The sequence below is a fragment of the Tomitella biformata AHU 1821 genome, assembly GCF_000524475.1.
GTDB lineage: Bacteria > Actinomycetota > Actinomycetes > Mycobacteriales > Mycobacteriaceae > Tomitella > Tomitella biformata.
On record NZ_BAVQ01000018.1, the window covers coordinates 1 to 42,307 of the forward strand.

46 protein-coding genes are annotated in these 42,307 nt (G+C 69.5%); 31 read left to right on the forward strand and 15 right to left on the reverse strand.

All coding sequences use genetic code 11. The annotated features are described in order from the left end of the window. Positions 1–69: 69 nt before the first annotated feature. Positions 70–966 carry a formyltetrahydrofolate deformylase gene (gene purU / locus TBIF_RS07775; protein WP_024794263.1) on the reverse strand — a complete coding sequence of 299 codons (897 nt, stop codon included), beginning with the start codon at positions 964–966 and terminating at the stop codon, positions 70–72. A gap of 66 nt (positions 967–1,032) precedes the next feature. Here purU and deoC point away from each other — a divergent pair, with 66 nt between their 5' ends. Next, complete coding sequence (deoC, locus tag TBIF_RS07780; protein ID WP_051461420.1) at positions 1,033–1,719, forward strand: deoxyribose-phosphate aldolase; 687 nt, start codon at positions 1,033–1,035, stop codon at positions 1,717–1,719. Here the strand turns inward: deoC and TBIF_RS07785 are convergent, their stop codons facing one another. Together TBIF_RS07785 and TBIF_RS07790 are read right to left on the reverse strand one after the other, a co-directional pair. Then, positions 1,720–2,490: an LmeA family phospholipid-binding protein gene (locus TBIF_RS07785; RefSeq protein WP_024794265.1), complete on the reverse strand. Its 771-nt coding sequence runs from the start codon at positions 2,488–2,490 to the stop codon at positions 1,720–1,722. A 42-nt stretch (positions 2,491–2,532) separates the two neighbouring features. Continuing rightward, positions 2,533–3,045, reverse strand: a complete 513-nt coding sequence (locus TBIF_RS07790; RefSeq protein WP_024794266.1) for a DUF2505 domain-containing protein — start codon at positions 3,043–3,045, stop codon at positions 2,533–2,535. A 33-nt stretch (positions 3,046–3,078) separates the two neighbouring features. On the opposite strand from TBIF_RS07790, the gene TBIF_RS23215 reads away from it, so the two are divergent. Beyond that, positions 3,079–4,185, forward strand: a complete 1,107-nt coding sequence (locus TBIF_RS23215) for a UDP-N-acetylmuramate dehydrogenase (RefSeq protein ID WP_038170385.1) — start codon at positions 3,079–3,081, stop codon at positions 4,183–4,185. 21 nt (positions 4,186–4,206) lie between these two features. On the opposite strand, the gene TBIF_RS07800 is transcribed toward TBIF_RS23215, so the two are convergent. Further along, positions 4,207–4,962, reverse strand: a complete 756-nt coding sequence (locus TBIF_RS07800; protein WP_024794267.1) for an SDR family oxidoreductase — start codon at positions 4,960–4,962, stop codon at positions 4,207–4,209. A gap of 90 nt (positions 4,963–5,052) precedes the next feature. Here TBIF_RS07800 and TBIF_RS07805 point away from each other — a divergent pair, with 90 nt between their 5' ends. Genes TBIF_RS07805 through TBIF_RS07830 form a run of 6 tightly spaced genes read left to right on the forward strand, consistent with a single transcriptional unit; the run spans position 5,053 to position 10,579 of the window. Continuing rightward, positions 5,053–5,949 carry an alpha/beta fold hydrolase gene (locus TBIF_RS07805; RefSeq protein WP_024794268.1) on the forward strand — a complete coding sequence of 299 codons (897 nt, stop codon included), beginning with the start codon at positions 5,053–5,055 and terminating at the stop codon, positions 5,947–5,949. Then, the gene (gene mshA, locus TBIF_RS07810; protein WP_024794269.1) at positions 5,946–7,283 is read left to right on the forward strand and encodes a D-inositol-3-phosphate glycosyltransferase; all 1,338 of its coding nucleotides are present in this window, start codon (positions 5,946–5,948) and stop codon (positions 7,281–7,283) included. Before TBIF_RS07805 ends, mshA begins: the two co-directional genes overlap by 4 nt. Continuing rightward, positions 7,280–7,882 carry a type III secretion system chaperone family protein gene (locus tag TBIF_RS07815; protein ID WP_024794270.1) on the forward strand — a complete coding sequence of 201 codons (603 nt, stop codon included), beginning with the start codon at positions 7,280–7,282 and terminating at the stop codon, positions 7,880–7,882. The genes mshA and TBIF_RS07815 overlap by 4 nt, the downstream gene beginning before the upstream one ends. Positions 7,883–7,907: 25 nt before the next feature. Then, positions 7,908–8,666, forward strand: coding sequence for a phosphoglyceromutase (locus tag TBIF_RS07820; protein ID WP_200182844.1), 759 nt, complete (start codon positions 7,908–7,910; stop codon positions 8,664–8,666). A 10-nt stretch (positions 8,667–8,676) separates the two neighbouring features. Further along, positions 8,677–9,858 (forward strand): sensor histidine kinase, encoded by a 1,182-nt coding sequence (locus TBIF_RS07825; protein ID WP_024794272.1) that lies wholly within the window; start codon positions 8,677–8,679, stop codon positions 9,856–9,858. A 31-nt stretch (positions 9,859–9,889) separates the two neighbouring features. After that, on the forward strand, positions 9,890–10,579 hold the full coding sequence (locus tag TBIF_RS07830) for a response regulator (protein ID WP_024794273.1): 690 nt from the start codon (positions 9,890–9,892) through the stop codon (positions 10,577–10,579). 74 nt (positions 10,580–10,653) lie between these two features. Here TBIF_RS07830 and TBIF_RS07835 read toward each other — a convergent pair whose 3' ends face one another. Both TBIF_RS07835 and TBIF_RS23220 read right to left on the reverse strand, forming a co-directional pair. Then, positions 10,654–11,166 carry a hypothetical protein gene (locus tag TBIF_RS07835; protein ID WP_024794274.1) on the reverse strand — a complete coding sequence of 171 codons (513 nt, stop codon included), beginning with the start codon at positions 11,164–11,166 and terminating at the stop codon, positions 10,654–10,656. Positions 11,167–11,417: 251 nt separating this feature from the next. Next, a complete protein-coding gene (locus TBIF_RS23220; protein WP_038170373.1) occupies positions 11,418–12,206 on the reverse strand; it encodes a DUF3109 family protein in 789 nt (262 codons plus the stop codon). 99 nt (positions 12,207–12,305) lie between these two features. On the opposite strand from TBIF_RS23220, the gene TBIF_RS07845 reads away from it, so the two are divergent. The 9 genes from TBIF_RS07845 (at position 12,306) to TBIF_RS07880 (ending at position 19,764) form a co-directional block, all read left to right on the forward strand. After that, positions 12,306–13,259: a Ppx/GppA family phosphatase gene (locus TBIF_RS07845; protein WP_084611609.1), complete on the forward strand. Its 954-nt coding sequence runs from the start codon at positions 12,306–12,308 to the stop codon at positions 13,257–13,259. Beyond that, positions 13,256–14,029 (forward strand): Rv0497 family membrane protein, encoded by a 774-nt coding sequence (locus TBIF_RS07850; RefSeq protein WP_024794276.1) that lies wholly within the window; start codon positions 13,256–13,258, stop codon positions 14,027–14,029. Before TBIF_RS07845 ends, TBIF_RS07850 begins: the two co-directional genes overlap by 4 nt. Positions 14,030–14,039: 10 nt before the next feature. Further along, a complete protein-coding gene (locus TBIF_RS07855) occupies positions 14,040–14,885 on the forward strand; it encodes a sugar phosphate isomerase/epimerase family protein (RefSeq protein WP_024794277.1) in 846 nt (281 codons plus the stop codon). Positions 14,886–14,921: 36 nt separating this feature from the next. Further along, positions 14,922–15,773 carry a thioesterase family protein gene (locus TBIF_RS07860; RefSeq protein WP_051461421.1) on the forward strand — a complete coding sequence of 284 codons (852 nt, stop codon included), beginning with the start codon at positions 14,922–14,924 and terminating at the stop codon, positions 15,771–15,773. Positions 15,774–15,835: 62 nt separating this feature from the next. Continuing rightward, positions 15,836–16,654, forward strand: a complete 819-nt coding sequence (proC, locus tag TBIF_RS07865) for a pyrroline-5-carboxylate reductase (RefSeq protein WP_038170378.1) — start codon at positions 15,836–15,838, stop codon at positions 16,652–16,654. A 209-nt stretch (positions 16,655–16,863) separates the two neighbouring features. Then, positions 16,864–17,124: a helix-turn-helix domain-containing protein gene (locus TBIF_RS07870; protein WP_024794280.1), complete on the forward strand. Its 261-nt coding sequence runs from the start codon at positions 16,864–16,866 to the stop codon at positions 17,122–17,124. A gap of 260 nt (positions 17,125–17,384) precedes the next feature. Further along, a complete protein-coding gene (locus tag TBIF_RS24875) occupies positions 17,385–17,486 on the forward strand; it encodes a 30S ribosomal protein bS22 (RefSeq protein WP_003402602.1) in 102 nt (33 codons plus the stop codon). Between the two features lie 113 nt (positions 17,487–17,599). After that, entirely contained in the window at positions 17,600–18,661 is a 1,062-nt protein-coding gene (locus TBIF_RS07875) for an NAD-dependent epimerase/dehydratase family protein (protein ID WP_148302201.1), read from the forward strand. 65 nt (positions 18,662–18,726) lie between these two features. After that, positions 18,727–19,764 carry a lysophospholipid acyltransferase family protein gene (locus TBIF_RS07880; RefSeq protein WP_024794282.1) on the forward strand — a complete coding sequence of 346 codons (1,038 nt, stop codon included), beginning with the start codon at positions 18,727–18,729 and terminating at the stop codon, positions 19,762–19,764. Between the two features lie 129 nt (positions 19,765–19,893). Here TBIF_RS07880 and TBIF_RS07885 read toward each other — a convergent pair whose 3' ends face one another. Further along, positions 19,894–20,850 carry an HAD family hydrolase gene (locus TBIF_RS07885; protein ID WP_024794283.1) on the reverse strand — a complete coding sequence of 319 codons (957 nt, stop codon included), beginning with the start codon at positions 20,848–20,850 and terminating at the stop codon, positions 19,894–19,896. Positions 20,851–21,147: 297 nt separating this feature from the next. On the opposite strand from TBIF_RS07885, the gene TBIF_RS07890 reads away from it, so the two are divergent. The 9 genes from TBIF_RS07890 to TBIF_RS07930 all read left to right on the forward strand — a co-directional run bounded on the left by TBIF_RS07890 (position 21,148) and on the right by TBIF_RS07930 (position 28,636). Then, positions 21,148–21,405, forward strand: a complete 258-nt coding sequence (locus TBIF_RS07890; protein ID WP_038170396.1) for a glutaredoxin family protein — start codon at positions 21,148–21,150, stop codon at positions 21,403–21,405. Positions 21,406–21,619: 214 nt separating this feature from the next. Next, a complete protein-coding gene (locus TBIF_RS23225) occupies positions 21,620–22,363 on the forward strand; it encodes a redox-sensing transcriptional repressor Rex (protein ID WP_051461422.1) in 744 nt (247 codons plus the stop codon). Next, on the forward strand, positions 22,360–23,715 hold the full coding sequence (locus TBIF_RS07900) for a glutamyl-tRNA reductase (RefSeq protein WP_024794285.1): 1,356 nt from the start codon (positions 22,360–22,362) through the stop codon (positions 23,713–23,715). Before TBIF_RS23225 ends, TBIF_RS07900 begins: the two co-directional genes overlap by 4 nt. Then, the gene (gene hemC / locus TBIF_RS07905) at positions 23,712–24,662 is read left to right on the forward strand and encodes a hydroxymethylbilane synthase (RefSeq protein WP_024794286.1); all 951 of its coding nucleotides are present in this window, start codon (positions 23,712–23,714) and stop codon (positions 24,660–24,662) included. Before TBIF_RS07900 ends, hemC begins: the two co-directional genes overlap by 4 nt. A gap of 76 nt (positions 24,663–24,738) precedes the next feature. Continuing rightward, positions 24,739–26,304, forward strand: a complete 1,566-nt coding sequence (locus TBIF_RS07910; RefSeq protein WP_024794287.1) for a bifunctional uroporphyrinogen-III C-methyltransferase/uroporphyrinogen-III synthase — start codon at positions 24,739–24,741, stop codon at positions 26,302–26,304. 79 nt (positions 26,305–26,383) lie between these two features. Further along, entirely contained in the window at positions 26,384–27,370 is a 987-nt protein-coding gene (gene hemB / locus TBIF_RS07915; protein WP_024794288.1) for a porphobilinogen synthase, read from the forward strand. 26 nt (positions 27,371–27,396) lie between these two features. Then, a complete protein-coding gene (locus TBIF_RS07920; RefSeq protein WP_024794289.1) occupies positions 27,397–27,897 on the forward strand; it encodes a hypothetical protein in 501 nt (166 codons plus the stop codon). Further along, positions 27,894–28,382: a transport-regulating membrane protein Mce1N gene (gene mce1N, locus TBIF_RS07925; RefSeq protein ID WP_024794290.1), complete on the forward strand. Its 489-nt coding sequence runs from the start codon at positions 27,894–27,896 to the stop codon at positions 28,380–28,382. Before TBIF_RS07920 ends, mce1N begins: the two co-directional genes overlap by 4 nt. Beyond that, the gene (locus TBIF_RS07930) at positions 28,379–28,636 is read left to right on the forward strand and encodes a hypothetical protein (RefSeq protein WP_024794291.1); all 258 of its coding nucleotides are present in this window, start codon (positions 28,379–28,381) and stop codon (positions 28,634–28,636) included. The genes mce1N and TBIF_RS07930 overlap by 4 nt, the downstream gene beginning before the upstream one ends. Here the strand turns inward: TBIF_RS07930 and TBIF_RS07935 are convergent. The 8 genes from TBIF_RS07935 to kstR all read right to left on the reverse strand — a co-directional run bounded on the left by TBIF_RS07935 (position 28,614) and on the right by kstR (position 36,852). Further along, positions 28,614–29,471, reverse strand: coding sequence for a 5-oxoprolinase subunit C family protein (locus tag TBIF_RS07935; protein ID WP_024794292.1), 858 nt, complete (start codon positions 29,469–29,471; stop codon positions 28,614–28,616). The two genes, TBIF_RS07930 and TBIF_RS07935, sit on opposite strands and share 23 nt — an antisense overlap. Beyond that, positions 29,468–30,070 carry a 5-oxoprolinase subunit B family protein gene (locus TBIF_RS07940; protein WP_024794293.1) on the reverse strand — a complete coding sequence of 201 codons (603 nt, stop codon included), beginning with the start codon at positions 30,068–30,070 and terminating at the stop codon, positions 29,468–29,470. The genes TBIF_RS07935 and TBIF_RS07940 overlap by 4 nt, the downstream gene beginning before the upstream one ends. Before the next feature lie 4 nt (positions 30,071–30,074). Further along, on the reverse strand, positions 30,075–30,836 hold the full coding sequence (locus TBIF_RS07945; protein WP_024794294.1) for a LamB/YcsF family protein: 762 nt from the start codon (positions 30,834–30,836) through the stop codon (positions 30,075–30,077). A 20-nt stretch (positions 30,837–30,856) separates the two neighbouring features. Then, a complete protein-coding gene (locus tag TBIF_RS07950) occupies positions 30,857–31,741 on the reverse strand; it encodes a metal ABC transporter permease (RefSeq protein ID WP_024794295.1) in 885 nt (294 codons plus the stop codon). After that, positions 31,738–32,562 carry a metal ABC transporter ATP-binding protein gene (locus tag TBIF_RS07955; protein WP_024794296.1) on the reverse strand — a complete coding sequence of 275 codons (825 nt, stop codon included), beginning with the start codon at positions 32,560–32,562 and terminating at the stop codon, positions 31,738–31,740. The genes TBIF_RS07950 and TBIF_RS07955 overlap by 4 nt, the downstream gene beginning before the upstream one ends. Continuing rightward, positions 32,559–33,509, reverse strand: a complete 951-nt coding sequence (locus TBIF_RS07960) for a metal ABC transporter solute-binding protein, Zn/Mn family (RefSeq protein WP_084611607.1) — start codon at positions 33,507–33,509, stop codon at positions 32,559–32,561. The genes TBIF_RS07955 and TBIF_RS07960 overlap by 4 nt, the downstream gene beginning before the upstream one ends. An 81-nt stretch (positions 33,510–33,590) precedes the next feature. Beyond that, positions 33,591–36,134, reverse strand: coding sequence for a trehalose-phosphatase (gene otsB / locus TBIF_RS07965; protein WP_024794298.1), 2,544 nt, complete (start codon positions 36,132–36,134; stop codon positions 33,591–33,593). A gap of 70 nt (positions 36,135–36,204) precedes the next feature. Beyond that, entirely contained in the window at positions 36,205–36,852 is a 648-nt protein-coding gene (kstR, locus tag TBIF_RS07970) for a cholesterol catabolism transcriptional regulator KstR (protein ID WP_024794299.1), read from the reverse strand. A gap of 196 nt (positions 36,853–37,048) precedes the next feature. Between kstR and TBIF_RS07975 the strand changes: the two genes are divergently transcribed. The 5 genes from TBIF_RS07975 to TBIF_RS07995 are packed head-to-tail and all read left to right on the forward strand — an operon-like array spanning position 37,049 to position 41,889. Beyond that, positions 37,049–38,140 (forward strand): acyl-CoA dehydrogenase family protein, encoded by a 1,092-nt coding sequence (locus TBIF_RS07975; RefSeq protein ID WP_024794300.1) that lies wholly within the window; start codon positions 37,049–37,051, stop codon positions 38,138–38,140. Then, the gene (locus TBIF_RS07980) at positions 38,125–39,288 is read left to right on the forward strand and encodes an acyl-CoA dehydrogenase family protein (protein ID WP_024794301.1); all 1,164 of its coding nucleotides are present in this window, start codon (positions 38,125–38,127) and stop codon (positions 39,286–39,288) included. Before TBIF_RS07975 ends, TBIF_RS07980 begins: the two co-directional genes overlap by 16 nt. Next, positions 39,285–40,292, forward strand: coding sequence for a bifunctional MaoC family dehydratase N-terminal/OB-fold nucleic acid binding domain-containing protein (locus tag TBIF_RS07985; protein WP_024794302.1), 1,008 nt, complete (start codon positions 39,285–39,287; stop codon positions 40,290–40,292). Before TBIF_RS07980 ends, TBIF_RS07985 begins: the two co-directional genes overlap by 4 nt. Further along, on the forward strand, positions 40,289–40,705 hold the full coding sequence (locus tag TBIF_RS07990; protein WP_024794303.1) for a MaoC family dehydratase: 417 nt from the start codon (positions 40,289–40,291) through the stop codon (positions 40,703–40,705). The genes TBIF_RS07985 and TBIF_RS07990 overlap by 4 nt, the downstream gene beginning before the upstream one ends. Then, entirely contained in the window at positions 40,702–41,889 is a 1,188-nt protein-coding gene (locus TBIF_RS07995) for a lipid-transfer protein (RefSeq protein ID WP_024794304.1), read from the forward strand. Before TBIF_RS07990 ends, TBIF_RS07995 begins: the two co-directional genes overlap by 4 nt. Positions 41,890–42,307 lie beyond the last annotated feature (418 nt).

Below are 42,307 nucleotides of genomic sequence, written 5' to 3' on the forward strand. Positions count from 1 at the left end.
TGGCACCGCCGCCACTCGCGACGGCGATGCCACCTGGGCCAGCCCGCACTTGACAAGACCTATAGCCAGCTAGCTGAAGACGACCGTCTTGCGGTCATGCACCAGGACCCGGTCCTCGAGGTGCCAGCGCAGCCCGCGGGCGAGCACCATCTTCTCGATGTCGCGGCCCTGGCGGATCATGTCGGACACGGCGGCTGTGTGGTCGATGCGCGTCACATCCTGCTCGATGATCGGGCCCGCGTCGAGCTCCGGAGTCACGTAGTGGCAGGTGGCCCCGATCAGCTTCACACCGCGGATGAATGCCTGGTGGTATGGCCGCGCGCCGACGAATGACGGCAGGAAGCTGTGGTGGATGTTGATGGCCTTGCCGGCCCAGTGCTCGCAGAGCTCCGGGGGCAGCACCTGCATGAAGCGGGCGAGGACAACGGCGTGCGGATCGTGCGCGTCGACGAGCTCGCGGACCTCGTCGAACGCGGCGAGACGGCCCTCGGGATCGACCTTGCCGTTGGGGAACGGCACATAGTGGAAGGCGATGCCGTGCGCGCGCACCACGGGCTCGAGGTCGCGGTGGTTGCCGATCACGGCGGCGATGGTGGCGGGCAGCTCGCCCTGGGCGGCGCGGCCCAGCAGGTCGTGCAGGCAGTGCCCGTCCTTGCTCACCAGCAGGACCACGCGCTTGGCGTCGCCGGAGTCGTGCAGCGTCCACTCCGTCTCCGGGCCCAGCTCTGCGGCGACGGCGGCGAAGCGCTCGCGCAGCTCGTACACACTCAGGCTCACGGAGTCCGCGCGGATGGCCTGGCGGGTGAAGAACCAGTCGGAGTCCGGGTCCGCGTGGTACGCAGCCTCCACGATCCAGCCGCCGAGATCGCTCAGGAACTCGGAGATTCGCGCGACGATGCCGGTGCGGTCCGGCGTGCCGAGGGTGAGCACATAGCGACGGTCATCGGAGGCTTGAACAGAAGTCATGCGCCCATTTTGGCCCAGAGCCCCGCGGGCGCGCACAGCAGGGAAGGGTATGCCAGGCTGGACGGCATGAGCGCAGACGGCGGAGCAGCGGAGCAAGCGGTGTCTTTTCGTGACCGGGTAGCGTCGATTGTGGACCACACGCTGCTCAAACCGGAGGCGACGCGGGCCGATGTGGCGGCGCTGATCGCCGAGGCCCGCGACCTGAGGGTGGGCGCGATCTGCGTCTCGCCGAGCATGTTGCCGGTCTCGGCGGAGGGCCTCGTGATCGCGGCGGTGGCGGGCTTCCCGTCGGGCAAGCACCACTCGCTGATCAAGGGCGCGGAGGCGCGGTTCGCGGTGGACTCGGGCGCGCAGGAGATCGACATGGTCATCGACGTCGGCGCGGCTGTGGCAGGGGAGTACGACGCGGTGCTGTCGGACATCATCACGGTCCGCGAGGGTATCGGCGCGTCGACCATCCTGAAGGTGATCCTGGAGACGGCGGCGCTCAGCGATGACGCCATCGTCGAGTGCTGCCGGGCCGCGGAGCGCGCGGGCGCGGACTACGTCAAGACGTCCACGGGCTTCCACCCGGCGGGCGGCGCGAGCGTGCACGCAGTCGCGCTGATGGCGCAGACAGTGGGCGGGCGGCTCGGCGTGAAGGCCAGCGGCGGTATCCGCACCGCGGAGTTCGCGATGGAGCTCATCGACGCCGGTGCGACTCGGCTGGGCCTGTCCGGCACCCGGGCCGTGCTGGACGGATTGCCCAGCTAGCTAGAAGATGCTGCAGCCGGACCCGGCCGTGGAGTCAGCGGTGGAGTCGGCGATGAGCGCGGCCCGGCCACCCTGGAGCTGGATGGTGAGGCCGGCGTCGGCCACCTTGACCGACTCCGGCGCCAGGCCCAGCGGGTACTCGCCGAGGTTGCCGGTGATCTGGTCGATGATCTGTTGCGGCAAGTCATTCGGCAGCCCGAAGCCCAGGGCGGTGACCTCGGTGGTGGTCATCGTGATCGCGCCGCCGGCCACCCCGGGCCGCAGCGTGATCGAGCTGATGCCGCCGGCCAGCTGGACATGGATGGAGTTCGCCGTGGAATCGAGCTGCACGCCGGTGATCAACATGCCGATCGGGAGCGTCTGCAGGCTCGACAGGATCGCCGGCGCGGGCCACACGATGTTGGCCTCCGAGCTGCCGATCGTGCCGCCGGAGCCGTCGCTGGCGGGCAGTTCCACATCGTGAAAGCTCGAGTCCAGCTGAAAGCCCTGCAGAGTGGCCCCACCGATTCCGCTGATGCTCGCGTCGTCGCTGCGGATATTGAGCTGGGACACCTTGTGATCGAGGGCGGTCAGCAGCAGGGGCTTAGCGCCGAGACTGACGTCGACCGGCCCGCCGAGCTCGCCCTCGAGGGTGTGGCTCATGCACGAGGTGACTTTGTGGCGCGCGTAGAACTCGACGCCGACCCCCACCGCGACGACCGTGGTCAGCGCAATCGAGAGGACGATCAAGAGGGAGGTGCCGCGCCTGCGGTTGCTCACGTTGGTAGTCATCGCCTCAAATTGTGCACAACAAACATTAGGGAATGCTGAGAATCAGCGGTTCTGCAGCAGCCAGCTGTTGGTGAACTCATTCTCGACCTCGAGCAACCCCACGAGATTGTCGAGCATCATCTCCTCGAGCTTGCCGCCGAGCAGCGGGATGTTCACCTTCGCCTCGGGCGAGGTGCGCAGGACCGAGCCGTCGCCGTCGTCGAACAGCGCGATCTCGCCGTCGAGGCTGCCCGGTGCGCCCGGCATGGTCGCGGTGAACGAGCCGGTGGTGATACCGCCCGGCACAAATGGGCCGTAGTGCGCGGTGCGGGTGATCACCAGGTCCGACTGCAGGACTGTCTGCGCTACCGTGGGCAGCGTGTGCTTCTCGATGACCTGCATCATCACCAAGTCGATCCCCGCGTCAGTGGAGGTGAACTCCTCCACCACCGAGGTGGGGGTGAGTTCCCGCATGCGGGTCATGAGGGCCTCCCAGTAGTCGCGATTCGCCAGTGCGGCGTAAGCCTGGGCGGCGGAACTGGACAGTTGGGCCGTGTAGTCAATGCGTCGAGCCATGGAGGCAGGTTACCGTGACTGCTTGTGTCCTCCATCGATGTGTCCAAACTTGCCTCCGACGCCGGGGCCGATCATGCCGTCGACGCCCCCCTGTCGGGCCTGACGACGCTGCACCTCGGCGGCCCCGCGCGGCACCTGATCACCTGCGCCACGACCACGTCGCTGGTCCAGGTGATCGCTGCGCTCGACGCGGCGGAGGAACGCGCGCTGATCGTGGCCGGGGGCTCCAACCTGGTGATCTCCGATGAGGGCTTCGACGGCGTCGTGGTCTGCGTGGCAAATGCCGAGGTTGCGGTTGAGGGGTCGGTGCTGACCGCGGAGGCCGGTGCGGAGTGGGACCACGTGGTGGCCACGGCCGTCACGCATGGCCTGGGGGGCATCGAGTGCCTCTCCGGGATCCCGGGCTCTGCGGGTGCGACGCCCGTGCAGAACGTGGGCGCATACGGCGTGGAGGTCGCAGAGGTGCTGCGGCGCGTGGAGTTGCTGGACCGGGTCACTGGCGAGGTCCGCTGGGCCGCGCCATCCGAGTTGGGCCTGGCCTACCGCAGCAGCGTGCTCAAGCACAGCGACGACGCGCTGGTGCTGCGCGTCGAGCTCGACCTCACCGCGGACGGGCTCTCGGCCCCGGTGCGGTACCGCGAGCTGACCGCCGCGCTCGGGGCCGCGGAGGGGGACCGGCTGCCGGTCGCGCAGGTGCGGGAGACCGTGCTGGCCCTGCGTGCTGGCAAGGGCATGGTGCTGGGCCTCACCGACGCTGACGGCGGGCCGGACCACGACACGTGGAGCGCCGGCTCGTTCTTCACCAATCCCATCGTCGCCGAGTCCGCGCTGCCGGGGATCCTGGCCGCGATCGCCGCGAGGGTGGGCGTCGACGTCCGCGCGCCCCAGTTCCCCGACGGCGAGGGCAGAGTGAAGCTCTCTGCCGGCTGGCTCATCGAGCGGGCCGGCTTCGCGAAGGGGCACCCAGGGGCCTCGGCCGCCGCCCGCCTGTCGACCAAACACACCCTCGCACTGACGAACCGCGGCGCGGCCACCACCGCGGACCTCCTGGCTCTGGCCCGCGAGGTGCGCGCTGGGGTGCACGCGGCGTTCGGCGTGACGCTGACCCCGGAGCCGGTGCTGGTGGGCTGCGCGATCTAGGCGTCTCCCCAGAGAAGCGCCTCAGTGCTGGCGATGCACCCGGCCGGCGTCGGCCTGATCCCGCGGCTTGACGATGATCTGGTCCAGGTTGACGTGCGGCGGCCGTGTGGCGACGAAGCCGACGATCTCCGCGATGTCGTCCGCGATCAGCGGGGTGACGCCGGCATACACGTCGGCCGCGCGCTGGGCATCACCGTCGAAGCGGACGAGGGAGAACTCGGTCTCGACCATGCCGGGGCAGATCTCGGTGAGCCGGACGGGCTTGCCGAGGAGTTCCCCGCGCAGGGTGCGGTGCAGGAGTGCCTGGGCGTGCTTGGCGGAGGTGTAGCCGGCGCCGTTGTCGTAGTGGCCGAGCGCGGCGACCGACGTGACGGTGACGATGAGGCCGTCGCCGGAGTCGATCAGCGCGGGCAGCAGGGACTTGGTCATGCGCAGCGTGCCGAGGACATTGGTCTCCCACATCCAGCGCCAGTCGTCGAGGTCCGCCTCGAGAACCGGGGCGAAGCCCTTCGCGCCGCCGGCGTTGTTGATGAGCACGTGTACCGGTCCGGCCGCCGTCGTGGCCGCGACGAAGGCGTCGACGGAAGCCTCGTCGGTCACATCGAGCTGATGGGCGGTGCCGCCGATCTCCTGGGCGATCGCCTCGATCCGCTCGACCCGGCGCGCGCCTAGGACCACGTGGAAACCCTGCGCGGCGAGGGTGCGCGCGCAGGCCTCGCCGATCCCGGAGCTTGCGCCTGTGACGACCGCGGTCTTGCTTGCATCTGTGTTGGCCATGGGGTGAACAGTAATCGCCCAGGTGCCCCGATCCCAGGCAATGGCGCCCATCGTGCGCCGCCCGGGCGCATCGGGCCTACCCTGGGCAGCATGGCAGAGCACAGTGCTGCGGTTTTCGAGGCCTTCAGCGCCGACGGGACCCGCATCGTCTTTCGCGTCGATGGCAATTCCGAGGCCAGACCGCTGGTCCTGATCCATGGCTGGGCACAGTCATCCGCGTGTTGGGGCCCCAACGTCATGGCTGCGCTGACCAGGCAGTACCGGGTGATCGCGATCGATCTTCGCGGGCACGGCTACTCGGGCGCGCCGGACACCGGCTACGACGACTCCGCGCTGTGGGCGGCGGATGTGGCGGCGGTGCTGGCGGCCGCGGGGGTCGGCCCCGGCGATGGCGCGATCCTGTTGGGCTGGTCCTACGGCGGGCTGGTCTGCTGCGACTATCTGGCCGCGCATCCGGAATCGATGGCCGACGGGGCCGTCGCCGGTCTGGTCTTGGTGGGCGCGATCACCGGGATTGGCCGCGGGCACAAGGGCGGGCGCGTCGGACCGGCGATGAGGTCGGCGATGCCGGCGGCGCTCTCTGAGGATCCCGAGGTGGCTGTGCCAGCTCTGGTCTCGTTCGCGTCCGCGCTGCGCGGGGCCGCAGTGGACAAGGGCGCGGACGAGCAGCGGCTGCTGGGGCTTTCCATCAGCACCCCGCCGCGCGTGCGGGCCGCAATCTTCCAGCGCTCCGTGGGCCACGATGATCTGTTGGCCGCGCTGCCGGTCCCCGCGTTGATCATGCACGGCGAGCAGGACGCGGTGGTCGACCCCAGCGCCGCCCGCCATACCAGCGGGCTGGTCCCGCGCTCGCGACTGTCCCTCTGGGAGGGTGGCGGCCACGCCCCGTTCATGGAGAACGAGGGCCGCTTCATCAGCGAGATCGACGAGTTCATCGACGCGATCGAGGCCACCCAGACAGCGCTCGAAGCCGGAGTCGCCCGATGACGGCCAGGCTGCCGCGTCGGGTCGCGGTCTTGTCGCTGCACACCTCGCCGCTGAGCCAGCCAGGGGTCGGCGACGCCGGCGGGATGAACGTGTATGTGCTGCAGACCGCGCAGGAGATGGCGCGTCGGGGCGTGGAGGTCGAGATCTTCACCCGCGCGACGTCGTCGACCGCGCCGTCGATCCAGGAGGCCGGGCCCGGCGTGCTCGTGCGCAATGTGGCGGCGGGGCCGTTCGAGGGCCTGGACAAGCGGGACCTGCCGACGCAGCTGTGCGCGTTCACGGCCGGTGTGCTGCGGGCGGAGGCGCAGCATGCGCCCGGCTACTACGACGTGGTGCACTCGCACTACTGGCTCTCCGGCCAAGTCGGCTGGCTGGCCCGCGACCGCTGGGCCGTGCCGCTGGTGCACACCGCGCACACCCTCGCAGCCGTGAAGAACGCGGCGCTGGCGGCGGGGGACACCCCGGAGCCGATGACGCGGCAGATCGGCGAGCACCAGGTGGTGCAGGAGGCCGACAGGCTTATCGCCAACACGGAGGACGAGCGCCGCCAGCTCATCGAGATCCATGACGCGGACCCCGCGCGCATCGACGTGATCGCGCCCGGCGCGGACCTCGAGCGCTACCGCCCCGGCGACCGCGCGGCGGCCCGCCGCGAGCTGGGCCTGGACCCCGCCGCGACCTATGTGACGTTCGTCGGCCGGATCCAGCCGCTCAAAGCGCCCGACGTGCTGCTGCGGGCGGCCGCCGACCTCATCAACGCCGACCCCGGCTCCGCGCTGCGGGTGCTGGTGGTCGGGGGGCCGTCGGGCTCGGGCTTGGACCGTCCGGAGTCGCTCATCCGTCTCGCCGCGGAGCTGGGCGTCAGCGACCGGGTGACCTTCCTGCCGCCGCAGCCGCCGGAGCGGCTGGCGCTGGTCTACCGGGCGTCGGACCTCGTGGCGGTACCGAGCCACTCGGAGTCCTTCGGGCTCGTCGCTATCGAGGCGCAGGCCTGCGGGGTGCCGGTGATCGCGGCGAATGTCGGCGGGCTGGGGGTGGCCGTGCGCGACGGCCACACCGGGCTGCTGGTCGACGGTCACCGCACGGCGGACTGGTCGCGGGCGCTGCGGACGCTGGTGGACAACCCGGGACTGCGCGCCGAGTACGCCGCGAACGCGCCACTGCACGCCGCGGACTTCTCCTGGCGACACACGGCCGACGGGCTGCTGGCCAGCTACTCGGTGGCGATGGCGCAACGGGCGGCGCAGGAGCGGCGGCTAGACCAGAAGCTGGCCGCCCGGCATGAGAGCGATGAACGACGCGAGCAGGACACGAGAGGGCGGGCGCGGGTATGAGCACAGCAGACACGATTGAGCGGTCCCTCGCACTGATCGAGGCGGCGCTCGCCGAGCACGGGCTCGAGTACAACCGGGTGGACGATGGCGATGGGGAGGGGCGCAGCATCGTCGCGGTCCTGCCTGGGGAGCGCAAGCTCAAGACCACCTGCCTGCTCACGGTGGGCCAGCACGGTGTGCGGGTCGAGGCGTTCGTGTGCCGGCACGCGGACGAGGACACCGAGGCGGTCTATCGCTTCCTGCTGCGCCGCAACCGGCACCTGTTCGGGGTGCACTACACAATCGACAGGATCAACGACATCTACTTGGTGGGCCGCATCTCCACCGAGTCGCTGACGGCAGCCGAGCTCGACCGGGTCCTCGGCCAGGTCCTGGAGGCGGCAGACGGGGATTTCAACACGATTCTCGAGATCGGCTTCCACACCTCCATCCGACGGGAATGGCGCTGGCGGACGGTGCGCGGAGAGTCGTTGCGGAACCTCGAGGCATTCGAGCATCTGGTCACGGACGAGGACCGGGAAGCAGTCGCACGGGGCCAGGTGATCCTGGACGACGCGCCTCCCGCCGCGGCCCCGGATCGGCCGGATCTGCCCGAGTGACCGAAACTTCTGCTCGGCAGGGATAATGAAAGCTATGACTATCGGAACCCTGGTCCTGCTCCGCCACGGCGAGAGCGATTGGAATGCCAAGAACCTGTTCACCGGCTGGGTCGACGTGCCCCTGACGGAGAAGGGCATCGGCGAGGCCAAGCGCGGCGGCGCGCTGCTCGTCGAGCACGATCTGCTCCCCGACGTGCTCTACACGTCCCTGCTGCGTCGGGCGATCATCACCGCCAACCTCGCGCTGGAGGAGGCCGACCGCCTCTGGATCCCCGTCGTGCGGGACTGGCGCCTTAACGAGCGCCACTACGGCGCGCTGCAGGGCAAGGACAAGGCCCAGGTCAAGGCCGAGTACGGCGACGAGCAGTTCATGCTGTGGCGCCGCAGCTACGACACCCCGCCGCCCGCCATCGAGGTCGGCACCGAGTTCAGCCAGGACGCAGACCCCCGCTACGCCGGCATCGACGCGCCGCTGAGCGAGTGCCTCCAAGACGTTGTCAAGCGCATGATCCCGTACTGGGAGGAGACGATCTCCGCGGATCTGCGGGCCGGCAAGAACGTGCTGGTCGCCGCACACGGCAACTCGCTCCGCGCGCTGGTCATGCACCTGGACGGGATCTCCAAAGAGGACATCGTGCACGTGAACATCCCCACCGGCATCCCGCTGCGCTACGACCTCAAGGACGAGGGCGGCGCCCTCAAGCCCGTCACCGTCGGCGGCGAGTACCTCGACCCGGAGGCCGCCGCAGCCGGCGCCGCTGCGGTCGCCGGCCAGGGAAAGTAGCAAACCCCCGGTGCTCATCACGCTGATCCTGCTCCTGGGCCTAATCGTGGGCCTGGGGCTAGGCGTCGCCGTCGGCCCGATGGTCAGGTCGCGGCTGGACGAGCGGCGCTATCTGCGCAAGGGGCCGTCCCGCACGCAGCTGCTCTCTATGGTGATCAACGACTCGCCCACCGGCATCGCCGTCGTGGATGGGGACCGGAATATCGTGCTGCACAACCGCCGGGCCGACGAGCTGGACCTGGTGCATGAGGGTGAGCTCGACGATCGCGGCTGGGCCGCCGCGCGCCAGGTGCTCGCCGAGCGGCGCAACTTGGACTTCGACCTCGTCGGCGAGGACCGCAAGCGCGGCCGATCCCTGTCCGTGCGCGGACAGGCTCGGCTGCTCGACGCCCGCGTCGGGCGCTACGCGGTGCTGTTCGCGGACGACGACTCCGAGACTGTTCGGATGGAGTCCGCGCGCCGCGATTTCGTCGCCAATGTCAGCCATGAGCTCAAGACCCCCGTCGGTGCCATGGGCCTGCTCGCGGAGGCGCTCTTAGAGTCCGCGGACGATCCGGACACCGTCCGGTACTTCGGCCAGAAGGTGCTCAACGAGTCGCACCGCCTGGGCGCCATGGTCACAGAGCTGATCGCGCTCTCCCGCCTGCAGGGCGCGGAGAAGCTGCCCAACCTGGCGGCGGTGTCGGTCGACAACGTGATCGCCGAGGCGCTGGGCAATGCCGCATTCACCGCGGCGGCCGCCGAGATCGAGATCACCACGGACGAGCCGAGTGGGCTGGAGGTGCTCGGTGACCGCATGCTGTTGGTCACCGCGCTGACGAACCTGATCTCCAACGCGGTGAACTACTCGCCGCTGGGCTCGCCGGTGTCGGTGAGCCGCACACTCCGCCGTCGGCACGTGCAGATCAGCGTCACCGACCACGGCATCGGCATCGCGCCGAAATACCAGCAGCGCGTGTTCGAGCGCTTCTACCGGGTCGACAAGGCCCGTTCCCGGGCCACCGGCGGCACCGGTCTGGGATTGGCCATCGTCAAACACGTGGCACTGAACCACAATGGGCGGATCCGGCTGCGTAGCAAGCCGGGTGAGGGTTCCACCTTCACCATGGAGCTGCCCGTGCACAATCCTGCCCCGGACCATCCGGATCGGGGCACGCAAAATATCGGTCAGAGCATTCTGGGGCCATCGTGAACTGGCCCCGGGCAATGAGAGGACATCGCTGGTGACCCGTGTGTTGATTGTGGAGGACGAGCCCTCGCTTGCCGAGCCGCTTGCATTCCTGCTGCGCAAGGAGGGTTTCGAGGTCGCGGTCAGCGAGGACGGGCCCTCTGCTCTCGAGTCCTTCGAGCGCTCCGGCGCCGACATCGTCCTGCTGGACCTGATGCTGCCCGGAATGAGCGGCACCGAGGTCTGCAAACAGCTGCGGCTCAAGTCGAGCGTCCCGGTGATCATGGTCACCGCGCGCGACAGCGAGATCGACAAGGTGGTGGGCCTCGAGATCGGGGCGGACGATTATGTGACCAAGCCCTATTCCGCGCGCGAGTTGATCGCCCGGATCCGGGCGGTGCTGCGCCGCGGCGTCGAGTCGCTGGACGATGACGAGATGGCCGAGATGGTGCTCAGCTGTGGGCCCGTCGAGATGGACGTCGAGCGCCACGTCGTGACCGTCTCCCGGCAGCCGGTGATGATGCCGCTCAAGGAGTTCGAGCTGCTCGAGTTCCTGCTGCGCAACGCCGGCCGGGTGCTCACCCGCCAGCAGCTCATCGAGCGGGTGTGGGGCGCGGACTATGTGGGGGACACCAAGACCCTCGACGTGCACGTCAAGCGCCTGCGCGCGAAGGTCGAGGAGGACCCGGGCAAGCCCAAGCACCTGATCACGGTGCGCGGGCTGGGCTATAAACTCGAGGACTGACACTGACAGGGCGCGGCCCCGGCGATCTGTAGATCGCCGGGGCCGCGCCCTGCTCGCGTTGAGGGGCTGGTCGCCTAGCTGGCGCCGAGGCCGACGCCGAGGCCGAGACCGCCGAGGCTGCCTGCCAGGTCGACGTTGATGTCCAGTCCAGGGCTGGAGCCGGCGCCCGCGCTGCCCAGGTCAGGCATCGACGGGATCACGATGGCACCCATGGGGGGCAGGTGGAACTCAGGCAGTGCGGGCAGCGGCGGGATGGCCGGTGGCTGCCAGCCGTCCGCCGTCACCCAGATGGTGCGCGGGCCGGCGTTGGTGACGTAGTGCACGGTGTGCTGCCCGCCACCGTTGTCGATCTGCACGCAGGAGGAGTACACGGCGCCGTCCACGAAGCACTCGATCTTGCCGGTGGTGCCATAGGTGCTGAAGAGCAGGTTCAGATCGCCGTTCTCCGCGAACGCGCCGGGCTCGTTGAACGCGATGAACTGGTCCGTCACGTCGGTGCGGGGGTTGTCGTCGGCGTTGGCGACGGGAGCGAAGACGACGGCGGCCGCGGCGACTGCGGCGGCGGCCACGAGGGTCTTGCGAATCATTGTGAACTCCAAATCTTTGGTGGGGTCGACAAGGGACACGCTGACCAGCTCCCGTGGCGGCCGGCATGTCCGAGGGCAAGCGATCTGGAGCGGTCGGGAGCCGCTGGATCGATCCGTTCGGGTGAGCGAGTAATGCCCACTGACCAGTCCATCGAGCGCAATGTAATTCGCGTTACAACCAGCAGACTGGGCGGCTGACCTGGGCGGGCGGCCGACTCATCAAGTGGCTCAGCGTGTTTTGCGCTGTCAGATCACCCGTCGCGGCGCTGGGCCTGGGCCGTCGCGGGGTGGATGGCGATCAATCCCAGGCCCGCCCGGCGTCGGCACAGGCCCGCGAGTGCGGAGTACACATCCGCGCCCAGGAGGCCCGTGAGCTCGGGTCCGTAGGACTGCCAGACGGCTTGCGCGCCGACGTGGGCCGCGGGATCGCCGGTGCAGTACCAGTCCAGGTCCTCACCGCCGGGGCCCCAACCGCGACGGTCGTACTCGCCTACGGTCGTGACAAGTATGTCCACGCCGTCGGGTCGCTCCTCCCACTCCTGGGTGCGGCGGATCGGCAGCTGCCAGCACACGTCGGGCTTGACGTCCATGGGCAGCTGGCCGGTGCGCAGTGCCATCCGGTGCAGCGCGCACCCCGTGCCGCCCTCGAAGCCGGGCCGGTTCAGGAACACGCATGCGCCCTCGAATTTGCGGGTGCGGAGCGCGGGCTCGTCGTCCACCTCGTCCTGCTCCAGATAGCCGTTCACACCCAGCCCCACCGACCGCAGCTGCCAATCCTCTTTCGTGAGCTGCGCCACTGCGCCGTCGAGCCGGTCCCGGTCCTCCTCGTCGGTGAGGAACGCGCCGTGTGAACAGCAGCCGTCGTCCGGGCGGTCGGCGAGTATGCCCTGGCACGCGGGAGTGCCGAAGACGCAGGTCCAATTGGACAGCAGCCAGGTCAGATCGGCGCGGACCAAGTGCAGGGGATCGGCCGGATCCGGGAACTCGATCCACTCGCGCGGAAAGTCGGGATCTACTTCGAAAGCGTCAGGGGTGGCCACAGCGGTATTAGAGCCTGTCGGTGTGCGGGGGTTCAACCCGGAGCGTGTTTGGGGTCCAGAGGTCACAGTTATGACGGTAGACCGACTAAGTTGTTCTATGTGCGTCTAGGAGTGCTCGATGTCGGCAGTAACACCGTCCACCTATTGGTGGTGGACGCGCATCGTGGTGCGCACCCCACGCCAATGAGCTCCACGAAAGTCGCGCTGCGGCTCTCCGAGCAGATGGATGAGACGGGCAGGCTGCGCGACGGCGTCGCACAGACCCTGGTCGCCACGGTTCGGGAGTTCTCCGAGATCGCGCGCACTTCCGGATGCGGGGAGATGATGGCCTTCGCCACCTCCGCCCTGCGCGACGCCACCAACTCGGAGGACGTGCTCTGCCAGGTGCGCGCGGAGACGGGCGTGGAGCTCGACGTGCTGACCGGGGTGGATGAGGCGCGGCTGACCTTCCTGGCGGTGCGCCGCTGGTATGGCTGGAGTGCGGGCCGTATCCAGAACTTAGACATCGGCGGCGGCTCCCTGGAGCTGTGCAGCGGGGTTGACGAGGACCCTGACGTGGCGTTCTCGCTGCAACTGGGGGCCGGGCGACTTACCCGTGACTGGTTCCACGAGGACCCGCCGGGCCGCCGTCGCATAGCTGCGCTCCGAGACTGGCTGGACGCGGAGCTGGTCGAGCCGTCGAAGGCCTTGCGCGCGGCGGGCACGCCCGACTTGGCGGTGGCCTCGTCCAAGACCTTCCGCACCCTCGCCCGGCTCACCGGCGCTGCGCCGGCGAGCCACGGTCCGCGGGTGCCCCGGCAGCTCACGGCCAGCGGCCTGCGACAGCTCATCGCCTTCATCTCCCGGATGACGGCGTCCGACCGCGCGGAGCTCGAGGGCGTCAGCTCGGACCGCTCGGCGCAATTGGTGGCCGGTGCGCTGGTGGCGGAGGCGAGCATGCGATCGTTGGCGGTCGACCAAGTCCAAATTTGTCCATGGGCTTTGCGTGAGGGATTAATTCTGCGTCGATTGGATACCGAGATGGGTGGCGAACTGTTGGTGGGCACGAGATGACTGAGAAGCCAGAGGCGGACCGCGTGATCACGGTGGCGGAATTGCTGGCCAGGCATGGTCAGGCTTCGGGGACCGCTGGCCGCGTGCATCGTCGGCGGGCGCGTGAGGGCGGCATCTCGGTGGCCGAGCTCACGGGCGAGATCCCCATAATCCGGGAGCCGGCGCCTGTAGCCGAGCCCGAGGCTGTCCACACCGCAGTCGAGGAGGTGCCGGATGAGGCGCTCCCGGCCGACGAGGACGCCCCGGAGGCGGCCCCAGAAGAGGCCCCAGAAGAGCCTGCAGACGAGGCCCCCGAAGAGCCTGCCGCCGATGAGCCCGCGGAGCCCCGGGCCTATTCGGCCTTGGACGCAGTCTCCGACGCCGGGCCACAGAGCCCGCGCGAGTTCGGGGCGACTTCGGCGTTCTCCTCGATGACGCCGCTCGCTGGCTCGATCATGACGACAGCCGCCCCCACAGAGCCCGAGGCTGCCGTCGATGACGAGCCCTCGGCCGCCGTCTCCGAGAAGAGCCCGCTGCGCCAGTGGCTGGCACTGGGCGCGCAGGCCGTGGTGGGTGTCGCGGTCGGCGCGGCGCTGTTCATCGGCTTCGAGCGACTGTGGGACTCCCTCCCGTACGTGGCCCTGGTGCTCGCGCTCCTGGTCATCCTGGCCATGGTCGCCGTTGTGCGGATCTTGCGTAAGACAGACGACATCGTCAGCATCTTGATCGCGGTGGTGGTCGGAGTCATCGTGACGATCGGCCCGCTGGCGTTCGTGCTGAGCACCACGTGACCAGCAGATCGTGAGGCGCCACAGCATCCCGGTGGGATTGTCCACCGCGTCGGTGTATCCGCAGAAGGCGGAGAGCGCCTTCCAGTTCGCCGCCGAGCTTGGCTATGACGGCATCGAGCTGATGGTCTGGGCGGAGGCCGTGAGCCAGGACGCGAAGGCCGTGCGGGCCCTCATCGAGAAGTACGACATGCCGGTGCAGGCCGTGCACGCGCCCTGCTTGCTGATCTCGCAGCGCGTCTGGGGCACCGACCCCGTCCGGCGGCTCGACAAGGCTGTGGAGATGGCTCGATCGGTCGGCGCGACCACCGTGGTGGTGCACCCGCCGTTCCGCTGGCAGCGCCCTTATGCCCGCGGGTTCGCCGAGCAGGTGGCGCGGCTCGAGGACACGACCGGCATCATCGTCGCCGTCGAGAATATGTTCCCGATGCGCGCGGACCGGCTGTTCGGCCGCAAGGAGCGCTCCATCGAGCGGATGGGCAAGCGCGGCGGACTGCCCGGGCCTGGAGTGTCCGCGTTCGCGCCCGGCTACGACCCGACGACACAGCCGCACCGCCACTTCACCCTCGACCTGTCCCACACCTCCACGGCGGGCATGGACGCGCTGGAGCTGGCAGACCGAATGGGGGCTGGCCTCGTGCACGTGCACCTCGCGGACGGGCGCGGCGCGTACGTCGACGAGCACCTGATCCCGGGCCATGGCACTCAGCCCTGCGCGGAGCTCTGCCAGCGGCTGGGCTCCAGCGGATTTGCCGGCCAGGTGGTCCTCGAGGTGAACACGCAGAATGCGCGGACTCGCGTTGAGCGAGCTAGCATGCTCGCTGAGGCATTGGCCTTCGCCCGCCAACACCTGGGTTGAGCGCGCCATAATCTTGATCTGAGATGGAGTAGGCACATGACCGCGTTGACCCCGCCATTTTCGGCCGCCATGGCCCTGACGAGTACGCGCCCCGGCTCCTATTGCGCGACCATCTCCCAGACGTGGACCATCGGCCCGAAGGTGCACGGCGGCACAATGCTGGCGGTGTGCGGCGCCGCTGCCCGCGCCGCGCTCGGCGCGCACACAGGGGGGCTCGACGCGGCCGTTGAGCCGGTCTCGATCAGCGCCAGCTACCTGTCCGCACCCAATCCGGGCGAGGTGCAGCTGACCACGACGGTGCGTAAGTCCGGCCGTCGCGTCTCGCTGGTGGAGGTCGAGCTGGCGCAGGGCGGACGGGTGGCCGTGCATGCGGTCGTCACTCTGGCCGTGCCCGACGACGCGGCTCCACTGCATGCGGCGGGCTCCACGCTCGCGGACCTCTCGCCGACGCCGGACGCGACGGCCGTCGAGGTTAGCTCCTCGCCCATGGGCGCCGTCATGAACCTGGCCAGCGCCTGCGAGATCTGGGCCGACGCGGCATCGGCCAAGTTCGCGAACCCCGAGAGTGTTGACGGCACGGGGGATATTCATGTCCGCATGTGGGTGCGCCCGCGCGGTGAGGCGCCGGACGCGCTGTTCGCCCTGATGGCCGGAGACGTGTCCGCGCCCGTGACCTTAAATCTGGGGCGCTTCGGCTGGGCGCCCACGATCCAGCTGACGACCTACCTGCGCGCGCTCCCAGTCGACGGCTGGCTGCGGGTGGAGGCTTCGAGCACCCTCGTCGGGCAGCGATGGTTCGAGGAGGACCACCTCGTCCTCGATGAGGCCGGGACGGTTGTGGTGCAGAGCCGCCAGCTGGCGATGGTGCCCGAGGCCGGTCCGGCCTGACCCGCCCGGCCCCTGGCCATCCCGACGACGGGCTGGCCTGTCGGCGTGGCAGGCTGTTCGGCATGACAAGAATTGCAGTGATCGGCGGCGGCCGAATTGGCGAGGCACTCGTGTCCGGTCTGCTGGGCGCGGACACCAAGCCCCGGGATCTGGTGATATCGGAGAAGCTGGAGTCGCGGGCGCGCCAGCTGACCACCGACTACGGCGTGCGGGTCACCGCCAGCCTCAGCGACGCGGTGGAGGGCGCGGACGTCGTGGTCATCGCGGTCAAGCCCGGCGACGTGGATGCGGTGCTGACGGAGCTCGCCGACATCCAGGAGAACAGCGACGACGACCAGCTGTTGGTCTCGCTCGTCGCGGGCATCCCCACCGGCAAGTTCGAGAACCTGCTGCCGGCCGGCACCGCGGTGGTGCGGGTGATGCCGAACACGCCGATGCTCGTTGGCAAGGGCGCGAGCGCAGTGTGCGGCGGCCGGTACGCGACCCCCGTGCAGCTGGAGCTCGTGGAGCAGATGCTCGACGCGGTCGGGATGGTCCGCCGGGTCAAGGAGGCCCAGATGGACGCGGTGACCGCCGTGTCCGGCTCCGGCCCCGCGTATGTGTTCCTGGCTGTCGAGGCGATGATCGACTCGGGCGTGGCGCTGGGCCTGACCCGCACGGTCGCGACGGACCTTGCGGTGCAGACGTTCATCGGCGCCAGCGAGATGCTAGCCGAGTCGGGGGAGTCCCCTTCGGAGCTGCGGGCCGCGGTGACCTCGCCGGGCGGCACGACGGCCGCCGGGGTGCGGGTCCTCGAGCGCGAGGGGCTGCGCTCCGCCTTCTATGAGGCGATGGCAGCGGTCCGGGATCGCTCGCTCGAGCTGGGCAAACTGGTCGACTAGCGGCCCTGAAGGGCCTGGACGATCGTCGAAGTCCCCGTTCTCCGGCTTTTTTCGTGAGGCCGTCGCAGGTCAGCGTGTTTCTGATTTATGGGATTGTCACACGCGTCGCAATAGCACCATCTTTACCGTTAAGGTGGGTGGAGCACGTGCGTGTCTGGTCCGCCGGTGGGGAAGCCGGCGGCGCGACATGTGCCGGAGGAAGTGAATAAATGGCGTCTTCTGACGAGCCGCCCACACGGGCCAAGGCTGTCAACTTGAGTTCCGCGGATAAGGACGGTAAGGCATCGCTGTCGGGAACGCAGTTCCTGACAGTGGCCGAGGTGGCATCGATGATGCGCGTCTCGAAGATGACCGTGTACCGCCTGCTGCACAACGGAGATATGCCCTCGGTGAGGGTTGGTCGCTCGTTCCGAGTGCCGGCAGAGGCAGTGCACGAGTATCTTCAGACGTCGTATTTCGACGCTGGATAGGCTCGTGTCAGCCTGGCTGGCGCGTGTTGCTCGACAAGTTTGACACCCTCGATTGGATCGAAACGAGAGTGCGGCGGTAACATAGCGCATTGTCGTGCCGTTGAGTCGGTTCTTCGAGGCGTTCGGTGTGCCGCTGTGGTCGTGAGGCTGGGGCGTGGATGCCTAGAACTGCACGGTGAGTGACCAGTTCAACGGATATATTGCACGAGGTTCGCCGCACATGTGCGGGTCCCTAGACAAGACAGTGAGGAACACCCGCCATGGGTTCAGTGATCAAGAAGCGCCGCAAGCGCATGTCGAAGAAGAAGCACCGTAAGCTTCTGCGTCGTACGCGAGTGCAGCGTCGTAAACTCGGTAAGTGATTAACAGGCCCGGTTCCCCGTTGGGGGCCGGGCCTTTTCATGTGCCGGGTTATTTTCAGGCCTGGTACCTGCGCTGTGGCTAGTGACGTGGCACCCCGGCTAGTCTGATGGAGATGAGCGACACTGGAGCACAACGCGAACCCAAGGTGGTACTGGTCACCGGAGCCAGTCGGTTCTTGGGCGCGTCCGTCGCGGCCCGCTTCGCGGCGTCACCTGGTATCGAGCGTGTGATCGCGGTCGACGGGGCGATGCCGAGCAAGCACGTGATGCGACGGCTGGGCCAGGCGGAGTTTGTGCGGGCTGATGTGCGGCACCCGATGATCGGCAAGGTACTGCGCAGCGGCGAGGTGGACACCGTCGTGCACACCGCCGTGTGCTCCCGGCCCGGGGAGGCCGGCGGCCGCAACGTCATGAAGGACCTCAACGTCCTGGGGGCGATGCACCTCTTCGCCGCGTGCCAGAAGGCGGCGTCGGTACGCCGCCTCGTGGTGCGCTCCAGCTCCGCGGTCTACGGCTACAGCGCCCGCAACCCTGCGCGGTTCACCGAGGAGATGAGCCCGCGCAACCCGCCGCGAGGCGGCTTCTCCAAGGATAGCGTCGAGATCGAGTCATATGCCCGCGGGGCCGGTCGGCGCAGGGAGGGCTTGGAGGTGTCGATCTTGCGTTTCGCGCCGCTGATCGGCACCCGCATGGACACCGAGCTGACCCGATATTTCTCCTCGCCCCTGGTGCCCACGGTCTTCGGCCGCGATCCACGGATCCAGCTGCTGCACGAGGAGGACGCGCTCGCGGCCCTCGAGCGCGCGGTGGTCGCCCCAGCCTTCGGCACCTTCAATATCGCGGGGGCGGGCATGGTCACAGGCATCCAGGCGATCCGCCGGGCGGGCCTCGTGGAGCTGTCCCTGCCCGCGTCGGTGCTCGAGATCGTGGGCAGCGCCCTTCGCGCCGCCCGCCTCGTCGACTACTCGGCGGAGGAGTTGGGCTTCCTCACCCAGGGCATCGTGCTGGACACCACCCGGATGCGCTCGGTCCTGGGGTTCGAGCCGAGATGGACCACCAAGGGCGCCTTCGACGACTATTTGCGGGGGCGTTCGATCACCCCCGTGGTGGATGCCAGGGCGGTGCGTGGGCTGGAATCACGGCTCGGCAACCTCGCGCGGCGGGTGCCAATATAGAGGTTGGGGGGGCACGGGGTGCTGAGCCAGCAGGAATTGGGAGCAGGGATGGAGGGGAGATCAAGGTGGACGATTCGGCGGTGGCGAAGGTGATTCCGCTGCGCGGTGGGGACCGTGCGCGACGCACTGAGGCGGCCGGCGCCGGACCTGCCGACTCCGGTGCTCGCCAGAACAGCGCCGGCGGTGCTGGCCGTGGGGTCCTGCGCCACCTCAACGGGTCGGACGCTGCCGCAGAACCCCTGACTGTGGAAGAGGTCGGCTCCCAGTTCGGCGATCAGGTGGCGGGGGCCCTGGAGTTTCTGCGCCGGCGCATCACCGGCGACTACGAGGTGGACGACTACGGCTTCGACCCGCACTTCAACGAGGCCGTGCTGCTGCCGGTGCTGCGGCCCCTGTTCGAGAAGTGGTTCCGCGTGGACGTCAGCGGCATCGAGCACCTCCCGGAGTCGGGCGGGGCGCTGCTCGTGTGCAACCACGCTGGCACCATCCCAGTGGATGGGCTGATGCTGTCGGTGGCGGTCCACGACCACCACCCGCTCAATCGAACCCTGCGAATGCTGGCCGCGGATCTGGTGTTCCAGACCCCGCTCCTGGGCACCGTCTCCCGGAAGGCTGGGCACACCCTCGCCTGCCACCCGGACGCGGAGAGTCTGCTGCGCGACGAGGAATTGGTCGCCGTCTTCCCCGAGGGCTTCAAGGGCGTCGGCAAACCGTTCTCCGACCGCTATAAGTTGCAGCGTTTCGGCCGTGGCGGGTTCGTCACGTCCGCCCTGCGCACCGGCGCGCCCATCGTGCCGGTCGCCGTCGTGGGGTCAGAGGAAATCTACCCGAAGATCGCGGACTTCAAGCCCCTCGCCCGGCTACTCGGCCTGCCGTATTTCCCCATCACTCCGCTCTTCCCGCTGCTCGGCCCGCTCGGCGCCATCCCGCTGCCGTCCAAATGGCATATCGAGTTCGGCGAGCCCATCGTGACCTCCGGCCACGACGCCGTCGCAGCCGATGACCCGATGGTGACCTTCGACATGACCGACCAGGTGCGCGAGCAGATCCAGCAGACGCTGTATCGCCTGCTGGCCAATCGCCGCAACGTCTTCCTGGGCTGAGATCCCTCGACCTCGCCGAGAAAGGCGAAGTTGACGCGAATCCGCTGCAAACGCGTCAACTTCGTCATCTTCGACGGTCGTGGCAGTGCGGCCGGGCGGGTCGTGGCTGGGCCGACCTCAGCCTGGTGCCTAGTCCTCCTGGCGCCGGCTCAGCACTGCGGCAGCGGCGCCGCCGACAGCACCCAGCGCGAGGGCGGTCGGCACCCCGATCTTGGCGGCCTTGCGCCCCGTGCGGAAGTCGTGGATCTCCCAGCCGCGGTTGCGGGCGACCTCGCGCAAGTCCGCATCGGGGTTCACGGCGACGGCGGTGCCCACCGCGGTGAGCATGGGGACGTCGTTGTGGCTGTCGGAGTACGCGGTGCAGCGCTTGAGGTCGAAGCCCTCGCGGACGGCCAGGGCGCGGACGGCGTGCGCCTTGCCGAGCCCGTGCAGGATGTCGCCGACGAGGCGACCGGTGAACTTGCCGTCCTCGCTCTCCACAACAGTCCCGAGCGCGCCGGTCAGGCCGAGCCGCTTGGCGATCACCTGGGCCAGGATCAGGGGGGTTGCGGTGACGAGCCAGACCTGCTGGCCGGCGTCGAGGTGCGCCTGGGCCAGGGCCATAGTGCCCGCCCAGACCTTGTCGGCGATGACCTCGTCGTAGATGTCCTCACCGAGGCTGCTGAACTCCTCGGTCTCGCGGCCGGCGATGAAGGACAATGCCTTCTCCTTGCCGCTCGCGACGTCCTCGCTGCTCTCTTTGCCGGTGACGCGGAATTTGATCTGCTGCCAGCCGAACTGGGCCATGTCGGAGACGGCAATGTACTTGCGGGCGGCCAGGCCGCGGGCGAAGTGGATGATCGAGGCGCCCTGGACCATAGTGTTGTCCACGTCGAAGAAAGCGGCGGCGGTCAAGTCCGGGGTGACGGGGGCCAGGGGGGCGAGGGCTCCGGGGCCCTCGGCGACCAGGAGCGCATGGGCTGCGTCGGCACTGGCCTCGCCAGCCTCGTTCTGCCGTAGTGCGGACGGGGTGGGGCCCAGTGGATTGCGTCCGTTCAGGCGGCCGATGCGGCGGCGGCCGGACTCGAATACACGCGAGCCGGTCAACCTGCTCGGCGTCGGTTCCTCTGACTGTTCTGGCACATGGACCTCCTGCTTGAGTGTGCCGGTGGACTGCGAGAACACTCCAACCCTAACTGTCCGGGCGCTGCGATGGACCTACCGCCCGCCCGTCTCTGCGAGCCCTCCGCCCGTTGTGATTTGCATCTCCGGAAATCAGGCGTCGGGAGGTGTCGGCTTCCGGGCTGCTGGTGGCCGCACGGACGCGGTGGGGGATACGGGATGATGGGGTTCGACCGCGCCGTCTGGGCGGGCGCCGCGAGCGTGGAGGAAAGAGGCCAAGTGATGGGCAACCGTCGGGCGATCATGTTGCTCTCGAGGGCAGGCTGCAGCAGCTGTGTGGATGCGGATGCGTCACTTCTGTTGCTGTGCAAGGACTTTGACGTCGACTACTCGGTGATTGATGTCGACGCGGCGGCGGGGGAGAACCCGGAGTTGCGGGCCGAATTTGGCGATCGGCTGCCAGTTGTGCTCTTGGACGGCCGCGAGCACAGTTATTGGGAGGTCGACGAGGACCGATTGCGGGCGGACTTGGCACAGTGAACGCCGCCCACGGCGTGTACCCCCCATACGTCAGCGGGAGGACTACCGTGTAGTGGGGTACCTCGTCAACTTTGTGCAAGTCTTCACAAGCGGTTACCGTGGGGAGAGCCAAGCGCTGGGCAGGGCCGATATATGGGTCTGTCCAGTCGCCCAATCGCCTCGGCTGCACTAAGGAGCCTTCGACGTGACGGATCGACACCATGTGGGGGGACCTATGTCCCCGCAGTCCGGTGTCTCCTCGGCCGATGCCGCATCGTCAGGCCAGCCTGCTGTCGCCAATCGTCGCACAGCTCCTCACCCGGGCCTTGTCCGGGATATCCCGAAGGCGACGGTCGGCAGGCTCGCCAGCTATCTCCGCGCGCTCAGCGCGCTTGCGGATGACGGGATCGCGAGGGTCTCCAGCGAGCAGTTGGCGGACGCCACCGCGGTCGGCTCGGCGACGCTGCGCAAAGACCTCTCCTTCTTGGGCTCGCAGGGCGTGCGCGGGGTGGGCTACGAGGTCGCGAGCTTGACGGAGTCGATCGAGTCCGCTCTCGGCCTGGACCTGGGCCACCGTGTGGTGCTCGTGGGGGTCGGCAACTTAGGCCTCGCGCTGACGGGGCACGGCGGCTTCGGCCGGCGCGGGTTCACCGTCGTCGCGCTGTTCGACATCGACCCGGCGAAGGTCGGGACCACGGTGCGCGGCCTGCGGGTGCGGCATCTGGACGAGCTTCCGGAGGCCACCGCGGATCCGGAGAGCATTATCGGGGTCATCGCGACCCCGCCCGACGCCGCGCAGCAGGCGTGCGACCGACTGGTGGCAGCCGGGGTGCAGAGCATCCTGAACTTCGCCCCTGTGGTTTTGAAGGTTCCGGAGAATATCGAGATGCGCAGGGTGGATCTGGCAGTGGAGATGCAGGTGCTTTCATTCGGGCTGGCCCGAAATTCGCGACGTGACACGGCGACGGTGACGCGATGAGCGTCCTACTGGTGGGGATCTCCCACCGAAGCGCGCCAGTCTCGGTCCTCGAGAAGGCCGCGGTGTCCGAGGCGGACCGGCCCAAACTGCTCGACGCGTTGCTGCGGTCCGCGCACGTGTCCGAGGCGATGCTGGTCTCCACCTGCAACCGCATCGAGATATACGCCGTCGTCGACGCCTTCCACGGCGCCCTCGCCGAGGTGACCGAGCTGTTCGCGGACCACTCAGAGATGGACGTGCAGACGCTGACCCCGCACCTGTATGTGCGCTACAGCGAGGCCGCGGTGGAGCACCTGTTCACTGTCGCCTCCGGCCTGGACTCGATGGTCGTGGGCGAGCAGCAGATCCTCGGCCAGATCCGCTCGGCCTACGCCGCGTCGGACGCGCAGCAGGTGGCGGGCACCGCGATCCACGAGCTGGCGCAGAAGGCGTTGCGCGTGGGCAAGCGCGTGCACACCGAAACCGGCATCGACTCCGCCGGCGCGTCCGTCGTGTCGGTGGCGCTCGAGCGCGCCGCGCAGATCCTGACCGGCGAGCGCGAGCTGTCAGGGCTCCAGGGTCGCCGCGCGGTGGTGCTCGGCGCCGGCGCGATGGGCGGATTGTCCGTCGCGAACCTGATTCGCGCGGGCATCGGCGAGCTGCTTGTCGTGAACCGCACCGCGGAGCACGCAGCCCGGCTGGCGGAGACCGCCGCGGAGGCCGGTGTGCCGTCCCGCGCGCTGGGGATGGACGAGCTGGCCAACGCGATGAAGGACGCCGATGTCGTGGTGACCTGCACGGGCGCGGTCGGCGCTGTGGTCACCCTCGCGGATGTGCATCTCGCGCTGGCGGCCCGCACGGTCGACGGCCCGATGGTGTTCTGCGACCTCGGCCTGCCGCGCGATGTCGATGCGGCCGTGCTCGGCCTGCCGTCGGTGGTCGTGCTGGACATGGAGGCACTGCAGAAGGACCCGGGCGCCGGGGCCGCGCAGGCCGACGCGGAGGCGGCCGCCGCGATCGTCGCGGACGAAGTGCTCGCCTACCTGAACTTGCAGCGCGCCGCCGAGGTCACGCCCACCGTGACCGCGCTGCGCCAGCGTGCCGCCGAGGTGGTCCAGGCGGAGCTGCTGCGCCTGGAGTCCAAGCTGCCCCAGCTCGGCGAGTCGGAGCGCTCCGAGGTGGAGCGCACCGTACGCCGGGTTGTGGACAAGCTGCTGCACGCGCCGACGGTGCGCGTCAAGCAGTTGGCGGCGGCCCCCGGCGGCGGTTCCTACGCCGAGGCGCTGCGTGAGTTGTTCGAGTTGCGGCCCGGGGTCACCTCGGCAGTCGCCACCTCCACCGAGAATGTTGAGCAAGAGGAGACACTGCAGTGACCGCAAACCCGATCCGGGTGGGTACCAGGGGCAGTGTGCTCGCGACGACACAGGCCGGCACGATCCGCGATGCGTTGATCGCCGCCGGGCACCCGGCGGAGCTGGTCATCATCTCCACGTCTGGCGACCGCTCGATGTCGCCGGTGCAGACCATCGGCGTCGGCGTGTTCACCGCAGAGCTGCGCGATGCGCTGCTCGATGACCGCGTCGACATCGCCGTGCACTCCTATAAGGACATGCCCACCGCGCCGCAGCCGGGCCTGACGATCGCCGCCGTGCCGCCGCGCGAGGACTCCCGCGACGCGCTCGTGGCCCGTGACGGGCTCGTGCTGGGCGAGCTGCCGGCCGGCTCCACCGTCGGCACCTCGGCCCCGCGCCGCGTCGCGCAGCTGCGGGCGCTGGGCCTGGGCCTGGATGTGGTGCCGCTGCGCGGCAACCTCGAGCGCCGGCTCGGCCGCGTCGACAGCGGTGAGCTTGACGCGATCATCCTGGCGCGCGCCGGGTTGGACCGCACCGACCGCACGCACCGGATCACCGAGACCCTCGACCCGCTGCAGATGCTGCCGGCACCCGCGCAGGGCGCGCTCGCCCTTGAGTGCCGCACCTCCGATGTGGACATGGTGGCGCTGCTGCGCACGCTCGACGATCCCGCCTCGCACTCCGCGGTCATCGCGGAGCGCGCCGTGCTCGCCGAGCTCGAGGCGGGCTGCAGCGCACCCGTCGGCGCGCTGGCAGAGGTGGTCGAGTCCACCGACGCCGACGGCAATCCGATCGACGAGATCTCCATCCGCGGCTGCGCCGCCGCGCTCGACGGCTCCGAGGTGCTGCGCGCATCCCGCGTCGGCCCCGTCGAGGATGCCGAGGCGCTGGGCCGGGCGGTGGCCGTGGAACTGATCGAGAGGGGCGCCGCGGACTTGATGCGCGAGCCGGAGGGACATCACTCATGAGGAAACCGCCGGCGGGTCCGCCTGCCGCCACCACATTGCTTATCCAACGAACCGCACTTGCACTGGAGATTGACCGATGAGTCGCGCACGTAAGACACCCCCCGGCCGGATCCTGTTCGTGGGCTCGGGGCCCGGTGATCCAGCCCTGCTCACCCTCCGTGCCCGCGATATCTTGGCCCAGGCCACGGTCGCGTTCACCGACTCCGACGTCGACGCCGGCGTCCTAGAGCTCGTCGGCGTCGATCTTGAGGCCGACCCCGAGACGGGCGAGCGTCCCGGCGAGGTCCGCCCCGCACTGGGCGAGCCCACCGATGTCGCAAAGGCCCTGGTCGCCGAGGCCAAGCTGGGCCACGACGTCGTGCGCCTAGTCTCCGGGGACCCGATGACCACGGACTCCGTGATCGCCGAGCTCACCGCCATCGCCCGCACTCAGGTGCAGTTCGAGGCCGTTCCCGGCTTGCCCGTGGGCAGCGCCGTCCCGGCCTACGCCGGGATGCCGCTGGGCTCGAGCCACACTGAGATCGACGTGCGCGGCGACGTGAACTGGGCCGCACTGGCCGCCGCCCCCGGGCCCCTGGTCCTCCAGGCCGCGTCCGGGCACCTCGCCGAGACCGCCAGCGCGCTGGTCGAGAACGGCATGGCCCCGCAGACGCCCGCCGCGATCACCGTGCGCGGCACGACGCGCCAGCAGCGGACCGTCGAGGCGACCCTGGCCACGCTCAACGAGGTCGGCTCCGAGCTCGTCGGCCCGCTCGTCGTCACCGTCGGCAAGGTCGTCTCGCAGCGCCACAAGATGTCCTGGTGGGAGTCGCGTTCGCTGTACGGCTGGACCGTGCTGGTGCCGCGCACCCGCGACCAGGCGGCAGTGATGAGCCGCCGCCTCGTCACGCACGGCGCCATCCCCAAAGAGGTGCCGACGATCTCCGTCGAGCCGCCCCGCAGCCCTGCCCAGATGGAGCGCGCGGTCAAGGGCCTCGTGGACGGCCGCTACCAGTGGGTCGTGTTCACCTCGACGAACGCCGTCAAGGCCGTGTGGGAGAAGTTCCAGGAGTTCGGCCTGGACGCCCGCGCGTTCTCCGGCGTGAAGATCGCCTGTGTCGGCCGCGCGACCGCCGAGAGCGTCCGCGCGTTCGGCATCGAGCCCGAGATGCTGCCGAAGCCGACGGAGCAGACCAGCGAGGGCCTGCTCGCCGAGTTCCCGCCATTCGACGACATCCTGGACCCCGTCAATCGGGTCCTGCTGCCCCGCGCGGATATCGCCACGGAGACCATCGCCGACGGCCTGCGCGAGCGTGGCTGGGAGATCGAGGACGTCACCGCGTACCGCACCGTCCGGGCCGCCCCGCCGCCCGCCGAGACCCGCGAGATGATCAAGACCGGCGGCTTCGACGCGGTGTGCTTCACCTCCTCGTCCACCGTCCGGAACCTGGTCGGCATCGCCGGCAAGCCGCACGCCCGCACGATCGTCGCCTGCATTGGCCCGAAAACGGCCGAGACGGCGCGCGAGTTCGGCCTCCGCGTGGACGTGCAGCCCGAGATCGCCGAGATCGGCCCGCTAGTTGAGGCGCTCGCCGAGCACGCCGCGCGGCTCCGAGCCGAAGGCGCCTTGCCACCCCCGCGCAAGAAGTCCCGCCGACGCTAAGACCACCACTAACGGCCGCCACCTCGTGGCGGCCGTTAGTGTCTTGGCAGGTCTAGTTGCTCACCAGGAGGCTGTAACAATGTTCCCGGATCATCGCCCACGCCGTTTGCGGACCACCCCGGCTATGCGCAGGCTGGTCGCCGAGACCAGCCTGGAGCCGCGACAGCTGGTGCTGCCGATGTTTGTCGCCGACGACATCAGCGCGCCGCGGCCCATCTCCTCGCTGCCCGGCGTTGTACAACACACCCAGGAATCGCTGCTCGTCGCCGCAGCGGAGGCCATCGAGGCCGGGGTCGGGGGACTGATGCTCTTCGGCGTGCCCGGGCATCGGGACGCCGTCGGCTCCGGCGCCGACGACCCGGACGGCGTGCTCAACCAGGCCCTCGCGTCGCTGCGCGCCGAGTTCGGCGATGACACCGTGCTGATGGCCGACACCTGCCTCGACGAGTTCACCGACCACGGGCACTGCGGCGTGCTCAGCGTCGACGCGAATGGTCGCCAGCGCATCGACAATGACGCGACGCTGCAGCGCTACGTCGACATGGCCCTCGCACAGGCCGAGGCCGGGGCGCACGTGCTCGGGCCCAGCGGCATGATGGACGGCCAGGTAGGCGCCATCCGCGCGGCCCTCGACGCCGCAGGCTTCCGGCACACCTCGATCCTGGCGTACTCCGCGAAGTACGCGTCGGCGCTGTACGGCCCGTTCCGTGAGGCTGTCGGCTCCACTCTGACCGGCGACCGCAAGACCTATCAGCAGGACGCCGCCAACCGGCGCGAGTCCATCCGCGAGGTCTCCCTGGATCTGGCCGAGGGCGCGGACATGGTGATGGTCAAGCCCGCGTCGCTGTACCTGGATGTGCTGCGCGAGGTTGCGGACATCTCCGACGTGCCGGTGGCCGCCTATCAGGTGTCCGGCGAGTACGCGATGATCTGCGCGGCCGCGGAGAAGGGCTGGATCGACAAGGACGCGATGATCCTGGAGTCGCTCACCTCGATCCGCCGTGCGGGCGCGGACATTGTGCTGACCTACTGGGCCGCCGAAGTCGCCGCCCGACTCTCCCGATGAGGGCGGGCGCCGATTACGGTGTGGGCATGGATCAGGCGAAGCCCGAGAAGCCGGTTGATATCCGCACGGCATTTGAGCTCTGGTGCGCCGTCGCGGTCCTGGGCGTGTTCGCGTCGATTGCCCTGGTCTTCGTGACGCTCGGGGACCGGGCCGCATACACCGAGGAGCTGACCCGCCGACTCAACGAGATGGACCCCAGTGGCGCAGCCACGGTGGACATCTCGTTGGCGTTCAATCTGGGGCTGGCCATCGCCGGCCTTTTCGGGGTGGCTATCGCCGTCCTCGTCTACTTTCTGGCGCGCCAACTTCGGGCCGGAAAGGGTTGGGCACGCTTGCTTCTGACCGGCGCCACAGCGTTCGTGGTGGTCTCGGCCATCAGCTCGTTTGCCGCCGAGCGGCAGTCGGGCATCGCCCCGATGGCGCTGGCGATCCTGATGATCCTGCAGGCTGTGCTGGCGGTGGGCGCGACGGTGTTGTCGCATCGGCGTGACGCGAGCGTGTACCTCGCCAAGCGGCCCACCCCATGAGCGAGGTGCTCTACACGGAGCCCGGCGCCCGGTGGCGGGTGCTCCTGCTCGCCCCGATCTTCGCGGTGGTGGGTCTGGTCTCCGACGCGCTGCTCGGCAGCGGAATGCGCTGGTTCGTGTGGGTGCTCGCCGCGCTCATCCTCGGGGCTATCGGCTCCTGGATGGTGCACGCGGCCCGGCAGCACACCAGCGTCTCACTCACGCGCGAGGTGCTCGTCCAGGGCCAGGACGAGTTGCCGACGAGCGACATCGTGAAGGTTTTCCCCGCGGCCCCGCGCAATCGCACCCGCGACGATCCGGCCGAGCACTGGGAGTCGGCCCGCGCGCTAGGCGAGATCTCCCGGATCCCGCGTGGCCGGCGAGGGGTCGGCATCCAATTGCGCCGGGGTAACCTCACGCAGGCCTGGGCCAAGGACGACGATGCATTGCGGACTGCGCTGCAGGCGATCCTGGACGCCCGGAGAAAGGGGTCGCGACCCACATGAGATCCCAACGCATTGGCGGCGCCGGCGAATTGGCTGCGGCCCTCGTGCTTCTTGGCGCGGCGCTCTGGCAGTGGCTGTCGGGCGTCTATCAGTCCCGCACTGCCGTACAGCTGCCGAGCGGGGCCGAACAGTGGCTGACCGTCTACGACGGCCCCCACATCATCTCGGCCTTCGCGCTGGCCGCGGCGGCGGTCCTACTGCTGGTAGACGGTGCCATGCGGCTGCGCGCCGTCAGCGTTGGAACTGGAACCTGACCTGGTCGCCTGGCCGGAGTTGGGCGGCGGACGCGACCGAATGAGCCCGCAGCACCGCGATCACGGGATAGCCGCCGGTGGGCGGATGGTCGGCGAGGAAGAGGACGGGCTGCCCGTCCGCCGGCACCTGCACCGAGCCGACGGCCATGCCCTCGCTGGGCAGCTCACCGTGCCGGGACCGCTCCAGCGGGAGCACGCCGCCTAGCCGGACCCCCACCCGGTTCGCGTCATCCGTGACCTTCCACCGCTGGGTGGTGAGCGCGGCCAGCGCGGCTGGGGTGAACCAGTCGGCGCGGGGCCCGGGGGTGACGAACAGCGGGGCAGGCTTGGGTTGCGCCGTCGGGATGAAGTCCATTGCCGGCCACTGGGCCCGCGCTGTGCCGACCCGCAGCACATCGCCGGGGCGCAGGGGAGGGGGTCCGAGGCCTGAGAGCAGGTCGGTGGACTGGCTGCCCAGCACGGCTTCGCCATGGATCCCGCCGCGGACCGCCACATAGTTCCGGAGCCCGGCCACGGGAGCTGCCACGGCGAGCACGCAGCCGTCGCACATCTCGATCAGCGCGTGGTCTCCCACCGGGTGGCCGTTGAGCGCAATAGCGGTGCGCGGGCCGGTGACCGCGACCAGCACCTGGCCGTGCGCGCGGACCCGCAGCCCACCGGCGGTGGTCTCCAGACACGCAGCGCCCGGCACGTTGCCGGCGAGCCTGTTCGCCGCGCGGTACGCCGGCAGATCGGCCGCTCCGGAGCGGCCGACGCCGAGCGCGCCGACGCCGCGGCGGCCCTCGTCTTGGACGGTGGTCAGCGGGCCGGGGGAGAGCACCTCGAGGGCGCTCATAGTGCGCGGAACCGCACGACGGCGCCGGGGTGGATGAGGGCAGGGGGCTCGCGGCCGGTGTTCCACAGCTCGATGTCGGTGTGGCCCAACAATTGCCAGCCGCCGGGCGAGGAGCGCGGATAGACGCCGCTGAATTCTCCGGCCAGGCCCACACTGCCGGCGGGGACGGACACCCGGGGCGTGGCGCGGCGGGGCACCCGCAGCCGGGGACCGCCGCCGACGAGGTAGCCGAAGCCCGGGGCGAAGCCGCCGAACGCGCAGGTCCACTCGGTCTCGGTGTGGGCGTCGATGACCTCGGCGACGGTCATCCCTGTCAGCTCGGCGACGGCGTCGAGGTCGGGTCCGTCATAGCGCACGGGGATCTCGACGGCCGTGGCCGTCCGCGCCGGCGCGGGGGCGGCGGAGATTGATCGGATCCAGGTGGTGACGGCGGGCCGGGGCAGGCCCTCGAAGCAGACGAGGACGGTGCGGGCGCCGGGGACGAGGTCGCTGATGCCCTCTCCACGCGCCGCCTCGGCCGCCGCGCTGAACGCGAGAACCTCTGGCAGGGAGTTGAATTCGACGAGAATTGCTGACTCGCCACAATCGAGGAGGCGCATCAGCTCACCGGAACGGGCGAATTGCCACGTCGGCGGCGGCGAGGCGCTCGCGCACCGCGCGCGCGATGCCGACTGCGCCGAGGGTATCGCCGTGTACGCAGATGGAGTCTGCCGCCACCGTGAGGATGGCTCCGTCGACGGCCTCGATGGTGTGCTCGGTCGCGAGGCGCGCCATGCGGTCGGCGATGACGGCGGCGTCGCGGAGGACGGCGCCCGGCTCACGACGTGAGAGGAGGGATCCGTCGGGGTTGTAGGCGCGGTCCGCGAAGGCCTCGACGATGGTCCGCAACCCGGCGTCCGCGGCCTCGGCCAGGAACACCGAGTCCGGCAGCCCGAGGACGGGCAGGGCTGCGTCGTACTCCCGCACCGCCCGCACCACGGCCCGCGCCTGCTCGCGGTGGTGCACTATCGCGTTGTACAACGCGCCATGGGGTTTGACGTACTCCACACGCCCGCCGCGCGCCCGGGCCAGGCCGTCGAGCGCCCCGATCTGGTAGATCACGTCTGCCGTCAGGTCGGCCGGGTCCATGTCGATGAAGCGGCGACCGAAGCCGACGAGGTCGTGGTAGCCGACCTGCGCGCCGATCGCCACCCCGCGCTCGATCGCAGCCTCGGCGGTGGCCAGGAGCGTTGTCGGGTCGCCCGCGTGGAAGCCGCAGGCGATGTTGGCGCTGGTGACCACGTCGAGCATGGCGCCGTCATCGCCCAGCCGCCAGTGGCCATAGCTCTCGCCAAGGTCGCAGTTCAGGTCGATGGCGGGGCTCATCCCCCTACCCTCCCACGAGCTCATGCCGCCGCAAGTTTGCTGGCCGAGCTGCTGCGGGCGCGCACCGCGGCGTAGATCCGGGCGAGCACGTAGATGCCGAAGGAGATCGAGGTGACGAACACCGAGACGGGCACGCCGGGCGCGAGCGAGAGGATGATGCCGCCCACCACGGAGACCTCCGCGAACAGGATCGACAGCATGGTCGCGCGCAGTGGGCTGGCGGTCAGGTGCGCGGCGGCGGCGGCGGGCGTGATCAGCAGCGAGAGCACGAGCAGCGCGCCGACGATCTGCACGCCCATCGCGGCGGTGATGCCGACGAGGACGGCGAAGACGATGGCCAGCAGTCGCAGTGGCACGCCGCGGGCGGCGGCGACATCGGGGTCGACGCTGGCGAACCACACCGGCCGGTAGATCAGCGCCAGCACGCCGAGCACCACGACGGCGGACCAGACGAGCAGCTGGATGCCGGTGCTGTCCACACTGACGACCTGGCCGACCAGCAGCGAGAACTTGTTGCTGGTGCGCGCGGGGTTGAGCCAGATGAACAGCACGGACAGGCCCAGGCCGAACGCGAGGACCGCGCCGATGACGGAGTCCTGCTCTCGAGCCCGCGTGCCGAGCAGGCCGAAGACGATGGCCGCGAGCACCGCGCCGCCGATGGCGCCGATGCCGACGCTGACGCCGAACAGCAGGCCGAACGCCGCGCCGGCCATCGACAGCTCGCTGGTGCCGTGCACGGCGAAGGACATCTGCCGGCTGACGATCAGGGGGCCCATCACGCCCGAGACGAGGCCGATGATGGCGGCCGCGATCAGCGCGTGCTGGACGAAATCGAGGCGCAGCAACTCCCCGGTCTGGTCGAAGGACCACATCTGCTGCCACAGCTGGGTGAGCTTCTCGTTCACAGGGTTTCTCCGGGTCCGACCATGGGGGAGGTCAGGCAGGTCTCGTCGAGCTGGTCGTGGGTGCCGACGACAACCACCCTGTCGCGGACCCGCAGCACGTCCACCTGGGTGCGATATAGGTCCGAGAGGACCTGGGAGGTGAGCACCTCGTCGGGCGTGCCGACGATGAAGCGGCCGTCGACGATATAGAGGACGCGATCGACCATGGGCAGGATCGGGTTGATCTCATGGGTGACGAACAGGACCGCGGTCTCGGCGGCGTGCCGGCGGTTGTCGATGAGCTGGGCCACCATCCGCTGGTTGGCGAGGTCCAGGCTCAGCAGCGGCTCGTCGCAGAGCAGCACCGCGGGGTTCCCGACGAGGGACTGGGCCACGCGCAGGCGCTGCTGCTCGCCGCCGGAGAGCACCCCGACGGGGGAGTTGGCGTAGTGCGTGGCGCCGACGGCCGCGAGGGCGGCATCGACGGCGGCGCGGCGGCCGGTGCGGCCCCGCAGGCCGAGGCCCCACTGGTGTCCGTCGAGTCCGAACTCCACGAGGTCGCGCCCGCGCAGCGTTGTGCCCGCGTCGAGCGTCTTCTGCTGGGGGATGTAGCCGACGCGATCGTTGCCCGAGCGCACCGGCTTGCCGGCGATGCTGGCGTGCCCGCCGCTCAGGGGCTGCAGGCCGAGGAGCACCTTGAGCAGGCTCGTCTTGCCGGAGCCGTTGGGGCCGAGCACCGCGAGGAACTCACCGGGCGCGACGGTCAGGTCGAGCCCGGACCAGAGCGTGCGGGGGCCGAAGCCCAGCGCGGCATTTTCGAGCGAGATGGCGGCCGCGCTCATGCGGTGGCCGTGCCCAGCCCGGTGAGGACCTCCTGGACCCACCCGACATAGTGCTGGCCGTCCGGCAGCGACTCGGAGACCAGCACCACCGGCAGCCCATCTCCCTCGGCGGTGGTGCGCAGCGACTCGGTGGTGGGGCTCTCGGTCTCGATGTTGTAGACGAGGGCCGCTGCGGCGCCGCTGCCCAGGAGAGTGCGGAGTTCGGCGATCACGGCCGGCGCGGGATCGGAGCCGTGCTCGACGGCCTCGCCGAACTCCCGCGGGGTGAGATCCTCGATGCCGGCCTGCGCCAGGAGGTAGTGGGTGACCGGCTCGGTGGCGAGCACGGGCCGGGGGCCGCTGGCGTGGATGGCGGCGGCCTCGTCGGCGAGCTCGCGGAGCTGCCCGTGCAGGTTCTCGGCGTTGGCGGTGAACGTGGCGGCGTTGGCGGGGTCGATGGCGCCGAGCTGGTCCGCGATGGCGGCGGCGACGGCGTCGGCGGTGCTCAGGTCGAACCACACGTGCTCGTTGTCGTCGTCCGCGGTGCGTGTGCCGCCGAGGCCGCGGTCGGTGATCGGCAGGGCGTTCGCGTCGATGGCCGGGCCGGCGGCGTCGGCGGACTTCAGGATCGACGCCATGAACTGGTCGTAGTGGCCGCCGTTGTAGACGACAAGGTCGGCCTTGGCCACGGCCAGGATGTCGGCGGGGGCCGTCTCATACTCGTGCGGGTCCTGGTTGGGCCCGATAATCGTGTGCACGGTGACCGCGTCCCCGCCGACCGTGGCCGCGATGTCGCCCCACACGTTGGTGGACGTGACAATCTGCGTGCGTCCGTCCGCGACGGAGTCGGAGGCGCTGGCGGAGCAGCCGGCGAGGGCCAGTGTGGCCCCGGCGGCGAGGACAGCGGTGGCCGCGACGATGCGGGCGGAGATGGATGGGCGCACGGGCTCGCTCTCGTAAGAATTCACTACTAAAGGGAATGATTGTCATTACAGAGTAGCGCATGCCGACGGGGGTTCTCGACACCGCGAGACTGGCTCAGGGGCGAACTACTCGGACAGCAGCACCGCGCAGCGCAGGAGTCCCAGGTGGCTGTATGCCTGCGGGTGGTTGCCGAGCGAGCGCTCCGCCACCGGGTCGTATTCCTCCGACAACAGCCCGGTGGGGCCGGCGACCTTGACCATCTGGTTGAACAGCGTCTCCGCCTGGGAACGCTGGCCCGTCAGCAGATAGGCCTCGATCAGCCACGCGGCGCACAGGTGGAAGCCGCCCTCGGTGCCGGGCAGGCCGTCGTCGTGGTGGTAGCGGTACACGGTGGAGCCCGTCCGCAGCACGGCCTCGGTGGCGGTGACGGTCGCGACGAACCGCGGGTCGACGGGGTCGATCAGTCCGGCGAGCCCGATGTGCAGTGTCGCCGCGTCGAGGTCCACGCCCTCGTAGGCCGCGGTGTAGGAGTACGCCTGCTCGTTCCAGCCGTTCTCGAGGACGTCGTCGGCGATCTTCTGCCGCAGCGCCGCCCACTCGGGGTCGGCCTCGCGGCCGAACTCCGCAGCCAGGCTCAGCGCGCGGTCGATGGTGACCCAGCACATGACCTTCGAGTACACGTGGTGGCGCGGGGCGCCGCGTATCTCCCAGATACCGTTGTCCGGCTCCGGCCAGCGTTGCGCCACGGCCGAGGCCATGGCGAGCACAAGGTCCCAGTCTCGGTCGGTGAGCGGGATGTCCACCCCCGCCCGGCGACGCGAGTGCGCCAGGTCCGAGATGAGGTCGGCGATGGGGCCGAACACGTCCAGCTGCACCTGCTGGTTCGCGGCATTGCCGATGCGCACGGGCCGCGAGCCCGCGTAGCCCGGCAGCGAGTCCAGGACGGCCTCGGGCGGCAAGTTCCCGCCGTGCAAGGTGTAGAGCGGATTGAGGCGCTCGGGCCCGGGCAGCGTGGCGAGCACGTCGTGCAGCCAGTCGAGGTAGCCGGTGGCCTCCGTGTGGGAGCCGACGAGGACCAGGGCCGACGCGGTCAGTGCCGCGTCGCGGAGCCAGCAGTAGCGGTAGTCCCAGTTGCGGACGCCGCCGATCTCCTCGGGCAGCGACGTGGTGGCGGCGGCCATGATCGAGCCGGTCTCCGCGTGCACCAGCGCACGCAGCGTGAGCGCGCTGCGCTTGATCAGCGAGGGCTTGAGCGGCGGCAGCTCCAGGGTGGCGGCCCAGTCCCGCCAGTGGCTCTCGGCAATCTCGCGGCGCTCCGCCTCGCTTCGGGTGGCGGCATCGAGATCATCTGTGCCGCAGCGCATCTCAAGGACTACGGGGCCGCTGGATAGGTTGATCTGCGCAATTGCGGTGCCCTGCGATCCGTCCGCGGCCAGCTCCCACGTGACGCCGGGCGAGCGCAGGACCATCGGCTCGTTGGTGCCCAGCACGCGTAGGCCGTTCTCGACGATCTCGAGCTGCACATGCGCCTGGCCGAACTCCGGGCGCGGCGCGAAGGTGACCGTCGCGGTGCCGGTGCCGCTGAGCACTCGGGTGAAGTCGGTGCGGCCCGCGGGCACGTCGTGGGGCAGGTAGTCGGTGACGAGCACGCTGGCCCAGCGGGTCTCGACGGTCATCGTGCCGTCGACGTACTCCTGGCTCAGCGGGAGGCCGTTGTGCGCGGGGGCTATGGAGAAGTGCCCGGCGGACGCGCCCCCGACCAGGGACGCGAACACGGACGCGGAGTCCGGGTGGGGGTGGCAGAACCACGTCATCGACGCGTCGGGGGTGAGAATAGCCTTGGCGTTGGGGCTGGCGAGCATGGTCAGGCGCTCGATGGGCGGCGCGCTCTCGCCCAGCAGCCAGGCCCGGCGCTCCTCCAGCAGGAACGCGAGGATGCGGGCGACGTCCTCGGTGTCGGTGACGCGGTGGGTCGCGCCGGTGGGGCCCTCGCCGACCTTGACCCCCACGTCGGGGCCGCGGAGGCGGCGGAAGGCCTTCTCGTCGGTGACGTCGTCGCCCAGGAACACCGTCGCCGACGCGGCGGCCTGATGACGCAGGATCTCCAGCGCGTTCCCCTTGTCGGTGGGGATCACGGACAGCTCGATCACGGCCTTGCCCTCGGTGACCTGCACGTCGGTCCAGGTGGCCGCGCCGGCACGCACAGCGTCGAGGGCCTGGTCGCCGTCGTCGGGGGAGGCATTGCGCACGTGCAGCGCTACGGAGGCCGGCTTGGTCTCGATGGTGACGCCGGGATGGGCCGCGGCGATGGTGCGCAGCTCGGCGATCAGCTCCACCAGCAGGTCCCGCGCGGCGGGGGCGATCTCCTGGATGAAGCCGATGTCGAACTCAGAGCCATGGCTGCCGACTAGCTGCACCTCCACGGGCAGCCGGGAGAGCGTGGCCAGGTCGCGCAGCGCGCGGCCGGAGATGACGGCGGCCGTGGTGGCGGGGAGGGACGCGAGCGAGCGCAGGGCTCGCACGGACCCGGGATGTGGGAACGCGTCGTCCGGATTGTTGACGATCGGCGCGACGGTGCCGTCGTAGTCCGACGCCACGAGAAGACGGGGCGACCGGGCCACGGCGACTAGCGCGCGGCGGAGCTCAAGGGGCAACTGATGGAAAGACAACGGTTGGAACCTCGTCCTGCACTGGTAGGTGGCTGAACTGCTACCAGCAGTCTAAACGTGTGGGCCGCGGTCAGCGGATCTCGTCGACGCCGTTGCCCATGAGCAGCTTGATCGTCAGCGCCAGGCGGTCTGCGACATCGGTGGCAGTGGCGCGGCGGGTCAGCCAGGCCACGAGGTTCGACATCCACACGTCCGAGATCACGCGCGAGACGTTGAGCTCGTACTCGGTGGGCTCCTCCGAGTTGGTGAGCGCACGCGCGAAGATCCGGTCGATCAGATCGCCCACGTGCGCCACCTCGGCGGCCGCGGAGGCGTCGGCGAACATGAACGCGCGGGTCATGGCCTCGGTGAGGAGTGGATCGCGCTGCATGACGGTGGTGATCTGACTGAGCATCATCTCGAGGCGCTCGGCCGTCGTCATCTGCGACGGCATGCGACGGTCGGTCTTGGTGTTCAGGCGCTCGAACTCGCGGGCCAGGGCGGAGACCAGGAGGTGCACCTTCGATGGGAAGTAGCGGTACAGGGTCCCGACGGCGACGTCGGCGCGCTCGGCGACGGCCCGCATCTGGACGGCGTCGTAGCCGCCCTTCGACGCGAGGGCCAGGGTCGCGTCGAGGATCCGCTTGCGCCGCTCGCGCTGGGCCGTCGAGCTCAGCTCGTCCTCGCTGAGCGTGGGCACGACGCCATCACGTGGGCCGCTTCGGGAGCCTTGCGTCATCTGAGCCGATCTCCATCCATTGTCCGCCGGCACCTTCACTCGAGTGGCGGGCTGAGGCAATCGTACTAGAACATGTTCTACGGTGGCTATGAGACACCGGTATGCCGGTGACCGAGCCTCCGGGGTGACCTATCGCCCCCGAGGTGTTTCAATGCCGAAAGAGCACATCCGACACTGTTGAGGGGATAGGTACAGAGTGGACTTCACTCGTGATGAGGGGCAGCTTGCGGTGGCTGAGGTCGCCGCGGCAGTGCTCCAGACAGCCGAGGGCACCGAGGTGCCGGCTGGTTCAGACTTCGATTCTGTGTTGTGGCAGCGAATGGCCGCCGAGGGCATCCTCGGCCTGGCCCTGCCGTCCTCGATCGGCGGCGACGACCTCGGTATCGCCGAGATCGGCGTGCTGCTGGGCGAGGCGGGCAAGGTGGCCGCGCAGGTCCCCGTGCTTGAGACGCTCGGCTTTGGCGTGCTGCCGCTGCTGGCGCTCGGCGCGGATGCCAAGTGGCTCGACGGGGTGGCTGCGGGCGCGATCCTCACCGCCGCGCTCGACGAGCCGGGCACCGCGATGCCGGCAGACCCGCTGACCACCGCCGCAGCTGATGGCGACGGTTTTGTGGTCACCGGGCGCAAGGTCGCCGTGCGCTTCGGCGCGCAGGCCAAGCTGATCCTGGTCCCGACGTCGGCCGGTGTCGCCGTCGTGGCCCCGGATGCCGATGGTGTGGAGCTGACTCGCACGCACACCGGCTCCGGCGCCCCCGAGTACACGATGGTGCTCTCCGGCGCCCGCATCGCGGCCGACGCGATGCTCACCGGTGCGAGCCTGCCCGACGTGTACCGCATCGCGCTCGCCTCGATCGCCGCGTACGCCGCGGGCCTGGCCACCGGCGTCACCGCGCTGACCGCCGCGCACGTGGGCACCCGCGAGCAGTTCGGCAAGCCGCTGGCGACCTTCCAGGCCGTTGCGCAGCAGATCGCCGACGTGTACGTCACCGCCCGCACGCTCGAGCTCGCGGCCACCTCGGCCTGCTGGCGACTGAGCACCGGGCGCGACGCGGAGGAGGACGTCGCCGTCGCCGCGTACTGGCTGGCTGAGGAGCTGCCCGCGGCCATGCAGATCTGCCACCACCTGCACGGCGGCCTCGGCGCCGACGTGACCTACCCGATGCACCGCTACTACGAGCACGCCAAGGACCTGGCGCGTCTCGTCGGCGGACCGTCGGCCCGACTGGAAATTCTCGGCGCGCTCGGCGCCCGCGACTATGGCGTGGAGGCAACGTGTTCATCGATCTGACGGACGAGCAGCGGGCGCTGCAGGCAGAGATCCGGGAGTACTTCTCCACGCTGATCTCGCCCGAAGAGGCCGAGACCATGGTCACCGAGCGCCACGGCCCCACCTACCGCGAGGTCATCCGCCGGATGGGCCGCGACGGCTGGCTGGGCGTGGGCTGGTCGAAGGAGTTCGGCGGCAAGGGCTTCGGCGAGATCGAGCAGCAGATCTTCACCAACGAGGCGGTGCGCGCGAATGTGCCGCTGCCGTCGGTGACGCTGCAGACCGTCGGACCCACCCTGCAGATGTACGGCACGGAGGAGCAGAAGGCGCGCTTCCTGCCGCTGATCCTCAAGGGCGAGGTGCACTTCGCCATCGGCTACACCGAGCCGGACGCCGGCACCGACCTGGCGGCGCTGAGCACCAAGGCGGTCCGCGAGGGCGACGAGTACATCATCAATGGCCAGAAGATCTTCACCACGGGCGGCCACGACGCCGATTTCGTGTGGATGGCCGTGCGCACCGGCACCGCGGACTCGCGGCACCGGGGCATCTCGATCCTGATCATGGACACCACGGATCCGGGCTACACCTGGACCCCGATCATCACCGCGGACGGCGCGCACCATGTGAACGCCACCTACTACGAGAACGTGCGCGTGCCCGCGGACATGCTCGTCGGCGAGGAGAACCGCGGCTGGCGCCTGATCACCACCCAGCTCAACCACGAGCGCGTCATGCTCGGACCGTCGGGCCGCGTCGCCGCGCAGTACAGCCGGGTGGCGGAGTGGGCCAAGCGCCCTGGCCCCGACGGCAAGCCGCTGCTGACCCAGCCGGATGTGCAGCGCAACCTCGCGGACATCCGCGTCACCCTGCGCCTGAACGAGCTGCTCAACTGGCAGGTCGCCTCGGCCACCGGCGACGTCGACATCGCCGACGCCTCCGCCACCAAGGTGTTCGCGACCGAGCGCGTCCAGCGCGTGGGTCGTCTCGCCGAGGAGATCGTCGGCCGCTGGGGCGACCCCGCGGACCCCGAGACCGGCGAGCTGCTCGCCTGGCTGGACGTGCAGGCCAAGCGCAACATGGTCATCACGTTCGGCGGCGGCGTCAACGAGGTCATGCGCGAGCTCATCGCCACCTCCGGCCTGAAGCTGCCGCGGGTGCCCCGATGACCGACAACATTCTTGCCGCTGCCCAGCAGGTACGCGACGGCGGCCCCAGCGCGGCGCGCGCCGGCCGCGACCCCATCAATCAGCCCATGGTCAACAACTGGGTCGAGGCCATCGGCGACGCCAACCCGATCTACGTCGACGAGGCCGCAGCCATTGCGGCCGGGCATGACGGCGTCGTCGCCCCGCCCGCCATGGCTCAGGTCTGGACAATGCGGGGCCTGACCGGCGTGCGCCAGGCGGACGATCCTCTCGGCCGCATGACGGACATCCTCAACGAGGCCGGCTACACGTCCGTCGTCGCGACCAACTGCGACCAGACCTACCACCGCTACCTCGCGCCCGGCGACGAGGTCACGATCGAGTCTGTGCTCGAGGACGTCGTCGGACCCAAGCAGACGGGCCTCGGCGAGGGCTGGTTCTTCACCACCCGGAACATCTGGCGCGACGCGGCCGGCGAGGTCGTGGCCGAGATGATCTTCCGGATCCTGAAGTTCCGCCCCGGCGTGAAGAAACCTGTGGGGCCGGTAGCAGCCAGCGGAGCCCCCGTCGACGACCTCGACGGCGCCCGCATGATGCGCCCGAGCGCCTCCCGCGACACGCTCTACTTCTGGGAGGGCGTCGCGGCGCACGAGCTGCGCCTGCAGCAGCGGCCCGACGGCTCGCTGCAGCACCCGCCCGTGCCCGCGGTGTGGAAGGACAAGACGGAGACCACGGACTACGCCGTCGCCTCCGGCCGGGGCACGGTGTACAGCTTCGTCGTGCACCACGCGCCGAAGGTGCCGGGTCGTCCGCTGCCGTTCGTCGTCGCGCTGGTCGAACTCGAGGAGGGCGTCCGCATGCTGGGCGAGCTCCGCGACGTCGACCCGTCTTCGGTGGCCATCGGCCAGCAGGTCCAGGTCGACTTCATCGACTTCCCGGCCGATCCAGACAATGAGGCCAAGGGCCCGTGGACGCTGTACTGCTGGCGTCCCGCACCGGCAACCTCTGTGGAGGAGAACTCGTGACACCGCTACTGCCGCCCACCGTCGCGGTGGGGGACAAGCTCCCCGAGCTGACCATCGAGGCCACGCCCACGTTCGTCGCGTCGACCGCTATCGCGACGCGCGACTTCGAGGACGTGCACCATGACCGAGACCAGGCGCAGGCGCGCGGGTCCAAGGATATTTTCGTCAATATCCTGACCGACACGGGTCTGGTGCAGCGTTACGTCACGGACTGGGCCGGCCAGAGGGCGATCATCAAGTCGATCCAGCTGCGCCTCGGCGTGCCGTGGTACGCCTACGACACGCTGACCCTGACCGGCACGGTCGAGTCCATCGAGGACGGCCTGGTCACCCTCGCCGTCGTCGGCACCGACTCGCTGGGCAAGCACATCACCTCGACCGTCACGCTGGTCATGGACGGGAGCGCATTATGAGTAAGGCCAATGAGAGCTGGCTGTCTGGGAAGGCCGCCATCGCCGGCATCGGCGCGACGGACTTCAGCAAGGAATCCGGCCGCAGCGAGCTGCGACTGGCCACGGAGGCCGTGAACCTGGCCCTCGAGGATGCGGGCCTGCGGCCCGAGGACGTCGACGGGCTCACCTCGTTCACGATGGACACCAACATCGAGATCGCCGTCGCTCGCTCGGTCGGTATCCCGGAACTGAAGTTCTTCAGCCGCATCCACTACGGCGGCGGAGCCGCGGCCGCGACCGTCCAGCAGGCGGCGCTCGCCGTCGCCTCGGGCGTTGCCGACGTCGTCGTCGCGTACCGCGCGTTCAACGAGCGCTCGGGCCACCGCTTCGGCCAGGTGAACGAGGGGCTGGTCGACCAGGTGAACTCCTCCGGCGCGGACTACTCCTTCTCCTACCCGCACGGGCTGTCCACCCCCGCGGCCTCGGTCGCGATGATGGCGAAGCGCTACATGCACGAGACTGGCGCCACCAGCGAGGACTTCGGGCGCATCGCCGTCACCGGGCGCAAGCACGCGGCGACGAACCCGAACGCCTTCTTCTATGGCAAGCCGATCACCCTCGAGGACCACCAGAACTCGCGGTTCATCGCCGAGCCGTTGCACCTGCTCGACTGCTGCCAGGAGTCCGACGGCGGCATCGCCATCGTCATCGTCTCCGCGGAGCGGGCCAAGGACCTCAAGCAGAAGCCCGTCAACATCCTCGGAGCCGCCCAGGGCAGTGCCAAGGATCAGTACACGATGATGAGCTACTACCGGGATAGTCTTGCGGCCATTCCGGAGATGGGTCTCGTCGGCGACCAGCTCTGGGCGCAGTCGGGCCTTCGTCCCCAGGACATGGACATGGCCATCCTGTACGACCACTTCACCCCCTATGTCCTCATGCAGCTCGAGGACCTCGGCTTCTGCCCGCGCGGCGAGGCCAAGGACTTCGTCCGCCAGCCCGGCGCCCTGGAGATCGGCGGCGTCCTGCCGCTGAACACCCACGGCGGCCAGCTCGGCGAGGCCTATATCCATGGGATGAATGGCATCGCCGAGGGAGTCCGTCAGATCCGCGGCACCGCGGTGAACCAGGTAGCGGGCGCCGCGCGCCTGCTCGTCACCGCCGGCACCGGAGTGCCCACCTCCGGCCTGGTGCTGGGGGAGTAGTCCAGCAGCTCTCGGGCTTGCCCCCGTTTCGTGTGTTCGCCCCTGTTGCAGCGGGGGCAGGGCCACGAAACGGGGGCAAGCTGCGTATTAGGGGGTGGATCCGACACGGCCTAGTCGATTTACCCAGCGGACGGGCCGTTTTGGCAATCTTCGTGCCGGTCGAGTTCTGCTGTTCATCTTCATTTACCCCTCTGACCAGCGGAGTTGTGAACCTGGGCATCATCGCGTAACTTAGTTCAAGTCGGAGCAACGAGCAGCAGCCCGGGCCAAACGGACCGGGAAGTTCAAGCGTGCGTGTGTGCTACGGTAGTAAACGTGCGCCACTGAGAACGACGGGGTAAGAGACCCCGAAGTTACGGTGTGCGCGTGTTCTTTGAGAACTCAACAGTGTGTCGATGAATGTCAGTGCCAAATAATT

Coding starts and splice junctions, on each gene's coding strand:
- mce1N (WP_024794290.1), top strand. CDS start 27,894: ATGAGCGAGGTGCTCTACACGGAGCCCGGCGCCCGGTGGCGGGTGCTC.
- TBIF_RS07945 (WP_024794294.1), bottom strand. CDS start 30,836: ATGAGCCCCGCCATCGACCTGAACTGCGACCTTGGCGAGAGCTATGGC.
- TBIF_RS07910 (WP_024794287.1), top strand. CDS start 24,739: ATGAGTCGCGCACGTAAGACACCCCCCGGCCGGATCCTGTTCGTGGGC.
- hemB (WP_024794288.1), top strand. CDS start 26,384: ATGTTCCCGGATCATCGCCCACGCCGTTTGCGGACCACCCCGGCTATG.
- TBIF_RS07815 (WP_024794270.1), top strand. CDS start 7,280: ATGAGCACAGCAGACACGATTGAGCGGTCCCTCGCACTGATCGAGGCG.
- TBIF_RS07985 (WP_024794302.1), top strand. CDS start 39,285: ATGACCGACAACATTCTTGCCGCTGCCCAGCAGGTACGCGACGGCGGC.
- TBIF_RS07805 (WP_024794268.1), top strand. CDS start 5,053: ATGGCAGAGCACAGTGCTGCGGTTTTCGAGGCCTTCAGCGCCGACGGG.
- TBIF_RS07870 (WP_024794280.1), top strand. CDS start 16,864: ATGGCGTCTTCTGACGAGCCGCCCACACGGGCCAAGGCTGTCAACTTG.
- proC (WP_038170378.1), top strand. CDS start 15,836: ATGACAAGAATTGCAGTGATCGGCGGCGGCCGAATTGGCGAGGCACTC.
- TBIF_RS07940 (WP_024794293.1), bottom strand. CDS start 30,070: ATGCGCCTCCTCGATTGTGGCGAGTCAGCAATTCTCGTCGAATTCAAC.
- TBIF_RS07920 (WP_024794289.1), top strand. CDS start 27,397: ATGGATCAGGCGAAGCCCGAGAAGCCGGTTGATATCCGCACGGCATTT.
- TBIF_RS07935 (WP_024794292.1), bottom strand. CDS start 29,471: ATGAGCGCCCTCGAGGTGCTCTCCCCCGGCCCGCTGACCACCGTCCAA.
- mshA (WP_024794269.1), top strand. CDS start 5,946: ATGACGGCCAGGCTGCCGCGTCGGGTCGCGGTCTTGTCGCTGCACACC.
- TBIF_RS07890 (WP_038170396.1), top strand. CDS start 21,148: ATGGGCAACCGTCGGGCGATCATGTTGCTCTCGAGGGCAGGCTGCAGC.
- purU (WP_024794263.1), bottom strand. CDS start 966: ATGACTTCTGTTCAAGCCTCCGATGACCGTCGCTATGTGCTCACCCTC.
- TBIF_RS07835 (WP_024794274.1), bottom strand. CDS start 11,166: ATGATTCGCAAGACCCTCGTGGCCGCCGCCGCAGTCGCCGCGGCCGCC.
- TBIF_RS07995 (WP_024794304.1), top strand. CDS start 40,702: ATGAGTAAGGCCAATGAGAGCTGGCTGTCTGGGAAGGCCGCCATCGCC.
- TBIF_RS23225 (WP_051461422.1), top strand. CDS start 21,620: ATGTCCCCGCAGTCCGGTGTCTCCTCGGCCGATGCCGCATCGTCAGGC.
- TBIF_RS07875 (WP_148302201.1), top strand. CDS start 17,600: ATGAGCGACACTGGAGCACAACGCGAACCCAAGGTGGTACTGGTCACC.
- TBIF_RS07900 (WP_024794285.1), top strand. CDS start 22,360: ATGAGCGTCCTACTGGTGGGGATCTCCCACCGAAGCGCGCCAGTCTCG.
- TBIF_RS07800 (WP_024794267.1), bottom strand. CDS start 4,962: ATGGCCAACACAGATGCAAGCAAGACCGCGGTCGTCACAGGCGCAAGC.
- TBIF_RS07820 (WP_200182844.1), top strand. CDS start 7,908: ATGAAAGCTATGACTATCGGAACCCTGGTCCTGCTCCGCCACGGCGAG.
- TBIF_RS07930 (WP_024794291.1), top strand. CDS start 28,379: ATGAGATCCCAACGCATTGGCGGCGCCGGCGAATTGGCTGCGGCCCTC.
- TBIF_RS07860 (WP_051461421.1), top strand. CDS start 14,922: ATGACCGCGTTGACCCCGCCATTTTCGGCCGCCATGGCCCTGACGAGT.
- TBIF_RS07850 (WP_024794276.1), top strand. CDS start 13,256: ATGACTGAGAAGCCAGAGGCGGACCGCGTGATCACGGTGGCGGAATTG.
- TBIF_RS07785 (WP_024794265.1), bottom strand. CDS start 2,490: ATGACTACCAACGTGAGCAACCGCAGGCGCGGCACCTCCCTCTTGATC.
- TBIF_RS07955 (WP_024794296.1), bottom strand. CDS start 32,562: ATGAGCGCGGCCGCCATCTCGCTCGAAAATGCCGCGCTGGGCTTCGGC.
- TBIF_RS24875 (WP_003402602.1), top strand. CDS start 17,385: ATGGGTTCAGTGATCAAGAAGCGCCGCAAGCGCATGTCGAAGAAGAAG.
- deoC (WP_051461420.1), top strand. CDS start 1,033: ATGAGCGCAGACGGCGGAGCAGCGGAGCAAGCGGTGTCTTTTCGTGAC.
- kstR (WP_024794299.1), bottom strand. CDS start 36,852: ATGACGCAAGGCTCCCGAAGCGGCCCACGTGATGGCGTCGTGCCCACG.
- TBIF_RS07790 (WP_024794266.1), bottom strand. CDS start 3,045: ATGGCTCGACGCATTGACTACACGGCCCAACTGTCCAGTTCCGCCGCC.